Source organism: Clostridium sp. (assembly GCF_047718555.1).
Lineage (GTDB): Bacteria > Bacillota > Clostridia > Clostridiales > Clostridiaceae > Clostridium_I.
The window spans coordinates 1-57,671 of sequence record NZ_JBDNRK010000024.1 but is presented as its reverse complement, the minus strand read 5'-3'; the positions used below and the strand labels follow the sequence as shown (position 1 = coordinate 57,671).

Annotated in this window: 73 protein-coding genes, 2 tRNA genes and 1 other annotated feature (1 of these 76 running past the window's edge); of the genes, 74 read left to right on the top strand and 1 reads right to left on the bottom strand. The window is 32.6% G+C overall.

Annotated elements, in window-relative coordinates; translation table 11 throughout:
- The 4 genes from ABF633_RS11415 to disA all read left to right on the top strand — a co-directional run.
- Positions 1-955, top strand: partial view of a protein arginine kinase gene (locus ABF633_RS11415; protein WP_415523840.1) — the 3' portion only. 68 nt of this gene lie to the left of the window's left edge; the window shows 955 of its 1,023 coding nt (coding positions 69-1,023); its start codon lies beyond the left edge, outside the window; its stop codon occupies positions 953-955.
- A gap of 13 nt (positions 956-968) precedes the next feature.
- Positions 969-3,407 (top strand): ATP-dependent Clp protease ATP-binding subunit, encoded by a 2,439-nt coding sequence (locus tag ABF633_RS11410; protein WP_415523839.1) that lies wholly within the window; start codon positions 969-971, stop codon positions 3,405-3,407.
- Between the two features lie 150 nt (positions 3,408-3,557).
- A complete protein-coding gene (radA, locus tag ABF633_RS11405) occupies positions 3,558-4,910 on the top strand; it encodes a DNA repair protein RadA (RefSeq protein WP_415523838.1) in 1,353 nt (450 codons plus the stop codon).
- 18 nt (positions 4,911-4,928) lie between these two features.
- Entirely contained in the window at positions 4,929-6,002 is a 1,074-nt protein-coding gene (gene disA, locus ABF633_RS11400; RefSeq protein ID WP_415523837.1) for a DNA integrity scanning diadenylate cyclase DisA, read from the top strand.
- Between the two features lie 200 nt (positions 6,003-6,202).
- Here disA and ABF633_RS11395 read toward each other — a convergent pair whose 3' ends face one another.
- A complete protein-coding gene (locus tag ABF633_RS11395) occupies positions 6,203-6,607 on the bottom strand; it encodes a DUF1573 domain-containing protein (RefSeq protein ID WP_415523836.1) in 405 nt (134 codons plus the stop codon).
- Between the two features lie 149 nt (positions 6,608-6,756).
- Here ABF633_RS11395 and ABF633_RS11390 point away from each other — a divergent pair, with 149 nt between their 5' ends.
- The 70 genes from ABF633_RS11390 (at position 6,757) to citX (ending at position 57,297) form a co-directional block, all read left to right on the top strand.
- Positions 6,757-7,227 (top strand): CarD family transcriptional regulator, encoded by a 471-nt coding sequence (locus tag ABF633_RS11390; protein WP_415523835.1) that lies wholly within the window; start codon positions 6,757-6,759, stop codon positions 7,225-7,227.
- A 128-nt stretch (positions 7,228-7,355) separates the two neighbouring features.
- Complete coding sequence (locus ABF633_RS11385; RefSeq protein ID WP_415523833.1) at positions 7,356-8,459, top strand: PIN/TRAM domain-containing protein; 1,104 nt, start codon at positions 7,356-7,358, stop codon at positions 8,457-8,459.
- Between the two features lie 20 nt (positions 8,460-8,479).
- On the top strand, positions 8,480-9,181 hold the full coding sequence (gene ispD, locus ABF633_RS11380; RefSeq protein WP_415523832.1) for a 2-C-methyl-D-erythritol 4-phosphate cytidylyltransferase: 702 nt from the start codon (positions 8,480-8,482) through the stop codon (positions 9,179-9,181).
- A 477-nt stretch (positions 9,182-9,658) separates the two neighbouring features.
- Positions 9,659-11,056 carry a cysteine--tRNA ligase gene (cysS, locus tag ABF633_RS11375; RefSeq protein ID WP_415523831.1) on the top strand — a complete coding sequence of 466 codons (1,398 nt, stop codon included), beginning with the start codon at positions 9,659-9,661 and terminating at the stop codon, positions 11,054-11,056.
- 15 nt (positions 11,057-11,071) lie between these two features.
- Positions 11,072-11,491: a Mini-ribonuclease 3 gene (locus ABF633_RS11370; protein WP_415523830.1), complete on the top strand. Its 420-nt coding sequence runs from the start codon at positions 11,072-11,074 to the stop codon at positions 11,489-11,491.
- Between the two features lie 2 nt (positions 11,492-11,493).
- Entirely contained in the window at positions 11,494-12,297 is an 804-nt protein-coding gene (thyX, locus tag ABF633_RS11365; protein ID WP_415523828.1) for an FAD-dependent thymidylate synthase, read from the top strand.
- A 42-nt stretch (positions 12,298-12,339) separates the two neighbouring features.
- A complete protein-coding gene (gene rlmB / locus ABF633_RS11360; protein WP_415523826.1) occupies positions 12,340-13,170 on the top strand; it encodes a 23S rRNA (guanosine(2251)-2'-O)-methyltransferase RlmB in 831 nt (276 codons plus the stop codon).
- Between the two features lie 2 nt (positions 13,171-13,172).
- Entirely contained in the window at positions 13,173-13,685 is a 513-nt protein-coding gene (locus tag ABF633_RS11355; protein WP_415523825.1) for an NYN domain-containing protein, read from the top strand.
- A 69-nt stretch (positions 13,686-13,754) separates the two neighbouring features.
- Positions 13,755-14,402, top strand: a complete 648-nt coding sequence (sigH, locus tag ABF633_RS11350; RefSeq protein WP_415523824.1) for an RNA polymerase sporulation sigma factor SigH — start codon at positions 13,755-13,757, stop codon at positions 14,400-14,402.
- A 62-nt stretch (positions 14,403-14,464) separates the two neighbouring features.
- A tRNA-Gly gene (locus ABF633_RS11345) sits at positions 14,465-14,539 on the top strand.
- Between the two features lie 10 nt (positions 14,540-14,549).
- Positions 14,550-14,625: transfer RNA gene (locus tag ABF633_RS11340), tRNA-Thr, on the top strand.
- Between the two features lie 99 nt (positions 14,626-14,724).
- On the top strand, positions 14,725-15,918 hold the full coding sequence (gene tuf, locus ABF633_RS11335) for an elongation factor Tu (protein ID WP_415523815.1): 1,194 nt from the start codon (positions 14,725-14,727) through the stop codon (positions 15,916-15,918).
- Between the two features lie 187 nt (positions 15,919-16,105).
- The gene (rpmG, locus tag ABF633_RS11330; RefSeq protein WP_015617507.1) at positions 16,106-16,255 is read left to right on the top strand and encodes a 50S ribosomal protein L33; all 150 of its coding nucleotides are present in this window, start codon (positions 16,106-16,108) and stop codon (positions 16,253-16,255) included.
- A gap of 42 nt (positions 16,256-16,297) precedes the next feature.
- Positions 16,298-16,522: a preprotein translocase subunit SecE gene (gene secE / locus ABF633_RS11325; protein ID WP_415523823.1), complete on the top strand. Its 225-nt coding sequence runs from the start codon at positions 16,298-16,300 to the stop codon at positions 16,520-16,522.
- A gap of 49 nt (positions 16,523-16,571) precedes the next feature.
- Positions 16,572-17,093, top strand: a complete 522-nt coding sequence (gene nusG, locus ABF633_RS11320) for a transcription termination/antitermination protein NusG (RefSeq protein WP_415523847.1) — start codon at positions 16,572-16,574, stop codon at positions 17,091-17,093.
- 73 nt (positions 17,094-17,166) lie between these two features.
- On the top strand, positions 17,167-17,592 hold the full coding sequence (rplK, locus tag ABF633_RS11315) for a 50S ribosomal protein L11 (protein WP_415523822.1): 426 nt from the start codon (positions 17,167-17,169) through the stop codon (positions 17,590-17,592).
- Positions 17,593-17,647: 55 nt separating this feature from the next.
- Entirely contained in the window at positions 17,648-18,337 is a 690-nt protein-coding gene (rplA, locus tag ABF633_RS11310) for a 50S ribosomal protein L1 (RefSeq protein ID WP_015617503.1), read from the top strand.
- Between the two features lie 38 nt (positions 18,338-18,375).
- Positions 18,376-18,503: a sequence feature (ribosomal protein L10 leader region), on the top strand.
- Positions 18,504-18,537: 34 nt separating this feature from the next.
- On the top strand, positions 18,538-19,050 hold the full coding sequence (gene rplJ, locus ABF633_RS11305) for a 50S ribosomal protein L10 (protein WP_415523821.1): 513 nt from the start codon (positions 18,538-18,540) through the stop codon (positions 19,048-19,050).
- Between the two features lie 31 nt (positions 19,051-19,081).
- Entirely contained in the window at positions 19,082-19,450 is a 369-nt protein-coding gene (gene rplL / locus ABF633_RS11300; protein WP_415523820.1) for a 50S ribosomal protein L7/L12, read from the top strand.
- A gap of 283 nt (positions 19,451-19,733) precedes the next feature.
- Positions 19,734-23,438: a DNA-directed RNA polymerase subunit beta gene (gene rpoB / locus ABF633_RS11295; RefSeq protein WP_415523819.1), complete on the top strand. Its 3,705-nt coding sequence runs from the start codon at positions 19,734-19,736 to the stop codon at positions 23,436-23,438.
- Positions 23,439-23,459: 21 nt separating this feature from the next.
- Entirely contained in the window at positions 23,460-26,987 is a 3,528-nt protein-coding gene (rpoC, locus tag ABF633_RS11290) for a DNA-directed RNA polymerase subunit beta' (protein WP_415523818.1), read from the top strand.
- 103 nt (positions 26,988-27,090) lie between these two features.
- On the top strand, positions 27,091-27,330 hold the full coding sequence (locus tag ABF633_RS11285) for a ribosomal L7Ae/L30e/S12e/Gadd45 family protein (RefSeq protein ID WP_015617498.1): 240 nt from the start codon (positions 27,091-27,093) through the stop codon (positions 27,328-27,330).
- A gap of 59 nt (positions 27,331-27,389) precedes the next feature.
- Entirely contained in the window at positions 27,390-27,767 is a 378-nt protein-coding gene (gene rpsL / locus ABF633_RS11280) for a 30S ribosomal protein S12 (RefSeq protein ID WP_415523817.1), read from the top strand.
- Positions 27,768-27,966: 199 nt separating this feature from the next.
- Positions 27,967-28,437: a 30S ribosomal protein S7 gene (gene rpsG / locus ABF633_RS11275; RefSeq protein WP_015617496.1), complete on the top strand. Its 471-nt coding sequence runs from the start codon at positions 27,967-27,969 to the stop codon at positions 28,435-28,437.
- A gap of 82 nt (positions 28,438-28,519) precedes the next feature.
- On the top strand, positions 28,520-30,583 hold the full coding sequence (gene fusA, locus ABF633_RS11270) for an elongation factor G (RefSeq protein ID WP_415523816.1): 2,064 nt from the start codon (positions 28,520-28,522) through the stop codon (positions 30,581-30,583).
- A gap of 25 nt (positions 30,584-30,608) precedes the next feature.
- Positions 30,609-31,802, top strand: a complete 1,194-nt coding sequence (tuf, locus tag ABF633_RS11265) for an elongation factor Tu (protein WP_415523815.1) — start codon at positions 30,609-30,611, stop codon at positions 31,800-31,802.
- A 474-nt stretch (positions 31,803-32,276) separates the two neighbouring features.
- On the top strand, positions 32,277-32,585 hold the full coding sequence (gene rpsJ, locus ABF633_RS11260; protein ID WP_015617493.1) for a 30S ribosomal protein S10: 309 nt from the start codon (positions 32,277-32,279) through the stop codon (positions 32,583-32,585).
- Between the two features lie 69 nt (positions 32,586-32,654).
- On the top strand, positions 32,655-33,284 hold the full coding sequence (gene rplC, locus ABF633_RS11255) for a 50S ribosomal protein L3 (protein WP_015617492.1): 630 nt from the start codon (positions 32,655-32,657) through the stop codon (positions 33,282-33,284).
- Positions 33,285-33,308: 24 nt separating this feature from the next.
- Positions 33,309-33,929, top strand: a complete 621-nt coding sequence (rplD, locus tag ABF633_RS11250; RefSeq protein ID WP_415523814.1) for a 50S ribosomal protein L4 — start codon at positions 33,309-33,311, stop codon at positions 33,927-33,929.
- Entirely contained in the window at positions 33,929-34,225 is a 297-nt protein-coding gene (gene rplW, locus ABF633_RS11245) for a 50S ribosomal protein L23 (RefSeq protein ID WP_415523813.1), read from the top strand. Before rplD ends, rplW begins: the two co-directional genes overlap by 1 nt.
- Positions 34,226-34,285: 60 nt before the next feature.
- A complete protein-coding gene (gene rplB, locus ABF633_RS11240) occupies positions 34,286-35,119 on the top strand; it encodes a 50S ribosomal protein L2 (protein ID WP_415523812.1) in 834 nt (277 codons plus the stop codon).
- A 62-nt stretch (positions 35,120-35,181) separates the two neighbouring features.
- On the top strand, positions 35,182-35,466 hold the full coding sequence (rpsS, locus tag ABF633_RS11235; protein ID WP_415523811.1) for a 30S ribosomal protein S19: 285 nt from the start codon (positions 35,182-35,184) through the stop codon (positions 35,464-35,466).
- 23 nt (positions 35,467-35,489) lie between these two features.
- Positions 35,490-35,825, top strand: coding sequence for a 50S ribosomal protein L22 (rplV, locus tag ABF633_RS11230; RefSeq protein WP_415523810.1), 336 nt, complete (start codon positions 35,490-35,492; stop codon positions 35,823-35,825).
- 16 nt (positions 35,826-35,841) lie between these two features.
- Positions 35,842-36,510, top strand: coding sequence for a 30S ribosomal protein S3 (gene rpsC, locus ABF633_RS11225; RefSeq protein ID WP_415523808.1), 669 nt, complete (start codon positions 35,842-35,844; stop codon positions 36,508-36,510).
- Positions 36,511-36,527: 17 nt separating this feature from the next.
- Positions 36,528-36,971: a 50S ribosomal protein L16 gene (gene rplP / locus ABF633_RS11220; RefSeq protein WP_415523806.1), complete on the top strand. Its 444-nt coding sequence runs from the start codon at positions 36,528-36,530 to the stop codon at positions 36,969-36,971.
- Positions 36,961-37,164, top strand: a complete 204-nt coding sequence (rpmC, locus tag ABF633_RS11215) for a 50S ribosomal protein L29 (RefSeq protein WP_003448001.1) — start codon at positions 36,961-36,963, stop codon at positions 37,162-37,164. The genes rplP and rpmC overlap by 11 nt, the downstream gene beginning before the upstream one ends.
- Before the next feature lie 20 nt (positions 37,165-37,184).
- Positions 37,185-37,439, top strand: a complete 255-nt coding sequence (gene rpsQ, locus ABF633_RS11210) for a 30S ribosomal protein S17 (RefSeq protein WP_015617483.1) — start codon at positions 37,185-37,187, stop codon at positions 37,437-37,439.
- 28 nt (positions 37,440-37,467) lie between these two features.
- Positions 37,468-37,836, top strand: a complete 369-nt coding sequence (rplN, locus tag ABF633_RS11205; RefSeq protein WP_015617482.1) for a 50S ribosomal protein L14 — start codon at positions 37,468-37,470, stop codon at positions 37,834-37,836.
- Positions 37,837-37,854: 18 nt separating this feature from the next.
- The gene (rplX, locus tag ABF633_RS11200; RefSeq protein WP_415523805.1) at positions 37,855-38,178 is read left to right on the top strand and encodes a 50S ribosomal protein L24; all 324 of its coding nucleotides are present in this window, start codon (positions 37,855-37,857) and stop codon (positions 38,176-38,178) included.
- 22 nt (positions 38,179-38,200) lie between these two features.
- The gene (gene rplE / locus ABF633_RS11195; protein ID WP_415523804.1) at positions 38,201-38,743 is read left to right on the top strand and encodes a 50S ribosomal protein L5; all 543 of its coding nucleotides are present in this window, start codon (positions 38,201-38,203) and stop codon (positions 38,741-38,743) included.
- Between the two features lie 15 nt (positions 38,744-38,758).
- Positions 38,759-38,944, top strand: a complete 186-nt coding sequence (locus tag ABF633_RS11190; protein ID WP_003448009.1) for a type Z 30S ribosomal protein S14 — start codon at positions 38,759-38,761, stop codon at positions 38,942-38,944.
- Between the two features lie 29 nt (positions 38,945-38,973).
- Positions 38,974-39,372, top strand: coding sequence for a 30S ribosomal protein S8 (gene rpsH / locus ABF633_RS11185; RefSeq protein ID WP_415523803.1), 399 nt, complete (start codon positions 38,974-38,976; stop codon positions 39,370-39,372).
- 23 nt (positions 39,373-39,395) lie between these two features.
- Positions 39,396-39,935, top strand: coding sequence for a 50S ribosomal protein L6 (gene rplF / locus ABF633_RS11180; protein ID WP_415523802.1), 540 nt, complete (start codon positions 39,396-39,398; stop codon positions 39,933-39,935).
- Between the two features lie 23 nt (positions 39,936-39,958).
- Positions 39,959-40,321, top strand: a complete 363-nt coding sequence (gene rplR / locus ABF633_RS11175) for a 50S ribosomal protein L18 (RefSeq protein WP_415523801.1) — start codon at positions 39,959-39,961, stop codon at positions 40,319-40,321.
- A gap of 16 nt (positions 40,322-40,337) precedes the next feature.
- Positions 40,338-40,835, top strand: a complete 498-nt coding sequence (gene rpsE, locus ABF633_RS11170; protein WP_415523799.1) for a 30S ribosomal protein S5 — start codon at positions 40,338-40,340, stop codon at positions 40,833-40,835.
- Positions 40,836-40,846: 11 nt separating this feature from the next.
- Complete coding sequence (rpmD, locus tag ABF633_RS11165; protein ID WP_415523798.1) at positions 40,847-41,026, top strand: 50S ribosomal protein L30; 180 nt, start codon at positions 40,847-40,849, stop codon at positions 41,024-41,026.
- A 25-nt stretch (positions 41,027-41,051) separates the two neighbouring features.
- Positions 41,052-41,492, top strand: coding sequence for a 50S ribosomal protein L15 (gene rplO, locus ABF633_RS11160; RefSeq protein WP_415523797.1), 441 nt, complete (start codon positions 41,052-41,054; stop codon positions 41,490-41,492).
- A gap of 1 nt (position 41,493) precedes the next feature.
- Positions 41,494-42,777: a preprotein translocase subunit SecY gene (gene secY / locus ABF633_RS11155; protein ID WP_415523796.1), complete on the top strand. Its 1,284-nt coding sequence runs from the start codon at positions 41,494-41,496 to the stop codon at positions 42,775-42,777.
- Between the two features lie 19 nt (positions 42,778-42,796).
- Complete coding sequence (locus tag ABF633_RS11150) at positions 42,797-43,441, top strand: adenylate kinase (RefSeq protein WP_415523795.1); 645 nt, start codon at positions 42,797-42,799, stop codon at positions 43,439-43,441.
- Between the two features lie 7 nt (positions 43,442-43,448).
- Positions 43,449-44,207: a type I methionyl aminopeptidase gene (map, locus tag ABF633_RS11145; protein ID WP_415523794.1), complete on the top strand. Its 759-nt coding sequence runs from the start codon at positions 43,449-43,451 to the stop codon at positions 44,205-44,207.
- Positions 44,208-44,211: 4 nt separating this feature from the next.
- Complete coding sequence (locus ABF633_RS11140; protein ID WP_415523793.1) at positions 44,212-44,490, top strand: RNA-binding protein; 279 nt, start codon at positions 44,212-44,214, stop codon at positions 44,488-44,490.
- Between the two features lie 7 nt (positions 44,491-44,497).
- Positions 44,498-44,716, top strand: coding sequence for a translation initiation factor IF-1 (gene infA / locus ABF633_RS11135; RefSeq protein WP_003448027.1), 219 nt, complete (start codon positions 44,498-44,500; stop codon positions 44,714-44,716).
- Positions 44,717-44,733: 17 nt separating this feature from the next.
- On the top strand, positions 44,734-44,847 hold the full coding sequence (gene rpmJ / locus ABF633_RS11130; RefSeq protein WP_015617468.1) for a 50S ribosomal protein L36: 114 nt from the start codon (positions 44,734-44,736) through the stop codon (positions 44,845-44,847).
- Between the two features lie 148 nt (positions 44,848-44,995).
- Positions 44,996-45,367, top strand: a complete 372-nt coding sequence (gene rpsM / locus ABF633_RS11125; RefSeq protein WP_415523792.1) for a 30S ribosomal protein S13 — start codon at positions 44,996-44,998, stop codon at positions 45,365-45,367.
- A gap of 17 nt (positions 45,368-45,384) precedes the next feature.
- Positions 45,385-45,780: a 30S ribosomal protein S11 gene (gene rpsK, locus ABF633_RS11120; protein WP_015617466.1), complete on the top strand. Its 396-nt coding sequence runs from the start codon at positions 45,385-45,387 to the stop codon at positions 45,778-45,780.
- A gap of 28 nt (positions 45,781-45,808) precedes the next feature.
- The gene (gene rpsD / locus ABF633_RS11115; RefSeq protein ID WP_415523791.1) at positions 45,809-46,429 is read left to right on the top strand and encodes a 30S ribosomal protein S4; all 621 of its coding nucleotides are present in this window, start codon (positions 45,809-45,811) and stop codon (positions 46,427-46,429) included.
- Positions 46,430-46,489: 60 nt separating this feature from the next.
- Positions 46,490-47,437: a DNA-directed RNA polymerase subunit alpha gene (locus tag ABF633_RS11110; RefSeq protein WP_415523790.1), complete on the top strand. Its 948-nt coding sequence runs from the start codon at positions 46,490-46,492 to the stop codon at positions 47,435-47,437.
- 12 nt (positions 47,438-47,449) lie between these two features.
- A complete protein-coding gene (rplQ, locus tag ABF633_RS11105; protein WP_415523789.1) occupies positions 47,450-47,791 on the top strand; it encodes a 50S ribosomal protein L17 in 342 nt (113 codons plus the stop codon).
- 63 nt (positions 47,792-47,854) lie between these two features.
- Positions 47,855-48,700 (top strand): energy-coupling factor transporter ATPase, encoded by an 846-nt coding sequence (locus ABF633_RS11100; RefSeq protein ID WP_415523788.1) that lies wholly within the window; start codon positions 47,855-47,857, stop codon positions 48,698-48,700.
- The gene (locus tag ABF633_RS11095; RefSeq protein WP_415523787.1) at positions 48,685-49,548 is read left to right on the top strand and encodes an energy-coupling factor transporter ATPase; all 864 of its coding nucleotides are present in this window, start codon (positions 48,685-48,687) and stop codon (positions 49,546-49,548) included. The genes ABF633_RS11100 and ABF633_RS11095 overlap by 16 nt, the downstream gene beginning before the upstream one ends.
- Positions 49,541-50,341, top strand: coding sequence for an energy-coupling factor transporter transmembrane component T family protein (locus ABF633_RS11090; RefSeq protein WP_415523786.1), 801 nt, complete (start codon positions 49,541-49,543; stop codon positions 50,339-50,341). Before ABF633_RS11095 ends, ABF633_RS11090 begins: the two co-directional genes overlap by 8 nt.
- A gap of 106 nt (positions 50,342-50,447) precedes the next feature.
- Complete coding sequence (gene truA / locus ABF633_RS11085) at positions 50,448-51,182, top strand: tRNA pseudouridine(38-40) synthase TruA (RefSeq protein ID WP_415523785.1); 735 nt, start codon at positions 50,448-50,450, stop codon at positions 51,180-51,182.
- Between the two features lie 143 nt (positions 51,183-51,325).
- The gene (gene rplM, locus ABF633_RS11080; protein WP_415523784.1) at positions 51,326-51,760 is read left to right on the top strand and encodes a 50S ribosomal protein L13; all 435 of its coding nucleotides are present in this window, start codon (positions 51,326-51,328) and stop codon (positions 51,758-51,760) included.
- Between the two features lie 25 nt (positions 51,761-51,785).
- Positions 51,786-52,178, top strand: a complete 393-nt coding sequence (gene rpsI, locus ABF633_RS11075; RefSeq protein WP_415523782.1) for a 30S ribosomal protein S9 — start codon at positions 51,786-51,788, stop codon at positions 52,176-52,178.
- A 299-nt stretch (positions 52,179-52,477) separates the two neighbouring features.
- Complete coding sequence (locus ABF633_RS11070) at positions 52,478-53,101, top strand: DUF47 domain-containing protein (protein WP_415523781.1); 624 nt, start codon at positions 52,478-52,480, stop codon at positions 53,099-53,101.
- Entirely contained in the window at positions 53,094-54,092 is a 999-nt protein-coding gene (locus ABF633_RS11065) for an inorganic phosphate transporter (RefSeq protein WP_415523780.1), read from the top strand. Before ABF633_RS11070 ends, ABF633_RS11065 begins: the two co-directional genes overlap by 8 nt.
- A gap of 188 nt (positions 54,093-54,280) precedes the next feature.
- Entirely contained in the window at positions 54,281-54,997 is a 717-nt protein-coding gene (gene cwlD / locus ABF633_RS11060) for an N-acetylmuramoyl-L-alanine amidase CwlD (protein ID WP_415523779.1), read from the top strand.
- A 252-nt stretch (positions 54,998-55,249) separates the two neighbouring features.
- Positions 55,250-56,092, top strand: a complete 843-nt coding sequence (locus tag ABF633_RS11055) for a fumarate hydratase (protein ID WP_415523778.1) — start codon at positions 55,250-55,252, stop codon at positions 56,090-56,092.
- Between the two features lie 45 nt (positions 56,093-56,137).
- Complete coding sequence (locus tag ABF633_RS11050) at positions 56,138-56,707, top strand: Fe-S-containing hydro-lyase (protein WP_415523776.1); 570 nt, start codon at positions 56,138-56,140, stop codon at positions 56,705-56,707.
- A 65-nt stretch (positions 56,708-56,772) separates the two neighbouring features.
- Complete coding sequence (gene citX, locus ABF633_RS11045) at positions 56,773-57,297, top strand: citrate lyase holo-[acyl-carrier protein] synthase (protein ID WP_415523775.1); 525 nt, start codon at positions 56,773-56,775, stop codon at positions 57,295-57,297.
- The last annotated feature ends 374 nt before the right edge of the window (positions 57,298-57,671 follow it).

Here is a 57,671-nt window from a genome sequence, read left to right as displayed (position 1 = left end):
AAGAAACATTAAAAATGAGCCATTTCCAGACAGCCTTGATGAAAATAAGGCTAGAAGATTAGTGGGAGAAATAGAAAATGCATTTTTTACATCTTCTCATATGAAAGATGAATTTAAAAGTATACATTTATGGGATTATGATAAAACTTACAATAGATCTTTCATAGAAAAGCATTTAGTTAGTAATAAATTAATAGAGAATAAAGATAAATCTGCTTTTATTGTAGATAAGAATGAAACTGTTAGTATTATGATAAATGAAGAAGATCATATAAGATTGCAATGTATAAGTTCTGGATTTAATTTAGAGGAGATTCTAGATTATTCTAATAAATTTGATGATCTTCTTGAAGAAAAAATAGAGTATGCTTTTGATGAAAAACTAGGATATTTAACAGCTTGTCCTACAAATGTAGGGACGGGATTGAGAGCTTCAGTAATGATGCATTTGCCAGCTCTTACTATGAATAGTCAAATTAATGGAGTACTAAATGCATTAACTCAGGTTGGAATGACAATCAGAGGACTGTATGGAGAGGGATCTGGGGCATATAGTAATTTATATCAAATTTCTAATCAGATAACTCTTGGAATCAGTGAAGAGGACGTATTATCTAATTTAAAAGCAGTTGTGAATCAGCTTATTAATCAGGAACAGCTTTCCAGGGATCAAGCAAAAAAGAAATATAATTACGAATTAGAAGATAAGATATATAGGTCACTGGGTATTCTAAAGTCTGCTAGAGTTATGGATTCAAAGGAATGTTTAAAACTATTATCTAATATAAGAATGGGTGTAGAAATGGGAATTATTAAAGATATAAATAAAAATGTGCTTAATGACTTGCTAGTAAATACTCAATCGGCTACACTTAGTATTATATATGAAAATAAATTAACTGGAAGAGACCTAAATATAAAAAGAGCAGATTATATTAGGGAAAAATTAAAGTAGGTGGTGAATTAATATGTTTAGCAATAGGTTTAATGAAAGAACAGAAAAAGTATTATTTTATGCCAAAGAAGAGGCACAAATGTTTCAGCATGGTTATATAGGTACAGAGCACATTTTGCTTGGCATACTAAAAGAGGAAAATGGTATATCAAAGAAAATCCTTAATAACTTAGGTATAACAATTGATGCTGTAAGAAATTTAATTGCTGAATATGAAGGAAAAGGAGACATTGATTTATATAGAAATGAAGTTCCTTTAACTCCGAGAACTAAGCGATTACTGGAAATTAGTGCTTTAGAAGCTACAAATTTAAATCATAACTATATAAGTCCAGAGCATATACTTTTGGCTTTAATAAGAGAAGGAGAAGGCGTTGCCTTTACAATATTAGGTAATTTAAATGCAGATTTTGATAGGTTGAGAAAAGAAATTTTAGAAAAATTAGCAGCTGGTGAGGGTAATAGCACAAATAATAAAGCTTCCAATTCAGCTAATAATTCAACTCCTGCCTTGAATCAGTTTGGAAGGGATTTGACAACAATGGCGTCAGAGGGAAAACTTGATCCTGTTATAGGAAGAGATAGTGAAACTCAAAGAGTTCTAGAAATTCTTTGCAGAAGAACAAAAAATAATCCTTGCTTAATTGGAGATCCTGGAGTTGGTAAAACTGCTATAGCTGAAGGCTTAGCACAAAGAATAGTGTCAGGTAATATTCCAGAAATATTAAAGGATAAGAGAGTGATAACTTTAGATATTTCCTCAATGGTAGCTGGCTCAAAATATAGAGGTGAATTTGAAGAAAGATTAAAAAGAGTTATGACAGAGATAAGAAATTCTGGAAACGTAATTCTATTTATTGATGAGATTCACACTATAATAGGAGCAGGAGGCGCCGAAGGAGCTATAGATGCATCTAATATATTAAAGCCTTCTTTAGCTAGAGGAGAGATTCAGTGTATTGGGGCTACTACTATTGATGAATACAGAAAATATATAGAGAAGGATTCGGCGTTAGAAAGAAGATTTCAGCCAGTAAATGTTGGTGAACCATCAAAAGAAGAAGCTGTTCTCATACTAAGAGGGTTAAGAGATAAATACGAAGCACATCACAGAGTAAAGATTACAGATGATGCTCTTGAAGCAGCAGTAAATTTAGCAGATAGGTACATTACAGATAGATATTTACCTGATAAGGCAATAGATCTTATAGATGAAGCTGGAGCAAAAGTGAGAATAGAAAATCTTACTGCACCACCAGATTTAAAAAATCAAGAGGAAGAGCTTGAAAAAACTGAGAAAGAAAAAGCAGATGCTATAAGATTGCAGGATTTTGAGAAAGCTGCAAGGCTTAGAGATAAAGAAAAAGAATTGAAAGAAAAAATAGAAGATTTTAAAAAGAATTGGAAAAATAGAAAAGATGTTGAAAATCATATTGTATCTGAGGCACAGATAGCTGCTGTTGTAGCAAAATGGGCTAATATACCTGTAGAGAAGCTTACAGAAAAAGAATCAGAAAAACTATTGAAATTAGAAGAAATACTTCATAAGAGAGTAATAGGGCAGAATGAAGCAGTAAAATCAGTTTCACAAGCTGTAAGAAGAGCAAGAGTTGGACTCAAAGATCCAAAAAGGCCTATAGGTTCATTTATATTCCTTGGACCAACAGGTGTGGGAAAAACTGAATTGTCAAAGGCTTTAGCAGAGGCTATGTTTGGTGATGAAAATAGCATAATTAGAATAGATATGTCTGAATATATGGAAAAACATACTGTATCTAGATTGATTGGTTCACCTCCAGGATATGTAGGATTTGACGATGGTGGTCAACTAACGGAGAAGGTTAGAAGAAATCCATATTCAGTAGTTTTATTTGATGAAATCGAAAAAGCTCATCCAGATGTATTTAATATTTTACTTCAAATTCTTGAAGATGGAAGATTGACAGATGGTAAAGGAAAAACAGTAAATTTTAGAAATACAATAATAATATTAACATCAAATGTTGGGGCTTCAACTATTAAAAAGCAAAAGTCTTTAGGATTTGCTGTAAATAGCAATGAAGTAGAAGACGAATATGAGAAGATGAAAGAAAATATAATGGAAGAGCTAAAAAGATCTTTCAGACCGGAGTTTCTAAATAGAATTGATGATATAATTGTATTCCATCAACTGTTGGAAGAAGATCTGCAAGAAGTTGTTAAACTTATGTTAGAATCTGTGAGCATCAGGTTAAAAGATCAGGATATTAACATTAAATTTACAGAGGAAGCAGAAAAACTTTTAGCTAAAAAAGGCTTTGATCCAACTTATGGAGCAAGACCTTTAAGAAGAACCATTACTAAAATAGTGGAAGATAAGATATCAGAAGAAATACTAAATGGCTCGCTTCATAAAGGAGATAATGTTTCAGTTACTGTTAATGACAATGAATTGGAATTTTCCAAAGCTTAAATTATATTAGGCAGAGTAGACTTAGGTTTCTCTGTCTCTTTTATTTTATTATGTATATTTAAAAAATTTTTTTTATAGTTTTTAATAACGCATAACAAAGATATTAAAAATATTGTATAATATTTGTGTAGTTATTAGGAGGGTGTGTTAATGCCAAAAAATAAAACTACTTTTGTATGTCAGGAATGTGGCTATGAATCTTTAAAATGGATGGGTAAGTGTCCTGGTTGTGGGACATGGAATAGTTTTGTTGAGGAATTAACAAAGCAAAATAAGAATAGTACATTTTTAGATAAAAATAGTGAATCTAAATGTATAGTTAATATAAAATCGGGAGAACATGAAAGATATAATACAGGTATAAAAGAATTAAATAGAGTATTAGGTGGAGGCTTGGTTAGGGGTTCTTTGACTTTGATTTCTGGATCACCGGGCATTGGAAAATCAACTTTATTATTACAAAGTGCCAATAATATTGCTGAAAAATATGGAAAAGTATTATATGTTTCGGGAGAAGAATCAGAAGAACAGATTAAAATGAGAAGTGATAGGCTTAAGGTAGCTTCTAATAATCTATTTGTGCTTTCCGAAATTAATATGGAGGTTATTCTAAATCAAATAGAGCAGCTGCAACCTATGTTTGTCATTATTGATTCAATTCAGACGATTTTTAAACCATCAATAGCTTCAGCTCCAGGAAGTGTATCTCAAGTTAGAGAATGCGCAAATGAAATAATGAGAACAGGTAAACTTAAGGGAATCTCTTTTTTTATAGTTGCACATGTAACAAAGCAAGGAGAATTAGCAGGACCTAGAGTATTAGAACATATGGTTGACAGTGTACTTTCTTTTGAGGGTGAAAGAACTGAAGAATTTAGAATACTGCGAACTATAAAAAATCGTTTTGGAACTACCAGTGAAATTGGAGTTTTTGAAATGAATGAAGAAGGGCTTATTGAAGTGGATAATCCTTCAAATGTATTTTTAGAAGAGACTAGTTTTAAACAAGAAGGCTCTATTGTTATAGGTATTATGGAGGGGACTAGACCGATTTTAGTTGAAATCCAAGCGTTAGTCAGTGAAACTAAGGCTATTATGCCCAGGAGAACAGCAGTTGGAGTTGATTCTTCAAGACTTAATTTAATATTAGCAGTATTGGAAAAAAAGTTAAAAATACCTTTTTTCAATTGTGATGTTTATGTAAATGTAGTTGGTGGTTTGGATATAGCTGGTACCTTTGGAGATTTGGGCTTAGCTCTTGCTTTAATTTCAAGCATAAAGAGTAAAAAAATAAATATAGATAAAATGATAGCTGTTGGAGAAATAGGACTTACAGGTGAAGTAAGACCTATTTCATACTGCGATAGAATTGTAAATGAAGCAGAAAAAATGGGATTTACAAATATTATAGTTCCTGTAAGAAATAAGGGAAAAATAAAAACAAACACTATGAATGTATTTGGAGTGTCTTCATTAAAAGAAGCTGTAAATAAAGTATTTTGAATAAGGTGATGATATAAGGTGAATGAATTAAGATTGAAAAAAGATAAAGAGCTTATGTGTGTTTTAAAAATGATGGCACCAGGAACTCCATTAAGAGAAGGGTTAGAAAATATTCTAAGGGCAAAGACTGGTGGACTTATAGTTTTAGGTGATAGTTCGGAAATTTTGGATATAATGGATGGAGGATTTAAAATAAATTCAGAGTATAGTCCATCCTATGTATATGAGTTAGCTAAAATGGATGGTGCTATAGTTTTAAGTTCAGATTTAAAAAAAATATTAAGTGCAAATGTTCAGCTTATACCAGATTCATCAATACCTACTTTTGAAACAGGAACAAGACATAGAACTGCACACAGAGTTGCAAGACAAACAGGGAATATAGTAGTAGCTATATCTCAACGAAGAAATGTAATAACAATTTATAAAGATGATATAAAATATGTACTTAGAGATAGCAGTATCATATTAGGTAAGGCTAATCAGGCACTGCAAACTCTTGAGAAATATGTATCAGTCTTGGAAAGAGTTGTGACAAATTTGAATTTGCTTGAATTTCAAGACTTGGCAACACTTTTTGATGTGGTGACTTCCATCCAAAGAACTGAAATGGTAATGAGGATAGTTTCTGAAATTGAAAGATACATATGTGAACTTGGAAACGAAGGAAGGCTTATTTCTATGCAACTAAATGAATTAGCGAAAAATGTTGAGCAGGATGGTATACTTCTTATAAGAGATTATTGCGAAGACAATATTGACTATGATGAAGTGCAGAAAAGTATACAAAGTATGAGTTCAGATGAATTCCTAGATTTAGATGTAATATCAAAGCTTATTGGATATCATGGAGTTCCATTGGTTGATACTCTTATATCACCTAGAGGTTATAGAATGATAAGTAAGATACCTAGAATACCAAGCACTGTTATAGAAAATTTAGTAAAACATTTTAAGGAGTTAAAAGCTGTTATGGAGGCATCTTATGAAGAACTTGATAATGTAGAAGGAATAGGTGAAGCAAGAGCAAAGGCAATAAAGAATGGACTTAGAAGGCTTAGAGAGCAATTTATTTTGAATAAGCAATTTTAGGCATCTTCAAAAATATATAAGTCAGTTTGCTAGCCTATTTTGAATTCTACTGCGTCACCAGAATTTACTGATCTTGCTATCATCAGAATCTGTTCTCTCATTGAATTAAAAATATTCGTCGAATCTTCGACCTGTTATTTATTTTCAGATGCCTTAATAAAATAAGAGTTATACTTTAATTTTGTATAACTCTATAGGTATTATCTTAGATTATATTTACCTAGGGTATGAATCTTATCATATTCTTTTAGTAATATATCATATAAGTTAAGTCCTAAAGTATTGCAAAGAGAAGTTAAATAAAATAGATTAGTGCCAATTTCACTTTCTATTATATCTCTGCAGTTCTCACATAGTTTTCCTTTTATATGTGTCTCTAAACATTGACTCAAATTTTCAATGTTTAAATCAGAATCTTTACTTGGGAGTTTTTGCTTTTTTGCTTCCATACTTATGCATCCACAATTAGTAATAGATTTTGCTACAGCCCTATTTATTCTACCTTCCGATTCTTGTAGTTTTGTCATGATGTCTAATAGACTTCTATGTCTTATCAATGATTCATCCACAGTATTTTGAAAATCATCAAAAATTATATCCTTCATTAGGCTCATCTCCCCTATAAACAATTAATTTATGTCTATAAAATGATTATAGAATTCTTAATATAATTTTGTCAATAAAAGTATAGTACAAATTTTTAAGTACAGCTATATAATAAATCAAGAGTACTTTTATTGATAGGGGGATTTGAATGTTAAAAGTTGGAGAAACAATATTTATTCCTAAATATGGAGCTGGAATTATTACATCCATAGAAAATAAGGAATTATATGGTAAACTGTATGATTATATAGTTATAACATTTATAATAAATGATATGAAGTTTTATATACCCAAAGAAAGAATAAATATGTATAATATAAGGCATATATCTAGCAAAGATGAAATAAATGCTGCTTTAAAAATAATTGAAGAAGATATAGATGAAATTAATAATGATTGGAATAAAAGATATAGAGGAAATAGAAGAAAAATAAATACTGGCAATATACTAAAAATAGCTGAGGTGATAAGAGATCTATATTATATGAAAGACAATGAGATAATGCCTCCTGGAGAAGAAAAAATACTTGAAGAGGCAGAAAATATGATTGTAAGTGAAATAATGCTTGTTTTTAATTTGGGGATGGATACGGCCTATGAATTAATTAGAAAAAGTTAATATTTTATAAAAAACGTTTACTTTTATTGAAAATAAATTTTTGTTATAATATAGTAAGAAGAAAAGGTATTTTTATATGTGAATTTAAAAATGAACAATTGGTAATAATTATAAGGGAGGTGGAATTATTGTTAAAAAAATTATTGAGAGGGCTTTTAACCTTAATTGGACTTGTATTAGGATATATTTTGGGTGATGGTTTACTAAAAACGCATTATTTTAATATAGTTATAACTAAAAGTGGTGCAATTCAAACGGTCTTATTTTTAATTTTATGTACTTTATTATTTGGATTAATATTTTACTTGATATCACCTTGGATTATTAATGGAATTACAAAGGCTATGGAGTATTTTGAAAATAATATTCAAAAGGTACCAATATCTGAAATTGTTTTTGGGACAGCAGGGGCTATGGTTGGCTTGTTTATATCTGCTATGTTTGTTAGCTTGTTCCCAAGAATGTCTATACTATGGACATTTATAGAAGTTATTATATGTCTTATAGTAGCTGCTTTTGGAGCCGATATTGCAATTAAAAAAAGAGAGGAAATAGTATTATTTTTTTCTAACGCAAAGAAAGTTAGTATAAATAAAGACAAAAAGAACAAAGCTGTGTTTAAATCTGGAGCAAAAGTATTGGATACATCTGTAATAATTGATGGTAGAATATTTGATATCTGTCAAACTGGATTTGTTGAAGGAACTCTTATAATACCAAACTTTGTACTTCAAGAACTGAGACATATAGCTGATTCCTCTGATGCGCTTAAAAGAAATAGGGGTAGGAGAGGGTTAGATATATTAAATAAAATTCAAAAGGAATTGAATGTTGATGTTCAAATATATGAGAAGGACTTTGCAGATATTGAAGAGGTTGATAGTAAGCTCTTAAAATTAGCACAAATCATGAATGGTAAAGTTATAACTAATGACTATAATTTAAATAAGGTGGCAGAGTTTCAAGGTGTTCCTGTACTTAATATAAATGAACTTGCTAATGCTGTAAAACCAGTGGTTTTGCCAGGAGAGGAAATGATAATTACTATTATTAAGGATGGTAAAGAATCGGGACAGGGGATTGCTTACTTGGATGATGGAACCATGATAGTGGTAGAAGGTGGTAGAAAACATATTGGTGAAACTCTTAATGTTGCTGTTACATCTGTATTACAAACTGCAGCAGGAAGAATGATATTCGCTAAACAGAAGGAGAACTTAAGTAAAGCTTAGGTAAGGGAGTTATAATTGAGATGGGGAAAAACTGTGCTATAATAGTAGCTGCTGGTAAAGGAACAAGAATGGGTAAAGGAATAAATAAACTATTTCTTAAAATAAAAGATAAGCCTTTACTAGCGTATACATTAGAAGCGTTTGAAAAAAACAAATATATTGATAGTATAATATTAGTATCAGCCAAGAATGAAGTGGAATATTGTAGAAGTGAAATAGTATTAAAATATTCTATTAGCAAAGTAAAGAAAATAGTATGTGGTGGAGAGAATAGGCAGCAGTCGGTGTTAAATGGCCTGAAGGCTACTAAAGAATGTGATATAGTTCTTATTCATGATGGAGCAAGGCCTTTTGTTAGCCATAAAATTATATGTGATGGTATAAAATATGCCAGTATATATGGAGCTTGTGCCTGTGGTGTGAAGCCAAAAGATACAATTAAAGTAAAGAATGATGTGGGATTTTCAGACTATACATTGGATAGGAATAAACTATTCTGTGTTCAAACACCGCAGAGTTTTAAAAGAGATATAATCATAAATGCACATAAAGATATTATAAATAAAGATATATCTGTGACGGATGATACTATGGTAGTTGAAATATGCGGATACAATGTCTTTTTATATGAAGGAAGCTATACAAATATAAAGATGACAACTCCGGATGATTTGCTTTTAGGCGAGAGGATACTTAGAGATTTTAATTATTTAGATATTTAAATCTAAAATTATGTATAATTTTAGAAAGTATAGTTTTTAACTCGCCCTTAATTAATAGGGTGAGCTTTTTTACTCTATAGAAAATTAATAAACAATTTTAATTGGAATCTATATAATTTAAAATAATTTAGTCTTTGCTATGAAATAATTGTAATGCTATAATCTTACCATAGATATAAATAAGATTTATCCGATGACTAATCACTCTAATACTCTCATGGCTTTTCGTAAAATAGGAGTAAAGAGTGGCTACGCCCCTGGATAACGACTTACCCTAAAGGACAACGAGTTCTAAGTATCGGAGGTCATAAACAAAAACTCCACCTGATGCTAATAAGTCTATTTATAGTAGATTATACCGATAACGGATATTTATATAATTGGAATTGTTGATAATAGTGCTTATTAATAAGATACTGTGGATATTATTTCCTAATATTATCACAATTGTAATGGCTAAAAAGTAGGAGGTAAAATATGAAAATATTTAATACAATGTCTAAAAAAAAGGAAGAATTTGTACCAATTAATCCTGGAGAAGTTAAGATGTACGTCTGCGGGCCTACGGTGTATAATTTTTTTCATATAGGTAATGCAAGAACATTTATTATATTTGATACAGTAAGAAGATATTTCGAATATAAAGGTTATAAAGTAAGTTTTGTACAAAATTTTACTGATATTGATGATAGAATGATAAATAAGGCAAATCAAGATGGTATAAGTATTAAAGAACTGGGTGACAGATTTATTTCTGAATATTATAAAGATGCAGATGGGCTGCATATAGAGAGAGCTACTGCAAATCCAAGAGCAACAGAATTTATTCAAGATATTATAAGCTTTGTTAGTGATCTTATTGACAAAGGATACGCCTATGAAATTGATGGAGATGTTTATTTTAGTACTGAAAAATTTGAAAATTATGGTAAACTGTCGGGGCAAAATTTAGAAGAATTAGAAAGTGGAGTAAGAATAAACGTAGATGAAAGAAAAAAAGATCCCATGGATTTTGCTATATGGAAAAAGCAAAAAGATGGTGAGCCAGCATGGGAAAGTCCATGGGGACCTGGAAGACCAGGATGGCATATAGAATGCTCTTGCATGGCACATAAGTTATTAGGTGATACTATAGATATTCATGCTGGTGGTATGGATTTGGTTTTTCCACATCACGAAAATGAAATTGCTCAAAGCGAAAGTAGAAACGGTAAAAAATTTGCTAATTATTGGATGCATTCTGCTTATTTGAATGTAAATAATCAAAAAATGTCAAAATCTCTAAATAATTTTTTTACGGCAAGAGATGCACTTAAAAAGTTTGATCCTGAGGTAATAAGATTCCTTATGTTAAGTGCACACTATAGAACTCAATTAAATTACAGCCCTGAGTTATTGGAGTCAGATAGGTCAGCTCTTGAGAGATTGTATAATTCTATCTACAATTTAGAAAATTTATTAGAAAAGACTAATATAGATAAATTAAAAGATGAAGAAAAGGTATATTTGGATAATTTAAATTCCTATAGAGATAAATATATTGAAAAAATGGAGGACGACTTTAATACTGCAGATGCAATTTCTGTGATATTTGATTTAGTGAGGGATATAAATTCCAATTTGGGTATTGAATCTTCAAAAGAAATTATAGAAACTTCCCTTAATTTAATTAGAGAACTGGGAAAGCCTCTTGGAATACTTCAGAAGTCCACAAAGATTAATTTAGAGAAAGAAATAGAAAAATTAATAGAGGAAAGACAAAAAGCTAGAAAGGAAAAGAATTTTGCTCTTTCAGATAAAATAAGAGATGATTTAAAAGCAAAGGGTATAATACTTTTAGATACACCAGAAGGTGTAAGATGGAAAAAAGCATGATTCAGAGGTGCAAATATGGAATTTAGTTTGTTGAAAGGCAGCTTTACTAAGCAGGAGGCAAAGAATTTAAATCCATTAGTACTTGCTTTTGTGGGTGATGCAATATATGAAGTGTTTATAAGAGCTTATATTGTCAATGAAAATAGAAATATGCATGTTCATAAACTTCACATTAAAGTTGTTTCCTTTGTAAAAGCTCATGCTCAAAGTGAATTTATAAAAGAACTTTTAAAAGATTTAAGCGAAGAAGAATTAGCTATTTATAAAAGAGGTAGGAATTCAAAATCTGGTACCGTACCCAAAAATGCAGATTTATGTGAATATAGATCTGCTACAGGGCTTGAAGCACTTTTTGGATATTTATATTTAACAGAACAAAATGATAGGATAAACTATTTTATTAGCAGAATTATTAAAATAAAGTTAGGGGAATAAAAATGTCATTAAAGGTAATTTTGGTAGAACATACTCCAAATCCAGAGAAAGTTGTAGCAGCAGCAGCAAAGCTTTGCTATAGTTCGATTGGAGTAGACGATATTATGGAAAATTTAAATGAAGAAAATACAAATAAATTTATAAATATGCTAATGTCCTATGGACATCATTCTCCTATTGAACATGTTTCATTTACTTTTGCTATAGAAGGTGTATCAAGAAGCTTAACTCACCAATTAGTAAGACATAGGCTTGCATCATATTCTCAACAAAGTCAAAGATATGTAAAACTTGCTCAATTTCAATACATAGTTCCACCGGAAATTGAAAAAAACAAAAAAGCAAAAGAAATTTTTATTAGTGCTATGGGAAAGGATCAACAGGTATATGATGAACTTGTTAAACTACTAAAAGAGTCAGCTTTTAGCAGTTTAGAAGAAGAATATATTAGAGTAAACAAGTTAAACCCAGGTGAAATAGATGAGAAAAATTTATCTTCTCTTTTAAATAAAGCAGAAAAAAAAGCTATTGAAGATGCAAGATATGTATTTCCAAATGCTTGTGAAACAAAAATTATTGTAACTATGAATGCTAGAGAACTTATGCATTTTTTTAACGAAAGATGTTGTAATAGAGCACAATGGGAAATTAGAGCTATGGCAAATGAAATGCTAAAGGAAGTAAAGAAGATATCACCTGTACTATTTAAATATAGTGGACCTGATTGTGTTAGAGGAATATGTCCAGAAGGTTCAATGACTTGTGGTAAGATTTTAGAAGTAAGAGAACTATATTTAAATAAATAAATGTGGTTTTATAAAATTAATTATACATAGAAAGGGTTAATTATGAGAGAAAAACAAATAACAGAAAAGAGCAATAGGAGTATTCCTAGGAAGAACACACATAGAGATAAAAAAGTTATTAAAGATTCAGGAAGAGAAGATTTAGTAGAGGGAAGAAATGCTGTAATTGAAGCTTTAAAATCCGATAGAACTGTAGAACAGATATTAGTGGCTAAAGGAGATAGCGAGGGCTCAATTAATGTTATTTATGCATTGGCCAAAGAAAAGCATATAGTAATAAAGGAAGCAGATAGGAAAAAACTTGATCAGATGTCAGATACCGGGGCACATCAAGGGGTTATAGCCATAGTAACTCCCTATAAATATTTTGAAATTGATGATATTTTAAAATATGCAGAAAGTAAGGGTGAAAAGCCTTTTATAATAATTTTGGATGAAATTGAAGATCCGCATAATTTAGGGTCAATAATTAGGTCCGCAGAAATATGTGGTGTACATGGGGTTATAATTCCCAAAAGAAGAAATGTTGGTATTACACCTATAGTGTATAAATCATCAGCAGGTGCTGTGGAATATATGAAAATTGCTAAAGTTACTAATATAAATTCAACTATCGATACTCTTAAGAAGAAAGGTATTTGGATTTATGGTGCAGATATGGGGGGCAAAAATTATTGCTATGAAAATAATTTTCTTGGGGCTATCGCACTAGTGATTGGTAGTGAAGGCAGGGGAATATCAAAGTTAACTAAAGAAAAATGTGATGGTCTAGTTAAAATTCCTATGCACGGCAGGATTACATCTCTAAATGCATCTGTTGCAGCAGGCATAATTATGTATGAAGTGCTAAAGCAAAAGATCCAAAGAGGATAAAAGTGAAAAATATATTTATTGATGGATATAATGTAATTAATAGTTGGAAAGATTTAAGACAGGAGAATACAGGAAGTATGGAAATTTCAAGAATGAAATTAAAGGATATACTTCTTAATTATGGAGTTTACAATGACTATAAGATTTTTTTAGTATTTGATGCACATCTGCAGGCTGGAAATATTGAAAAGAGGGAAAAAGTCAATAAAAATCTAATAATTGTATTCACTAAAGAAGGAGAAACGGCGGACAGTTTTATAGAAAGACATGTAAATAATATAGGAAGAAAATACGAAGTTTTAGTGGTTACATCAGACTCTTTAGAACAGCAATTAATATTTCAAAGAGGTGCCATAAGAATGTCATCTATAGAATTTTATCATGAAATAAAATCTATTGAAAATAAAATTAGAAAACAAAGTGTAAAGAAACAAGATGATGGAAGATCCAGTCTGAAAGATAGAATTGATAGAGATATTGCAGATAAGCTAGAAGAGATGCGTAGAAGTAAATAAAATACTTGACTTGTAAATTATTGCTAATGTATAATTTAGTAGATGCTTTTACTCATTGGAGGGGATAACTTGGTGAAAAGGGGAATTATAGAAGCTCAATCTTCAAAATACAATGAATGGCTGGATGAAGAAATTGCTATTGAAGCAAAAAAAGGGGATAAAAAAGCTCAAGAGTATATCATTAGTAAATACGAAAATTTTGTAAAAGCTAAAGCTAAATCTTATTTCTTAATTGGAGCGGATAAAGAAGATATCTATCAAGAGGGAATGATAGGGTTATATAAGGCAATTAGGGATTTTAAACCACATAAATTGGCATCGTTTAAAGCTTTTGCGGAACTTTGCATAACACGTCAAATTATAACGGCTATTAAAACGGCAACTAGGCAGAAACATATACCACTAAATACATATATCTCTTTAAACAAACCCATATATGATGAGGAATCAGATAGAACACTTTTAGATGTGCTGTCTAGTGTAAAAGTGGCAGACCCTGAGGAACTTGTTATTAGTAGAGAAGAGGTCATAAGTATTGAAACTGAAATCGGACAAGTACTTTCTGAACTTGAGTTAGAAGTTCTTATGTCGTACTTAGAAGGAAAATCTTATCAGGAAATTGCTTGCGATCTAGATAGATGTGCTAAGTCTATAGACAATGCATTACAAAGAGTGAAAAGAAAATTGGAAAAGTGCTTAGATAAAAGATTGTTTTGATATTGACAAAATAGCAAATTAGTGTTAAAATAAATAACTAGTGTATGCCTTGCACTATATGTGCGGGAGTAGCTCAGCGGTAGAGCACTAGCTTCCCAAGCTGGGGGTCGCGGGTTCGAGACCCGTTTCCCGCTCCAAAGTGAAATTGCCCATGTAGCTCAGTAGGTAGAGCGTCACCTTGGTAAGGTGGAGGTCACCAGTTCAAATCTGGCCGTGGGCTCCATACTTGGAATTTGCAACACACGTGGAACAGTGTACACTAAAATGTAATGATGATAACTCAAAAATTAAGGTAATAGCTTGGTAAAAGGAGGAATAAAAAATGGCAAAAGCAAAATTTGAGAGAAATAAACCACATGTAAACATAGGAACAATAGGACACGTAGATCATGGTAAGACAACATTAACAGCAGCAATAACAACAGTATTGGCACAGACAGGTGGAGCAACAGCAACAAACTATGCAGAAATAGATAAAGCACCAGAAGAGAAAGAAAGAGGAATAACAATCAACACAGCACACGTAGAATATGAGACAGCAAATAGACATTATGCACACGTTGATTGTCCAGGACATGCAGATTATGTAAAGAACATGATAACAGGAGCAGCACAAATGGATGGAGCAATCCTAGTAGTAAGTGCAGCAGATGGTCCAATGCCACAGACAAGAGAGCATATACTACTAGCAAGCAGAGTTGGAGTTCAGCACATAGTAGTATTCTTAAACAAAGCAGATATGGTAGATGATCCAGAGTTAATAGAATTAGTAGAAATGGAAGTAAGAGAACTGTTAAGTGAATATGGATTTCCAGGAGATGATACTCCAATAGTAGTAGGAAGTGCATTGAAAGCATTAGAGAATCCAACAGATGCAGAAGCAACAAAGCCAATATTAGACTTAATGGAAGCAGTAGACAGCTATATACCAACACCAGAGAGAGCAACAGATAAAACATTCTTGATGCCAATAGAAGATGTATTCACAATAACAGGAAGAGGAACAGTTGCAACAGGAAGAGTAGAAAGCGGAATTCTACATGTAGGAGACGAAGTAGAAATCGTAGGATTAAAAGAAGAGATAGGAAAGACAGTAGTAACTGGAGTAGAAATGTTCAGAAAATTACTAGATGAAGCAATGGCTGGAGATAATATCGGAGCATTACTAAGAGGAATTCAGAGAACAGACATAGAAAGAGGTCAGGTATTAGCAAAACCAGGTTCAGTAACACCACACAATAAATTTGTTGGTCAGGTATATGTATTAAAGAAAGAAGAAGGCGGAAGACATACACCATTCTTTGATGGATACAGACCACAATTTTATTTCAGAACAACAGACGTAACAGGATTAATAAAATTACCAGAAGGAATGGAAATGGTAATGCCAGGAGACCATATAGATATGACAGTTGAATTAATAAGCCCAGTAGCAATGACTGATAATTTAAGATTTGCTATAAGAGAAGGCGGAAGAACAGTTGGTTCTGGTGTCGTTACTTCTATTGTTAAATAGTCTGATTTGATTATGGGCTGGGTTATTAACCTAGTCCTTTTAAAAGCACAAAGTTAAGCTTACATTTCATATTTCATTTTAATATATTTGTTGACAGAAGTAGTTAATTGTGATAAATTATTTAGGTAACACATGTTTTGAAAGGCGTATGTTATGTATAAGGCTTCAAAACCGGGAGGTGTAGATTGTGAGAGTTAAAGTAACTTTAGCATGTACAGAATGTAAACAAAGAAATTATAATACCATGAAAAATAAAAAAAATGATCCAGATAGACTTGAAATGAGAAAATACTGTCCTTTCTGCCGTACACATACACTTCATAAAGAGACAAAATAGTTATGACCTATTTACGCAATTTTTTTATAGGATGTGAATAGAATGTCTAATAATGGAAAAGCTGAAAAAATGAAGGAATCACCATTAAAAGGGTTAATAAACTTTTTTAAGGAACTTAAGGCGGAAACTAAAAGGATTACTTGGCCATCTAAATTTGATGCTAAGAAAGCTACTGCGGTAGTTGCGGTATTCTGTGCAATTTATGTTGTAATAATTGCTATTTTGGATTTGGGTTTCACTAACCTCTTCAAGGTGATCTTTAAATAAGGTATAAAAGGAGGTTATGGGACTAGGAATAAATCCTAATCCTAAGATTATGGGAGAAAAAGCTAGATGGTATGTAGTACATACATATTCAGGGTATGAAAATAAAGTTAAGGCCAATATAGAAAAGACTATAGAAAATAGAAATATTCATGATTTGATCTATGATATTCAAGTGCCTATGGAAGAAGAAATTGAAGAAAAAGACGGCAAGAAAAAAGTAACTCTTAAGAAGGTTTTTCCTGGATATGTTCTAATTAAGATGATAATGACCGATGATTCTTGGTATGTGGTTAGAAATACAAGAGGAGTAACTGGATTCGTTGGTCCAGGATCTAAACCAGTAGCGCTCACTGATGAAGAAGTTGATTCTATGGGCATCGTTGAGAAGCCTGTAAAAATTGATATTGAAGTGGGCGAAAGTGTTAAAGTAATTAATGGACCTTTAGAGAATCAAATTGCTTTAGTTCAGGAGATTACTGAAGATAAGCAAAGGATTAAGGGTTTAGTTAATATGTTTGGCAGGGAAACTCCTGTTGAACTTGAATTTAATCAAATACAAAAATTAGATTAGTAAAGACGAAAGTCTTAATAAAGTGGGAGAATTTCTAAAATTCGCATGACCACATTACAGGAGGTGTAAACTCATGGCTAAAAAAGTGGTAGGTTTAATAAAACTTCAATTACCTGCAGGAAAGGCAACTCCAGCACCACCAGTTGGACCAGCACTTGGACAACATGGTGTTAATATTATGGCATTCTGTAAGGAATATAATGCTAAGACTGCTAATCAAGCAGGACTTACTATACCAGTTGTAATTACAGTTTATCAGGACAGATCATTTAGTTTTATACTAAAGACTCCACCAGCAGCAGTACTAATTAAAAAAGCAGCTGGAATTAAGAGTGGATCAGGTGTGCCAAATAAGACAAAGGTTGCAAAAATCACTAAGGATCAAGTTAAGCAGATAGCTGAAACAAAGATGCCAGACTTAAATGCAGGTTCATTAGAAGCTGCTATGAGCATGGTAGCTGGAACAGCTAGAAGTATGGGCGTAGAAATTACAGAATAGTTTTTCTAATTCAGTGGGAGGCAAAACCGTTAATACCACAAGGGAGGATTTTTTTATGGGAAAGAATTATGTTGAAAGTGCAAAACTTATCGACAAAAATGTTCTATATACACCAAGTGAAGCAGTAGAGTTAGCAATAAAGACTTCAAAGGCTAAATTTGATGAAACTATAGAACTTGCCATTAGACTTGGTGTAGATCCAAGACATGCAGATCAACAGGTTAGAGGTGCAGTAGTATTACCTCATGGAACTGGAAAAAAAGTTAGAGTTCTAGTCTTTGCTAAAGGCGAAAAGGCGAAAGAAGCAGAAGCGGCTGGAGCTGAATTCGTTGGAGCTGATGAGTTGGCTTCAAAAATTCAGAGTGAAAATTGGTTTGATTTCGATGTAGTTGTAGCTACCCCTGATATGATGGGCGTAGTTGGAAGACTTGGTAGAATATTAGGACCTAAGGGATTAATGCCTAATCCAAAATCAGGTACAGTTACATTTGATTTGGCTAAAGCTATTGCTGAAATAAAGGCTGGTAAAGTTGAGTATAGAGTTGATAAAACTTCTATTGTGCATGTTCCAATTGGAAAGCATTCTTTTGGAAATGATAAACTTGGACAAAATTTTCATGCTTTAGTTGAAGCTATAGTAAAAGCAAAACCATCAGCAGCTAAAGGACAATATATAAGATCAGTAGTAATAAGTAGTACTATGGGACCAGGAATTAAGATTAATCCTGTAAAAATTCTAGATTAGTATTGACTTATAATTATATATTTGATATACTTTCAAAAGTTAAATAAGTAAACACTCCGTAGATAGTAGGTGCTTAGGCGTAACGGGAAACCAACCTACCGAGGATTCCAATATATGATCGTGTATATGGTCTCTTCGTCTTACGGAGAGATCTTTAGTTTTAATTGAGCAGTTTTAAACTGTGAGGAGGTGGATACACAGTGGCAAGCAAATTTAGAGAATTAAAAGAAGCAAAAATTTTGGAAATAAAAGATAAGTTGGGTAAAGCAGAAGCTGTTATAATGGTAAAATATCAAGGTTTGACAGTTGAAGAAGATACTGAACTTAGAAAGAATTTAAGAGATGCTGGTGTGGAATATAAAGTTTATAAGAATACATTAGTGACTCGTGCAGCAAATGAACTTGGATTTGAAAAAATGGTGCAATATCTTGAAGGACCAATAGCTGTAGCTATTGGATACGAGGATCCAACTGCTCCTGCAAGAATCTTAAATGATTTTTCTAAGGCTCATAAAGCATTGGAATTAAGAGCAGGATTAGTGCAAGGTGAAATATTTGATGAAAACAAAGTCAAAGAACTTGCATCTGTTCCATCAAAGGAAATACTTATTGCAAAATTACTTGGAAGCTTCAAAGCTCCAATATCCAATTTCGCTTATTTAGTAAGCGCTATAAAGGATAAAAAAGAATCAGAGTCATCTGAGCAAGCTTAAAAAAGAGAAATATATTCGGAGGTGCTATAAAATGTCAAAAGAAGAAATAATTGAAGCTATAAAAGGTATGACTGTTTTAGAGTTAAATGAATTAGTAAAATCTTGTGAAGAAGAATTTGGTGTTAGTGCTGCTGCTCCTGTAGCTGCTGCTGGTGCTGGTGCTGCTGCTGGTGCTCCTGCTGAAGAAAAATCAGAATTTGATGTAGTCTTAGCAGAAGCTGGTCCTAACAAAATCAAAGTTATCAAGGTAGTTAGAGAAATAACTGGATTAGGATTAAAAGATGCTAAAGAAATAGTTGACGGAGCTCCAAAAACTATTAAAGAAGCTGTAGCTAAAGAAGAAGCTGAAGCATTTAAAGCTAAAATTGAAGAAACAGGCGCAAAAGTAGAATTAAAGTAGTCAGTTTCTAAAATGGCACTCCAAAGAGTGCCATTTTTTTTTAAGAATAATACGCATCATACAATTTTATTTCTTGATTGGATTGACATATAATATGGTTTGTGATATCATATAGAAATGCAACGAAATATTTAGATTTTGTTTAACAAAATTACGTATTATATGAATTAATGTTAGTTTTATGGTTATAATAACCAAATAGTAAGGTGATTAACCCAGAAATGTAATTCCACAGGTGAAGTGCGTTTTTGGTTATTTTAGTTTATACAAGGGGTGAAAGCTAATGGTACATCCTGTGCAAGTGGGTAAAAGAACAAGAATGAGTTTTTCTAAGCAACATGAAATTGGAAAGATGCCTAATCTCATAGAAATACAATTAGATTCATATGAGTGGTTTCTTAAAGAAGGACTTCAAGAAATATTTGATGACATCAATCCAATTCAGGATTATACGGGCAATCTTGTTCTAGAGTTTGTAGGATACAAACTTGATATGGAAAATATCAAGTATTCTGTGGAGGAATGTAAGGAAAGAGATACTACATATGCAGCACCTTTAAAGGTAAAGGTTAGATTACTTAACAAGGAGACTGGTGAAGTTAAAGAACAGGAAGTTTTCATGGGAGACTTTCCTTTAATGACGGAACAGGGAACTTTTGTGATTAATGGTGCTGAAAGAGTTATAGTAAGTCAATTGGTAAGATCGCCAGGTGTTTATTATGATTTTTTGGTAGATAAAACTGGTAAAAAATTATTTTCATCTACAGTTATTCCAAATAGAGGAGCTTGGCTAGAATACGAAACTGATAGTAACAGCGTTATCTATGTAAGGATAGATAAGACTAGAAAATTACCGATTACTATATTGGCTAGAGCTATGGGCTATGGATCAGATGCTGATATTGTAGAATACTTTGGTGAAGAAGAGAGATTAAAAGCCACAATTGAAAAAGATAATACAAAAACTAAAGAAGAGGCACTGTTAGAAATATATAAAAGATTAAGACCTGGCGAGCCTCCTACTGTAGATAGTGCAGTTTCACTTATAGATTCTTTATTTTTTGATCCTAAAAGATATGATTTATCTAGAGTTGGAAGATATAAATTTAACAAAAAATTAGCCATAAGTCTTAGAATTGCTAATAAAATAGCTGCTGAGGATATAGTCAATGATGAAACTGGAGAGATAGTTGTCCAAAAAGGTGAGAGAATTGATAGAGAAAAGGCTATTGAAATTCAGAACTCTGGAATTAATAAAGTAGATATTATAATTGATGATAAAGTAATTAGAGTTATAGGAAATCATTTTGTTAATATCAATCATTTCATTAAATTTGATATTAGCGATTTGAACATAAAAGAGTTAGTGCATTATCCAATATTAAATGAGATATTGCAGAACTATACTGAAGAAGACTCGATAAAAGAACAGCTTAAAAAGAATATTCACAGATTAGTGCCAAAACATATTGTGAAAGATGATATATACGCAACAGTAAGTTATGAGCTAGGGCTAGCTTATGGTGTGGGCAATGTAGATGATATTGACCATTTAGGTAATAGAAGACTTAGATCTGTTGGTGAATTATTGCAGAATCAATTTAGAATAGGCCTATCAAGAATGGAGAGAGTGGTCAAGGAAAGAATGACTATTCAAGACCAAGAAGTAATAACGCCTCAGGCGCTTATAAATATAAGACCAGTGGCGGCAGCTATTAAAGAATTCTTTGGTAGTTCACAACTTTCACAATTTATGGATCAAACAAATCCACTATCAGAACTTACACATAAAAGAAGATTGTCGGCACTAGGACCAGGTGGACTTTCAAGAGAAAGAGCTGGATTTGAAGTTAGAGACGTTCATCATTCCCATTATGGAAGAATGTGCCCTATAGAAACACCAGAAGGTCCTAATATAGGACTTATAAACTCTTTAGCTACTTATGCCAAGGTTAATGATTATGGATTTATAGAAAGTCCATATAGAATTGTTGATAAAAAAAATGGCAAGGTTTTAAATGAAATAAGATATTTTACCGCAGACGAAGAAGATCAATTTTTAATTGCACAGGCAAATGAACCTTTAGATGAAGTAGGCAATTTTGTAGATAGTAAAATAACTGTCAGAACCAGAGATGATGTATTAGTTGTATCAAATACAGAAGTTGATTTAATGGATGTATCTTCAAGGCAGATAGTATCAGTAGCTACAGCTATGATACCATTCCTTGAAAATGATGACGCCAGCCGTGCACTGATGGGTTCAAACATGCAGCGTCAGGCAGTGCCTTTATTAAAGCCTCAGGCTCCTATTGTAGGAACAGGTATAGAGTTTAAGGCCGCTGTCGATTCAGGAGTTCTTCCTAAGGCAAAACATGCAGGTGTAATTGATTATGTCAGTGCTAATGAAGTAAGAGTAAAGAGAGATGATAATGGCTCTATCGATTCTTATAGATTATTGAAGTTTAAAAGATCTAACCAAGGCACATGTATAAATCAAAGACCTATAGTATCAAAGGGAGAAAAGGTAGATGTTGGTACTGTGCTATCAGATGGGCCATCTACTGATCTGGGAGAAATAGCATTAGGTAAAAATATTCGTATGGGCTTTATAACCTGGGAAGGATATAATTACGAAGATGCTATGCTTATATCTGAAGAACTTGTTAGAGAAGATGTATTTACATCAATTCATATAGAAGAGTATGAAGCAGAAGCTAGAGATACTAAGCTTGGACCTGAGGAAATTACTAGAGATATACCTAATGTAGGCGATGACGCTCTTAAGGATATAGATGAGAGAGGAATTATAAGAATTGGTGCGGAAGTACGTTCAGGAGATATATTAGTTGGAAAAGTTACACCTAAAGGTGAAACTGAATTAACAGCAGAAGAAAGACTTCTAAGAGCTATATTTGGAGAAAAGGCAAGAGAAGTAAGAGACACATCTCTTAGGGTTCCACATGGAGAAGCTGGTATAATTGTGGATATAAAAGTTTTCACAAGAGAAAATGGAGATGAATTACCTCCTGGAGTCAATGAATTGGTAAGATGTTATATAGCTCAGAAGAGAAAAATATCTGTTGGTGATAAGATGGCAGGAAGACATGGTAATAAAGGTGTTATTTCAAGAGTTTTACCAGAAGAAGATATGCCATTTTTACCAGATGGTAGACCACTTCAAATATGCTTGAATCCATTGGGTGTTCCTTCTCGTATGAATATAGGGCAGGTTTTGGAAGTTCATTTAGGATGGGCAGCAGCTAATCTTGGATGGCATATAGCAACGCCTGTATTTGATGGAGCTACAGAACCAGAAATAGTTGAATGCCTAAAGAAGGCCGGATATGATGAAGATGGAAAGACTATACTATATGATGGAAGAACTGGAGAAGCATTTGACAGCAGAGTTACAGTTGGATATATGTATATATTAAAGCTAGCACATTTAGTTGATGATAAAATACATGCTAGATCAACGGGTCCATATTCTTTAGTTACACAGCAGCCTTTAGGTGGTAAAGCGCAGTTTGGTGGCCAAAGGTTTGGTGAAATGGAGGTTTGGGCACTAGAAGCTTATGGTGCGGCTCATACTTTACAGGAAATATTGACCTTTAAGTCTGATGATGTTGTAGGTAGAGTTAAGACCTATGAATCTATAGTTAAAGGTGAGAATATACCAGAACCAGGTGTTCCAGAGTCATTTAAGGTTCTTATAAAAGAACTTCAAGCTTTATGCTTAGATGTAAAAGTTCTTGCAGGAGATAATCAGGAAGTAAAATTGAAAGAGTCAGTGGAAGAAGGCTTGGAAGATTTAGATGTGAACATTGAAGGAAATGAAGATAGTGTTCCTCCAACTCCGCCAGATGATTATATTGAATCTGATAACCAAGACTCAGATGATGATATTGACTTAGATTATGATGATTTGCCTTTAGATGATCTTCAAGAAGGATTGGAACTTGAAGATTTCAATGATGAACACTAATTATGAAGGGAGGATGTACCCTTGGAATTAAATAATTTTGATGCTTTACAAATAGGATTGGCTTCACCAGAAAAGATAAGAGAATGGTCTAGAGGTGAAGTGAAAAAACCAGAAACAATAAATTATAGAACTTTGAAACCTGAAAAGGATGGATTATTCTGTGAAAGAATATTTGGACCTATGAAGGATTGGGAATGTCATTGTGGTAAATATAAAAGAGTTAGATATAAAGGTATAGTATGTGATAGATGCGGCGTAGAAGTAACTAAAGCTAAAGTTAGACGTGAAAGAATGGGGCATATAGAACTTGCTGCCCCAGTATCTCATATATGGTATTTTAAAGGAATACCATCTCGTATGGGATTAATATTGGATATGTCTCCTAGAGCTCTAGAAAAAATACTTTATTTTGCATCTTATGTTGTTCTGGATCCAAAAGAAACAGCTTTATTAAAGAAACAGCTTTTGAACGAAAAAGAATATAGAGAAGCTATTGATAAGTATGGTGAAGATAGCTTTGATGCTGGTATGGGAGCTGAATCAATTAAAAGATTACTTGAAGAAATAGAATTAGAGCAACTATCCGTTGAACTAAAAGATGATTTAAAAACAAGTACAGGACAAAAGAGAATAAGAATAATAAGAAGATTAGAAGTTGTGGAATCTTTTAGAAAATCAAGTAACAAACCCGACTGGATGATTATCGATGTAATACCAGTTATTCCTCCAGATTTGAGACCTATGGTTCAACTTGATGGTGGAAGATTTGCTACTTCTGACTTGAATGACCTTTATAGAAGAGTTATCAATAGAAATAATAGACTTAAAAAACTTTTAGATTTGGGAGCACCAGATATAATTGTAAGAAATGAAAAAAGAATGTTACAAGAGGCTGTAGATGCTCTTATTGATAATGGAAGAAGAGGAAGACCGGTAACAGGTCCAGGAAATAGACCTCTAAAGTCTCTTTCGGATATGCTTAAGGGTAAGCAAGGAAGATTTAGACAAAATCTTCTTGGAAAACGTGTTGACTATTCAGGGCGTTCAGTTATAGTTGTTGGACCAGAATTAAAAATGTATCAATGCGGTCTTCCAAAGGAAATGGCATTAGAATTATTTAAACCTTTTGTAATGAAAAAATTGGTTGAAAGTGGAGTTGCTCACAATATAAAAAGTGCAAAGAGAATGGTTGAAAGAGTTCAGCCACAGGTTTGGGATGTACTTGAAGAAGTAATTTCAGATCATCCAGTATTGTTAAATCGTGCACCTACTTTGCATAGACTAGGAATTCAAGCATTCCAGCCAATATTAGTTGAAGGAAGAGCAATAAAATTACATCCACTTGCTTGTACAGCATACAATGCGGATTTTGATGGTGACCAAATGGCCGTCCACGTGCCTTTATCAGTGGAAGCACAAGCAGAAGCAAGATTTTTAATGTTAGCTGCTCATAACATATTAAAGCCATCAGATGGTAAGCCAGTATGTGTTCCGACGCAAGACATGGTATTGGGATCTTATTATTTGACTATTGATAAAGATAACGTTAAGGGTGAAGGAAAGTCATTTTCTTCAGCAGAGGAAGTTATCATGGCATATCAATTAGGAGAAGTTGATGTTCATGCTAAAGTAAAAGTTAAACTTTGTAAAATTATTGAAGGTGAAAAAATATATAGAATAATAGATACTACGCCAGGAAAACTTTTATTTAATGAATCAATACCTCAGGATTTAGGTTTTATTGACAGGAGTATTCCGGAAAATGAGTTTAAACTAGAAGTTGATTTCTTAGTTGGTAAAAAGAACTTAGGTAAGATTATAGATAAATGTTATTTAAGGCATGGTCCAACTGAAACATCTATTATGCTTGATAAGATTAAAGCTAAGGGATATCACTATTCATCTATAGGAGCTATAACAGTTTCTACTTCTGATATGACGGTCCCACCAGAAAAGAAGACCTTACTTAATGAAGCACAAATGTCTGTTGATAAGATAGAGAAGCTTTATAGAAGGGGTTATATTTCTGAAAATGAGAGATATGAAAGGGTAATAGATGTTTGGACTAAAACTACTGAAGAAGTTGCAGATGCGCTTATGAATAACTTGGATAGATTTAATCCTATATTTATGATGGCTGATTCAGGAGCTAGAGGTTCTAAGAGTCAGATTAAGCAGCTTGCTGGTATGAGAGGACTTATGGCTAATCCATCTGGTAAAATTTTGGAAATGCCTATCAAGGCATCTTTTAGAGAAGGCCTTGATGTACTTGAGTACTTCATATCAACTCATGGAGCAAGAAAAGGTAATGCAGATACAGCACTTAAGACAGCGGATTCAGGATATCTTACAAGAAGACTTGTAGATGTATCACAGGATGTTATTGTAAGAGTTGATGATTGTGGTACTGAAGAAGGGTTTGAAGTATCTGAAATAAAAGAGGGAAATGAAGTTATAGAGCCTTTAAAAGAAAGACTTACAGGTAGATATAGTGCTGAAGATATTATAAATCCTAAAACAAAAGATATAATTGTTCATAGAGATTCCTATATGGATATTCACCTAGCTGAGAAAGTAGAAAATGCCGGGGTTAAAAAAGTAAAAATAAGATCTGTATTTACATGTGATTGTAAATATGGTGTGTGTGCTAAATGCTATGGCATGGATATGGCTACTGCTCAACAAATAGGTATTGGTGAGGCTGTTGGAATTATAGCGGCCCAGTCAATTGGTGAACCAGGAACACAATTAACCATGAGAACATTCCATACAGGTGGAGTTGCAGGAGCAGATATAACTCAAGGTCTTCCTAGAGTTGAAGAACTTTTTGAAGCAAGAAAGCCAAAAGGTCTTGCAATAGTAAGTGAAGTTTCGGGAACCGTCAGACTTGAAGATACTAAGAAAAAGAGAATAGTATATATTGTCACTGATGGTGGCGAGGAAGTTAGTTATGATATACCTTTTGGATCAAGTCTTAAGGTTCAAAATGGAGATATTATAAATGCTGGAGATGAAATTACAGAGGGTTCTATAAATCCACATGATATATTAAGAATAAAAGGTGTTAATGCTGTTAAAAATTATCTTCTATCAGAAGTTCAAAAAGTTTATAGATTACAGGGTGTTGATATAAATGATAAACATCTTGAAGTTGTAGTAAGACAAATGACTAGAAAAGTTAAAGTTGAAGATTCAGGGGATACGGAATTATTGCCAGGTACAATGATTGATATTTTTGACTTTAATGAAGCTAATGATAGCATAGAAGCTAATGGTGGTGAACCGGCAAAAGGAAGAATTGCTTTACTTGGAATAACAAAAGCAGCTCTTGCAACAGATTCATTCTTATCAGCAGCATCTTTCCAAGAAACTACCAGGGTTCTTACAGATGCAGCAATTAAAGGTAAAATTGATCCGCTAGTAGGTCTTAAGGAAAATGTCATTATTGGTAAACTTATACCAGCTGGTACAGGTCTGGCAAGGTATAAAAATATAAGTATAGAAGATGAAAAACAAGAAGAGAATGAAATTTTAGTAAAAGAAAGTTAACTTAACAAATGATTTGTTGACATGAAAAGTTTAAAATGATAAAATACAATTTGTGTGATTTTAATTAAAATCACACAGTAATTTATCATAAGGAGGGTATTTTATGGTAAACAGACTTAGCGGGAAAAAAGTTGTTGGTATAAAACAAACTATTAAAGCCATAAAAAGTGGAGAAGGTAGAGTTGTTTATATTGCAAAAGATGCTGACAATAAATTAATTAATACTGTTGAGGAGTTATCCATGGAGCATTCCTTAGAGATTGTTTACATTGAAACTATGAAAGAATTAGGGAAGCTTTGCGGAATAGATGTTGGGGCAGCAAGTGCTTTAATTCTGGAGTAAAGTGAGTTGCTATTATCTAAATTAATATATTGATAGTAGATTTTAAAGGAGGTGTAAGTATGCCAACCATTAACCAATTGGTAAGAAAAGGTAGAAAGACAGCTATTGTTAAATCAACTGCGCCAGCATTGAAAGAATGTCCACAAAAAAGAGGAGTATGTACTGTAGTTAAAACAACAACTCCAAAGAAGCCTAACTCAGCTTTGAGAAAAATTGCCAGAGTTAGACTTACTAATGGATATGAAGTTACTGCTTATATACCAGGTGTAGGCCACAATTTGCAAGAACATAGTGTTGTTCTTATAAGAGGTGGAAGAGTTAAGGATTTACCAGGTGTTAGATATCATATTGTCAGAGGTACATTAGATGCCGCTGGTGTTGCCAACAGAATGCAGGCTAGATCGAAATATGGTGCTAAGAAACCAAAACAAAAATAGTTTATTTACTTAGTGCTGTGTCTTCAGCTTTTATATATATTGTAAGATTATTTTAATTTTTCGTTTAAATACTTACTTACCCTCATGGATAGAAATACTATGAGTATATTATAAAATTTTGCAGAAGTACAAAGCACTTTACGACAGAAAATGTCGAGTACCTATGAACTTAAAATTATTTATTAAGGAGGGAAGAAAAGTGCCAAGAAAAGGACATATAGCAAAAAGAGATGTACTACCAGATCCAGTATACAATAGCAAGGTTGTTACTAAGCTTATAAACAATATAATGGAAGATGGTAAAAAGGGAGTAGCACAGAAAGTATGCTACGGTGCTTTTGAAATTATAGCAGCTAAAACAGGGAAAGAGGCTATAGAAGTTTTTGAAGCAGCAATGAATAATATAATGCCATTACTTGAAGTAAAGGCTAGAAGAATAGGTGGAGCAACTTATCAAGTTCCTATAGAAGTTAGACCAGAGAGAAGACAGACTTTAGGAATTAGATGGATGCTTGATGCAGCAAGAAAAAGAGGCGAAAAACACATGAAAGATAAGCTCGCTGGAGAACTTGTGGATGCTTCAAATAATACAGGTGCTGCTGTTAAGAAGAGAGAAGATACTCATAAAATGGCAGAAGCTAATAAAGCGTTTGCACATTATAGATATTAGAATTAATATAGCAAAACTGTTTTGGATATCCAAGGCAGTTTTGTCAAATTTTGTATCGTGATAATCGAGAGGAGGAAAAATAGTGGCTAGAAAATATCCATTAGAAAAGTTCCGTAATATAGGAATAATGGCACATATTGACGCTGGTAAAACAACAACTACAGAACGTATATTGTTTTATACAGGTAGAACACACAAAATTGGTGAAGTTCATGAAGGCGCAGCTACAATGGACTGGATGGTTCAGGAACAAGAAAGAGGTATTACAATAACCTCAGCTGCAACTACATGTTACTGGAAAGAACATGAAATAAATATTATAGACACACCAGGACACGTAGATTTTACAGTTGAAGTTGAAAGATCACTAAGAGTACTTGATGGAACTGTTGCGGTTTATGATGCCAAAGGTGGAGTTGAACCTCAATCAGAAAATGTATGGAGACAGGCAGAAAAATATAAAGTACCAAGAATGGCTTATATTAATAAAATGGATATACTAGGAGCTGATTTCTTTAGATCTGTTAATATGATGAGAGAGAGACTTAAGGCAAATGCAGTTCCAATACAGTTGCCAATAGGTAAAGAGGATCATTTTACAGGAATAATTGATCTTATTAAAAATGAAGCTATAATATATGAAGATGAATTAGGCACTGAAATGGAAGAAACTGCCATACCTGAAGATATGAAGGATTTAGCAGAAGAATACAGAGCTTCAATGATAGAAGCAGTTGCAGAATTAGATGAAGATTTAACAATGAAATATCTTGAGGGTGAAGAGATAACTGAGGAAGAAATAAAGGCTGCAATTAGAAAAGGCGTTATAGAAAATAAATTTGTACCAGTTACTTGTGGTTCCTCTTATAAAAATAAAGGTGTTCAACAAATGTTAGATGCTGTTGTTGATTATATGCCATCACCACTTGATATTCCACCTATAAAAGGAGAAACTCTTGAGGGTGAAGAGGATGTAAGACATACTAGTGATGAAGAACCAATGTCAGCATTAGCATTTAAAATTGCGACAGATCCTTTTGTAGGAAAACTTGCATTTACTAGAGTTTATTCAGGTATAATGAAGAGTGGATCTTATGTGTTAAATTCTACAAAGAATAAAAAAGAAAGAATTGGAAGACTTGTTAAGATGCATTCTAATCATAGAGAAGAAGTTGAAGAATTAGAAGCTGGGGATTTAGGAGCTATTGTTGGTCTTAAGTTTACAACTACAGGTGATACATTATGTGATGAAGCTAAGCCAATAATATTGGAAAACATGGTATTCCCGGAAACAGTTATTGATGTAGCTATAGAGCCAAAGACAAAGGCTGGTCAGGAAAAGATGGGTATTGCTTTAGCAAAACTTGCAGAAGAAGATCCAACATTTAAAACTCATACAGATCAGGAAACTGGTCAAACAATTATATCTGGTATGGGTGAGTTACATCTTGAAATTATAGTTGATAGACTTACAAGAGAATTTAAGGTTGAATGTAATGTAGGTAAACCTCAAGTTGCGTATAAGGAAACTATTAGAAAAGCAGTTAGAGCAGAAGGTAAATTTGTTAGACAGTCTGGTGGTCGTGGACAATACGGTCATTGTTGGATTGAGATAGAACCAACTGAAGAAGAATATACTTTCGAAAATGCTGTAGTTGGTGGAGCAATTCCTAAAGAATATATACAACCAATTGATGATGGTATTAGAGAAGCATCTGAAAGTGGTATTTTAGCTGGCTATAAAACTATAAACTTTAAAGTTAAGGTAGTCGATGGTTCTTACCATGATGTTGACTCAAATGAAATGGCATTTAAAATAGCTGGATCTATGGCATTTAAAAATGCAATGGCAAAGGCTGATCCTGTAATACTTGAACCTATGATGAAAGTTGAAGTAGTGGTTCCAGAAGAGTATATGGGAGATGTAATGGGAGATGTTAATGGAAGAAGAGGAAGAATTGAGGGAATGGAAGCCCAAGCCGGTGCTCAAGTTATAAGAGCCTTTGTCCCATTATCAGAGATGTTTGGTTACGCTACTGTTCTTAGATCAAGGACACAAGGTAGAGGAACTTATAGTATGGTATTTGATCACTATGAAGAAGTACCTAAAAGTATTCAAGAACAAATAATTGGAGAAAGAAAATAATTGTTTTTTTAAGGAGGAATAAAAAATGGCAAAAGCAAAATTTGAGAGAAATAAACCACATGTAAACATAGGAACAATAGGACACGTAGATCATGGTAAGACAACATTAACAGCAGCAATAACAACAGTATTGGCACAGACAGGTGGAGCAACAGCAACAAACTATGCAGAAATAGATAAAGCACCAGAAGAGAAAGAAAGAGGAATAACAATCAACACAGCACACGTAGAATATGAGACAGCAAATAGACATTATGCACACGTTGATTGTCCAGGACATGCAGATTATGTAAAGAACATGATAACAGGAGCAGCACAAATGGATGGAGCAATCCTAGTAGTAAGTGCAGCAGATGGTCCAATGCCACAGACAAGAGAGCATATACTACTAGCAAGCAGAGTTGGAGTTCAGCACATAGTAGTATTCTTAAACAAAGCAGATATGGTAGATGATCCAGAGTTAATAGAATTAGTAGAAATGGAAGTAAGAGAACTGTTAAGTGAATATGGATTTCCAGGAGATGATACTCCAATAGTAGTAGGAAGTGCATTGAAAGCATTAGAGAATCCAACAGATGCAGAAGCAACAAAGCCAATATTAGACTTAATGGAAGCAGTAGACAGCTATATACCAACACCAGAGAGAGCAACAGATAAAACATTCTTGATGCCAATAGAAGATGTATTCACAATAACAGGAAGAGGAACAGTTGCAACAGGAAGAGTAGAAAGCGGAATTCTACATGTAGGAGACGAAGTAGAAATCGTAGGATTAAAAGAAGAGATAGGAAAGACAGTAGTAACTGGAGTAGAAATGTTCAGAAAATTACTAGATGAAGCAATGGCTGGAGATAATATCGGAGCATTACTAAGAGGAATTCAGAGAACAGACATAGAAAGAGGTCAGGTATTAGCAAAACCAGGTTCAGTAACACCACACAATAAATTTGTTGGTCAGGTATATGTATTAAAGAAAGAAGAAGGCGGAAGACATACACCATTCTTTGATGGATACAGACCACAATTTTATTTCAGAACAACAGACGTAACAGGATTAATAAAATTACCAGAAGGAATGGAAATGGTAATGCCAGGAGACCATATAGATATGACAGTTGAATTAATAAGCCCAGTAGCAATGACTGATAATTTAAGATTTGCTATAAGAGAAGGCGGAAGAACAGTTGGTTCTGGTGTCGTTACTTCTATTGTTAAATAGTCTGATTTGATTTTCTGTATGTAATTATGAATTGAAATTTTGTTATAAGAGATGTATAAATAAAGCTTTATTTAAAAAGGAGAAGAGGACGCTCTTCTCCTTTTGTTTTGTGTAGAATAATGATCTAAAAATAATATATGCTAACAACATAATATGACAATTTTGAAAAATGTTTTAATGCATAGCTGAAGGGAATAAGAATTGAAGTTTAAAATTAAAAAACGCTTGCTAAAACATAAAATTAGTTGTATAATATAAGAGTTGTTATGTGAAAACAGCGATGAGGTAAGAGGTAGCCGCACTTACGGGGAATTCTTACTGAGCATGTCGCGGTCTTGAACCGGGCGACGGGTAGTCTATAAATTATTTTATGTTGTGTGTTTGTATATTAATATGCAACACGTGGAGCAGTTTATAGAACGTCCGCTGTTGTACGTAAGAAGATGAGCGTGCGATGAAAAGGAGGGAAATAAAATGGCAAAACAAAAAATAAGAATTAGGTTAAAAGCTTTTGATCATACAATACTTGATCAATCAGCCGAAAAAATAGTTGAAACTGCTAAATCAACAGGAGCAAAGGTAGCAGGTCCAGTACCACTGCCAACAGAAAAAGATGTTGTTACAATATTGAGAGCACCACATAAATACAAAGATTCAAGAGAACAATTTGAAATCAGAACACACAAAAGACTTATAGATATATTGAGTCCATCACCAAAAACTGTGGATGCTCTAATGAGGTTAGATTTGCCAGCAGGTGTTGATATTGAAATAAAATTATAAAATTTATAAATTAGTTTTGACCGTTATGATCGCAATGCGATCCAATGATGTGTCGAGGAGGTGCTAGATATGAAAAAAGCTATACTAGGTAAAAAACTTGGTATGACTCAAATATTTAATGAAGCAGGTAAAATAGTTCCTGTAACTGTTATAGAAGCAGGTCCTTGCGTTGTTTTGCAGAAAAAGACAACGGAAAATGATGGATATGAAGCAATACAGGTTGGTTTTTATGATACAAGAGAAAAATTAATCAATAAACCACTAAAAGGACACTTTGATAAAGCTGGTGTATCTGTAAAGAAATTCATAAAAGAATTTAGATTAGAAGATATAAGTGCTTACGAATTAGGCACTGAGATAAAAGTTGATACTTTTGCAGCTGGAGAAAAGGTGGATGTATCAGGAGTTTCTAAAGGTAAGGGATTCCAAGGTACAATAAGAAGATGGAATGGCCATAGAGGACCAATGAGCCATGGATCAAAATTTCATAGAGCAGTAGGTTCTATGGGAGCTTCATCAGATCCATCAAGAACTTTTAAAAATAAAAAAATGCCAGGACATATGGGCCATGTTAATACAACAGTATTAAATTTAGAGGTGGCAAAGGTAATTCCAGAGAAGAACGTAATATTAATTAAAGGTGGAGTACCTGGTCCAAATAAGGGTTTCATTGTAATAAGAAACTCTGTTAAAGCCTAATTTTATTGGAAAGGAGGATACAGAATGCCTACAGTAGGATTGTTTAATAAAGAAGGAAAAAAAGTTGGAGACATTGAATTGTCAACTGAAGTTTTTGGGGCAGAAGTAAATGCTGATGCATTACATCAGGTTGTAGTTGCATTACTAGCGAATAAAAGACAAGGAAATCAAAGTGCTAAAACTAGATCAGAGGTTTCCGGAGGTGGAATTAAACCTTGGAGACAAAAAGGAACTGGTAGAGCAAGACAAGGATCAATCAGATCTCCACAGTGGATACATGGTGGTGTGGTTTTTGCACCAAAACCAAGAAGCTACAGAATGTCGGTTCCAAAATCAATGAAACGAGTAGCTATGAAATCTGCACTAAGCAGTAAAGTGGCAGAAAATGAAATCATTGTATTAGAGGAATTAAATTTTGAAGCTCCAAAGACAAAAGAAGTAGTAAAAATGTTGAATGCATTTAATTCAAAAAAAGCTTTGATCGTTGTAGCTGATTCAAATGAAAATGTTTATAAATCAGTTAGAAACATTGAAGGTACTACAGTAATTCCAGCTAATAACTTAAATGTTTATGATATTTTAAAATATGATAATTTTATAATAACTAAGGATGCTGTGTCAAAAATTGAGGAGGTGTATGCATAATGAATTTAACTAGCCATGATATTATAAGAAAACCAATAATAACTGAAAAAAGTATGGCTGAAATGTCAGATAAAAAATACACCTTTGTTGTTGATGTGCACGCAAACAAGAGCCAAATTAAAAAAGCTGTAGAAGAAGTCTTCGGAGTTAAAGTAGAAGATGTAAAGACAGCTAATATATTGGGAAAAACAAAAAGAGTTGGAGTTCACGTTGGTAAGAGAGCTGATTATAAAAAAGCTGTTGTAAAGCTTACAAGTGAAAGCAAGTCAATTGAATTCTTTGAAGGAATGAAATAGTTAATAAGAGCTAGTATTGGCTGATGGCCAGATAAGCGAAAAAAGGAGGAGAAAAAGAAAATGGCAGTTAAAGGATTTAACCCTACTTCCCCCTCAAGAAGAGAAATGACAGTATGTACATTTGAAGAAATAACAACAAATGTACCTGAAAAATCACTTCTTGTAGAAAAGAAAAGAAAAGGCGGAAGAAATGCTCAAGGTAAAATAACTGTTCGCCATATAGGTGGAGGAGCTAAGCAAAAATACAGATTGATTGATTTCAAAAGAAATAAGGATAATATACCAGCAAAAGTAGCAACAATAGAATATGATCCTAATAGATCTGCATTTATTGCTCTTATTTCTTATGTTGATGGTGAGAAGAGATACATAATTGCTCCAGTTGGATTAAAAGTTGGAGATGTAGTTGTATCAGGCGAAGAATCAGACATAAAAATAGGTAATTCATTACCACTTAAAAATATACCAGTAGGTACTATAGTCCATAATGTTGAATTATCAGTAGGAAAAGGTGCTCAATTAGTTAGATCAGCTGGTGCTAGTGCTCAGCTTATGGCTAAAGAGGGAGAATATGCAACATTAAGACTTCCAAGTGGTGAGATGAGATATGTAAGAATAGAATGTAAAGCTACTATTGGAACAGTGTCAAACTTAACACATGAAATCGTAAATATAGGTAAGGCTGGAAGAAAAAGACATATGGGTATTAGACCAACAGTTAGAGGTTCCGTAATGAACCCTAATGACCATCCACATGGTGGTGGTGAAGGTAAGTCACCAGTAGGACACCCAGGACCTCTTACTCCATGGGGTAAACCAGCACTTGGTTATAAAACAAGAAAAAATAAGAAATATTCAGATAGACTTATTGTCAAGGGTAGAAAAACTAAGTAGTCAGAAGAGAATAAAATTCTCTTCTGACTGCCAATTAAGTTATGTGAAGGGAGGCCAACAAGGTGAGTAGATCAGTAAAAAAAGGACCTTTTGTGCAAGAAGCGCTTTTAAAAAGAATTAATGAAATGAATAAAAGTGGTGAAAAGAAAGTAATAAAGACTTGGTCAAGAAGTTCAACAATTTTTCCACAAATGGTAGGTCACACTATAGCTGTTCATGATGGTAGAAAACATGTTCCGGTATATGTAAGTGAAGATATGGTTGGACACAAATTGGGAGAATTTGTACTAACAAGAACTTTTAAAGGACACGGAGATAACACTGAAAAGTCATCAGGACTTAGATAGCTTTAGGAAGGAGGTAATCATTAATGGAAGCTAGATCAATAGCCAAATATGTAAGAATGTCTTCAATGAAAATAGGCATTGTTCTTGATTTAATAAGGGATAAAAATGTAAATGAGGCTTTCGCTATATTACAATACACTCCAAAGGATGCAGCGGATGTTGTAAGTAAGGTTTTAAAATCAGCGGTTGCAAATGCAGAAAACAATTTAAATCTAGATGTAAACAGACTATATGTTGCTGATGCATTTACTGGTCAAGGTCCTACATTAAAAAGATTTAGACCACATGCACAAGGTAGAGCATTCAAAATTAAAAAAAGAACTAGTCATATTACTCTAGTTGTAAAAGAAAGAGCATAAAAAGGAGGGGAACAGTTTGGGACAAAAAGTTAATCCGCATGGACTAAGAGTTGGTGTAATAAAGGATTGGAATGCTAAATGGTATGCTGATAGTAAGAATTTTGCAGATTATTTAGTTGAAGATAACAAAATCAGAGAATTTGTTAATAAGAAGCTTCATAATGCAGGAATTTCAAAAATTGAAATTGAAAGAGCTGCAAAGAGGATAAAACTAAATATATATACTGCTAAACCAGGGATGGTTATAGGAAAAGGCGGCCAAGGTATTGAAGCTTTAAAAAAGGAGACTAAAGATTTAGTTTCTGATAAAAATATTTTAATCAATATTGTTGAGGTCAAAAATGCAGATAGTGATGCACAGCTTATGGCTGAAAATATAGCATCACAATTAGAAAGAAGAATTTCTTTTAGAAGAGCTATGAAGCAAACTATCCAAAGAGCTATGAGATTTGGAGTAAAAGGTGTTAAAACTTCATGCTCAGGAAGACTTGCTGGAGCTGAAATAGCAAGAACAGAGCAGTATCATGAGGGAACAATTCCACTTCAGACTTTAAGAGCTGATATAGATTATGGTTTTGCAGAAGCAGATACTACATACGGAAAAATAGGCGTAAAAGTATGGGTATATAGAGGTGAAGTTCTTCCTACAAAGAAAATTGAGAAAAAGGAAGAAGCAAACGCATAAGGAAGGAGGAATACGATATGTTAATGCCTAAAAGAGTTAAACGTCGTAAAGTACAGCGTGGCAGAATGAAAGGTAAAGCAACAAGAGGTAATTTTATTGCTTATGGTGACTATGGTTTACAAGCTACAGAATGTGGTTGGATAACAAGTAATCAGATTGAAGCTGCCAGAATAGCTATAAATAGATATGTTAAAAGAGGAGGAAAACTTTGGATAAAGATTTTCCCGGATAAACCAGTTACTGAAAAACCAGCAGAAACTCGTATGGGTTCTGGTAAAGGTTCTCCAGAATATTGGGTTGCAGTAATAAAACCTGGTAGAGTACTATTTGAGATATCAGGGGTAACTGAAGCACAGGCAAGAGAAGCTATGAGGCTTGCTTCACATAAACTTCCTGTAAGTACTAAGTTTGTTACAAGGAAAAACTTTGAGGAAATGGGCGGTGAAATTAATGAAGGCTAAAGAATTAAGAGAAAAAACTCCTCAAGATTTACAGACTCAACTAGTTGATTTAAAAGCAGAATTATTTAGACTTAGGTTTCAATTGGCTACAGGTCAGCTTGAAAACCCTATGAGAATAAGAGAAGTTAAAAAATCTATAGCCCAGATTAAAACCATCCTTAGAGAAGAAGAACTAAGGGCGTTTGAACAGTAAAGCTGAAAGGAGGTTATCCTGTGGAAAGAGGAAATAGAAAGACAAGAATTGGTAAGGTTGTTTCAGATAAAATGGATAAAACTGTTGTAGTTGCTGTAGAAACTAAAGTTCGTCACCCTTTATATGGCAAAACTGTTAACAGAACTACTAAGTTTAAAGCACATGATGAAAATAATGAAGCAAAAGTTGATGATAAAGTATTAATAATGGAAACAAGACCATTATCAAAGGATAAAAGATGGAGAATCGTAGAAATAGTTGAAAAGGCTAAATAGTCTTTTGAATTGAAAGGAGGGTGTTTAGATGATACAACAGCAAACTGTATTAAAAATAGCAGATAATTCTGGCGCAAAAGAGATTATGTGTATAAGAGTACTAGGTGGTTCCAAAAGAAAATGGGGAAACATTGGTGATATAATAGTTGCTAGCGTTAAAAGTGCAACACCAGGCGGTGTTGTTAAAAAAGGTGAAGTTGTTAAAGCAGTAATAGTTAGATCAGTTAAGGGTTTAAGAAGAGCAGACGGTTCATATATCAGATTTGATGAAAATGCGGCTGTAGTGATAAAAGATGATAAACAGCCAAGAGGAACTCGTATCTTCGGACCTGTTGCTAGGGAGTTAAGAGATAAAGAATTTAATAAAATTTTATCATTAGCACCTGAAGTTCTATAGGATAGGAGGTAGCTTTAGATGGCAATAAATAAAATTCATGTTAGAAAAAAAGACACAGTTGTTGTTATTTCAGGTAAAGATAAAGGAAAAACAGGAGAAGTTTTAGTTGCATATCCTAAAAAATCAACTGTATTAGTTAAAGATGTAAATGTTGTTACTAAACATCAAAAACCAAGTAAGGCTAATGTGCAAGGCGGAATTATAAAAAGAGAAGCACCGATTAATAGTTCAAAGGTTATGCTTTACTGTACAAAATGTAATTCAGCTACAAGAATAAGTAATAAAGTGTTAGATGACGGATCAAAGGTAAGAATATGCAAAAAGTGTGGAGAAACATTTTAGATTTTGAAGGGAGGGCTAATGCATGTCTGCAAGACTAAAGGATAAGTACGAAAAAGAAGTTATTCCAGCATTGATGGAAAAGTTCGGATATAAAAATGTGATGGAAATACCTAAATTAGAAAAAATAGTTATCAATATGGGCGTAGGAGAAGCTAAGGAGAATTCAAAAGTTTTAGAATCTGCTACAGCTGATTTACAGCTAATAACTGGTCAAAAACCAATTTTAACTAGAGCTAAAAAATCAATTGCAAACTTTAAGATTAGAGAAAACATGCCAATAGGTTGTAAAGTTACATTGAGAAAACAACAAATGTATGAATTTGCTGATAAGCTTATGAATGTAGCACTACCAAGAGTTAGAGATTTTAGAGGAATTTCAAGCAAAGCATTTGATGGAAGAGGAAATTATGCTTTAGGAATTAAAGAGCAATTGATATTTCCAGAAGTAGAATATGATAAAATAGATAAAGTAAGAGGTATGGATATAATATTTGTTACTACAGCAAAAAGTGACGAGGAAGCAAGAGAATTATTGAGATTCCTTGGTATGCCATTTGCTCAATAATAAGGAGGTAATAACGTGGCACGTAAGGCGATGATCGAAAAGTGGAAAAAAGAACCAAAATTTTCAACTAGAGCTTACACTAGATGTAGAATATGTGGAAGACCCCACGCAGTATTAAAGAAATATGGCATTTGCCGTATATGTTTCAGAGAACTTGCTTACAAAGGTGAAATACCTGGTTGTAAGAAAGCCAGCTGGTAATTGTTATTGAATGAAAGGAGGCATAAACCATGGTTATGACAGACCCAATTGCGGATTTGCTAACTCGTATAAGAAATGCAAACGTAGTTAAACACGAAGTAGTAGAAGTACCTTCTTCAAATATAAAGAAAGCAATAGTAAATATAATGCTTCAAGAAGGATATATAAAAAATATAGAGGAATATAATGACGGTTCAGTTCCAATGTTGAGACTTAGTATGAAATATGGTCAAAACAAAGTAAGGGTTATAACTGGACTTAGAAGAATATCAAAACCTGGTCTTAGAGTTTATTGTAGAAAAGAAGAAACTCCTAAAGTATTAAATGGATTAGGTGTTGCAGTAATATCAACTTCTAAGGGTATAGTTACTGATAAAGAAGCTAGAAAACTAGGATTAGGTGGAGAAGTTATCTGCTATATCTGGTAGTTAGATGAACAGGAGGTGTAAATATGTCAAGAATAGGAAGATTGCCTGTAGTAATACCTAATGGTGTCACTGTTTCAGTAACACCAGACAACGTTGTTACTGTTAAAGGCTCAAAAGGTCAACTTGTTAAGACTATGCATAAGGATATTAAAGTAGTTGTAGAAGATAATAATGTAATTGTTACTAGACCTAGCGAAGATAAAAACCACAGAGCTCTTCACGGATTAACAAGAGCATTAATACACAATATGGTTACTGGTGTAACAGAAGGTTTTTCTAAAACCCTTGAACTAGTAGGTGTAGGTTATAGAGCGCAATTAAAAGGTAGTAAATTAGTATTAAGCCTTGGATATTCACATCCAGTTGAAATAGATGCTGTAGAAGGTATTAATTTTGAGACACCTGATGCAAATAAAATTACAGTAAAAGGTATAGACAAAGAATTAGTAGGATCTGTAGCAGCAGATATAAGAAAATGGAGAAAACCTGAACCTTATAAGGGAAAAGGAATTAAGTACACTGATGAACACATCAGACGTAAGGAAGGTAAAACAGGTAAGTAACTACAAGAAAGGAGTGGAAATGTATGTTTAAAAAGCAGGATAGAAGCGAAGCTAGAAATAAACGTCATAGGAGAGTACGTAAAAAGATTTTTGGTACTACTGAAAGACCAAGACTTGCAGTTTTCAGAAGTGAAAAAAACATATATGCTCAATTAATTGATGATGTAGCAGGAAGTACTATTGTTGCAGCTTCAACTAAAGACAAAGATTTTTCATCTAAAGTGGGAAGTAATAAAGAAGCAGCAAGACTTGTTGGAGAAATCATTGGAAAGAAAGCTGTAGAAAAAGGAATAAAAGAAGTAGTTTTTGATAGAGGTGGATTTGTATATCACGGAAGAGTACAGGAACTTGCTGAAGGTGCGAGAACTGCTGGCTTAGAATTCTAGAGAAGGAGGGAAATAAATGAGAATAGATCCTAGTACATTAGAACTTAAAGAAAAAGTTGTATTTATTAATAGAGTTGCTAAGGTTGTAAAGGGCGGAAGAAATTTTAGATTCAGCGTATTAGTAGTAGTTGGAGATGAAAACGGCCATGTAGGAGTAGGAACAGGTAAGTCTGTTGAAATACCTGAAGCTATAAGAAAAGGAATCGAAGACGCTAAGAAGAACATCGTACATGTAGCAATGGTTGGAACTACAGTTCCTCATACTATTGAAGGTATATTTGGAACTGGTAAAGTTCTTATAATGCCAGCTACTGAAGGTACAGGAGTTATAGCTGGAGGACCATCAAGAGCAGTCCTTGAACTTGCTGGATTAAAAGATGTTAGAGCTAAGTCATTAGGAACTAATAATGCAAGAAATGTAGTAAATGCTACAATAAACGGATTATCAAGACTAAGAACTGTAGAAGATATTGCAGAGCTTAGAGGAAAATCTGTTGAAGAAATATTAGGATAGGAGGAGTTAACATGGCTAAACTTTCAATAACATTACAAAAGAGTTTAATTGGTAGGAAAAAGGATCATATAGCTACTGTTAATGCTCTTGGACTACGTAAAATAGGCAAAAAAGTTGAAAAAGAAGATACTCCTCAAATAAGAGGTATGATAAACAAAGTTAATTATCTTTTAAAAGTGGAAGAAGTTTAAAATATAAAACGGGGAGGTGCAAATTATGAAACTTCATGAGTTGAAACCAGCAGTAGGTTCTAGAAAAGCACCTAAAAGAATTGGTAGAGGTACTGGTTCTGGTCTTGGAAGAAACGCTGGTAAAGGTGAGAAAGGCCAAAAAGCAAGATCTGGTGGTGGTGTAAGACCTGGATTTGAGGGTGGTCAAATGCCATTATATAGAAGATTGCCTAAAAGAGGATTTACAAACATATTTGCTAAAGATATAGTTAGTATAAATGTAGATAGATTAAATATATTTGATGATGGAGCAGAAGTGACAATAGAAGTGCTACTTGAAAGAGGAATAATAGGAAAAGTTAATGATGGAGTTAAGATACTTGGTAACGGAGAACTTACAAAAAAATTAACTGTTAAAGTAAATAAATTTTCAAAAGTAGCAGCTGAGAAGATTGAAGCAGCTGGAGGAAAAGTAGAGGTGATATAAATTGTTATCGACCTTACGTAATGCGTGGAAAGTTCCGGATTTAAGAAAAAGATTGTTATGGACACTTGTTTTGGTTATAGTTTATAGAATAGGTATACATATTCCTGTGCCTGGAGTTGATACATCCAAACTTGTTAGTTTATCATCACAATCTGGCTCACTAGCTGGATTTTATGATTTGATGTCAGGTGGAGCATTCAGTAATTTTAGTATATTTGCTATGGGTGTAATGCCATATATTAATGCGTCAATTATTGTACAGCTTTTGACAATTGCAATTCCTTCTCTTGAGCAAATGCAAAAGGAAGGTGAAGAAGGCAGAAAGAAAATACAAAAGATGACTAGATATAGTTCAGTATTTCTTGCTGCATTTCAAACTTTTGCAATGTATGCCATAATAAATAGCCAGGGCGCTCTTAGAGATACCTCAAAGCTCAACATGGTTCTAATAGCTTTAACGTTGACAACGGCTTCTGTGTTTTTGATGTGGCTTGGAGAACAAATCACGGTTAAAGGAATAGGTAATGGAATTTCTTTAATAATGTTTGTAAATATTATTTCTAGAATTCCAAATATGATTTATCAAGTTACAACTTTGCAACAGACCAATACTGTTGATATTGTACAAATCGCTGTGTTAGTAGTAATAATTGTGGCATTGTTTTTAGCTGTTATAGTGGCATGTTTAGCTGAAAGGCGAATACCGGTTCAGTATGCAGGTAAAGCTGTTAATGGTAAAGCATTAAAAGGTCAATCATCTCATATTCCAATAAATATCAATGCTTCAGCCATTATTGCAATAATTTTTGCTATGGCAGTTATGCAGTTTCCTGTGATAATTGTTCAATTTTGGCCAAATTCATGGATATATAAGTCCATTGTCTCAGGTAAATATAGTATGTTTAAACAGAATAGCTGGGAATATGCAGTGGTCAGTTTTATATTTATTATATTCTTTACCTGGTTCTATACACAAATAACTTTAAAGCCAGATGAAATGGCTGAGAATATGCATAAGTCTTCAGGGTTTGTACCTGGCGTTAGGCCTGGAGAACCAACTGCAAGATATATTGAAAAAGTGCTTGATAAAGTTTCTATACTTTGGGGAGTTTTTGCTGGAGTAATAGCTGTGGCTCCAATGATTCTTGAATCTTATACTAAATTTCAAGGATTGTATTTTAGTGGAACAGGATTGCTAATAGTGGTTGGAGTTGCTATTGAGACTATGAAGGCTATTGAAGCCCAACTGGTAATGAAGCATTATGAAGGTTTCTTGAGTGAATAATAATATTGGAGATGATTAAATGAACATTATACTATTAGGTCCTCCAGGAGCAGGAAAAGGAACTCAAGCAAAACAAATAAGTAATAAATACAATATTCCTCATATATCAACTGGTGATATATTTAGAAAAAATATATCAGAAAAGACAGAACTTGGAGTAAAGGCTCAAGGATATATTAACAAAGGATTGTTGGTACCAGATGAATTAACAATAGATATTGTTAAAGATAGATTAAATAATGATGATTGTAAAAATGGATTTTTACTTGATGGATTTCCAAGGACAGTAAAACAAGCAGAAGCTTTAGATTTATTTCTTGATGATAAGGGGCATAAAATTGATTATGCTCTCCTAATTAGAGTTCCTGAGTCCAGTATACTTGAAAGAATGACTGGAAGAAGAACATGCTCAAAATGTGGTGCTAGTTATCATATTAAATTTAATCCACCTAAAATTGCAGGAAAATGTGATATTTGTGGCAGCGATATAATTCAGAGAAAAGATGATAGTGAAGAAACGGTTAAGGAAAGAATTGATGTTTATAACAGACAGACTGAACCGCTAATAGATTATTATACTTCTGTAAAAATACTCTGTGCTGTTGACGGTACCCAAGATATAGATGTTGTGTTTGAAAATATTTGTGATATCTTAGGGAGATAATTAGATTATGATAATAATCAAAAACAATAGAGAAATTGACTACATGAGGCAAGCGGGAAAAGTCGTGGAAGAAGCATTGCTCAAAATGGAAGAAGTTATAAAGCCTGGAATAACAACTGCATATTTAGATAGAATAGCGGAGGAATTCATAAGATCACAAGGTGCTGTTCCATCATTTAAAGGATATTATGGATTCCCATCTTCAATATGTGCATCTATAAATCAGGAAGTTGTTCATGGAATTCCAGACAGAAATAGAGTGCTGCAGGAAGGCGATATAATAAGTATAGATTGTGGCGCTATTTTAAATGGATATCAAGGTGATGCAGCTAGAACTTTACCAGTAGGAAATGTATCTGATCAAGCAAAAAATCTTATAAATGTAACTAGAGATAGTTTTTTCAAAGGTGTTGAAAAGGCAGTTGTAGGGAATAGACTCTCAGATATATCTTCAGCCATTCAGACTTATGCAGAAAGTTTTGGATATTCTATTGTTAGAGATTATGTAGGCCATGGCATAGGAAAAGATATGCACGAAGAACCGGAAGTACCTAACTTTGGTACACCGGGGAGAGGACCTAAGTTACTTCATGGCATGGTCTTAGCCATAGAACCTATGGTTAATGCTGGAAAATATTATGTTAGTGTACAATCAAACGATTGGACGGTAGTTACTGATGACGGCAGTTTATCATCACATTATGAAAATACTGTAGCTATTTTAGATAATGGACCTGAAATACTTACTTTTAGTCAACAGAGGTGAACTGATGAATAAGGATTGTTTGGGTACAGTTGTGTATTCAAAGGCTGGTAGAGATGTAGATAGAAAATTTATTATTATGGATATAATAGATAAAGAATATGTTTATATTTGTGATGGTGATTTAAGAAAAGTTGAAAAGCCTAAAAAGAAAAAAATCAGACATTTAATGTTTACCGAAACAGTTGCGGAGGACATTAGGCAGTGTTTAATATCTAATGTAGAAGTTAGTAATTCACAAATAAAAAGGTTTCTGCAGTCACTATGTACTAATAAGGAGGTTTGATTACCTTATGTCAAAAGATGATGTAATTGAAATGCAGGGAACAGTTTTAGAAGCCCTGCCAAACACTATGTTTGAAGTAGAACTTGAAAGTGGTCAAAAAATATTAGCGCACATTTCAGGAAAATTAAGAATGAATTTTATAAGAATATTACCTGGAGACAAAGTAACAGTTGAATTATCCCCATATGATTTAAGTCGAGGGAGAATAACTTGGAGAGCTAAGTAAAATAAGGAGGGTTAGCTATGAAAGTAAGACCATCAGTTAAGCCTATATGTGAAAAGTGCAAAGTAATCAAAAGAAAAGGAAGAGTAATGATTATTTGCGAAAATCCTAAACATAAACAAAAACAAGGCTAACGTGTTGAAAAATATTTAAGTTGTTGTTAAAATGTGTTTTAGGACGGCTGCCAATAAAGTAAATTTTATTGCCTAAAACTTTATATATAATTAATTAAAATGATAGTTTGAAATTTAGTGTATTAATACCTGGGAGGTGTAAATTTTAATGGCAAGAATATCTGGTGTTGATCTACCAAAGGAAAAAAGAGTAGAGATAGGTCTAACATATATATTTGGTATAGGATTATCAAAATCACAAGAAGTATTAAAAGCTACAGGCGTAAATCCTGATACTAGAGTTAAAGATCTAACTGAAGAAGAAGTTAATTCTATAAGAGATTATGTTAATAAAAACTTCAAAGTTGAAGGTGATTTAAGAAGAGACGTAGCTCTTAACATCAAAAGATTAGTTGAAATTGGATGTTATAGAGGTATAAGACATAGAAGAGGTCTTCCAGTGAGAGGACAAAAAACTAAAACAAATGCAAGAACTAGAAAAGGCCCAAAAAGAGCAATCGGAGCTAAAAAGAAAAAGTAATATAAGGAGGGATGATAATGCCAGCTCAAAAAGGTAAAAAAACAAGAAGAAGAAAAGAAAGAAAAAATGTTGAACATGGTTGTGCACATATAAAATCAACATTTAATAATTCAATAGTAACATTAACTGATAGCGTTGGTAATGCACTTTCATGGTCAAGTGCAGGTGGCTTAGGTTTCAGAGGATCAAGAAAAAGTACTCCTTTTGCTGCACAGATGGCAGCAGAAACAGCTGCAAAGACTGCTATGGAACATGGATTAAAAAGTGTTGATGTTTATGTAAAAGGACCTGGATCAGGTAGAGAAGCTGCTATAAGATCTCTTCAAGCAGCTGGTTTAGAAGTTACATTAATAAAAGATGTTACTCCTATTCCTCATAATGGTTGTAGACCACCTAAAAGAAGAAGAGTTTAATATTAGAGCACAGGAGGTGTAAGATTTAATGGCAAGATATACTGGAGCAGTTTGCAGATTATGCAGAAGAGAAGGTTTAAAACTATTTCTTAAAGGAGATAGATGTTTTACAGATAAATGTGCATTTGCTAGAAGAGGCTATGCACCAGGACAGCACGGACAAGGTAGAAAGAAGCTTTCTAACTATGGATTACAATTAAGAGAAAAACAAAAGGCTAAGAGAATATACGGGGTACTTGAAGGCCAATTTAGAACTTATTATGAGAAGGCTGAAAGAGTAAAGGGAATAACAGGTGAAAACTTATTAAGACTTCTTGAACTAAGACTTGATAATGTAGCTTACAGATTAGGTTATGGAGATTCAAGAAATGAGGCAAGACAGCTAGTTACTCATGGTCATTTCCTAGTAAACGGTCATAAAGTAGATATAGCATCATATAAATTAAGTGTTAATGACGTAATAACTGTATCAGAAAAGAGCAGAGGAACTGAAAAGTTTAAGACATTTGTTGAAAATCCAAAGGCTTTACCAGCTTGGCTTACCTCAAATGCAGAAAACTTCGAAGGAAAAGTTGTAGCTGAACCAACTAGATCAGATATAGATGTTCCTGTAAATGAAACATTAATAGTTGAGTTATACAGCAAATAGTTGATATAGAATCAGTTGCCCTCAAATAGGTTGCCACTTTATAATAAAGGAGGGTCATAGATGTTAGAAATAGAAAAGCCAAAAATTGAATGTGTAGAATCTAATGAGGATGGTTCTTATGGTAAGTTTATTATTGAACCTTTAGAAAGAGGTTATGGAATTACTTTAGGAAATTCTCTTAGAAGAATTCTACTATCATCATTACCAGGAGTTGCTGCCAATTCCATCAAAATAGAAGGTGTGCTTCATGAATTTTCAACTATAAAAGGTGTTAAGGAAGATGTAACAGAAATCATATTAAACATTAAATGTTTAGCTCTGAAAATGAGCGGTGATGGTCCTAAAATCATTTATATTGATGCTGAAGGAGCTGGAGAGGTTACTGCTGCTGATATAAAAACTGATGGAGATGTAGAAATTGTTAATAAAGATTTACATATAGCTACACTTGATAGTGATGGAAAGTTATATATGGAAATTGAAGTTAACAGAGGAAGAGGCTATGTTACTCAAAATAGAAATAAAAGAGAAGATATGCCTATAGGAACTATTCCGGTAGATTCAATATATACGCCAGTAAAAAGAGTTAACTTTAGTGTTGAGAACACAAGAGTTGGCCAAATAACGGACTATGATAAGTTGACTATTGAGATATGGACTAATGGAACTATAAGACCGGAAGAAGCTATAAGCTTATCCGCTAAAATTCTTATCGAACATTTTAAATTATTTATGACTTTAACAGATCATGCAGATGACGTTGAAATTATGGTAGAAAAAGAAGAAGATAAGAAAGAAAAAGTACTTGAAATGACTATAGAAGAATTAGATCTTTCAGTGAGGAGTTATAACTGTTTAAAGAGAGCTGGTATTAATACAGTTCAGGAATTAACAGAGAGATCCATGGAAGATATGATGAAAGTAAGAAATTTAGGTAAAAAATCACTTGAAGAAGTTGAACAAAAGCTTGAAGCTTTGGAACTATCATTAAAGCAAAGTGAAGAGTAAGGAGGTAAGTACATGGCAGGATATCGTAAACTTGGTCGTCCAACTGACCAAAGAAAAGCAATGTTAAGAAATCTTGTTACTAGTCTTTTAAAACACGGTAAGATAGAAACTACTGAAACAAGAGCTAAGGAAACAAGAAGTTTAGCAGAGAAAATGGTTACTCTTGCAAAAAGAGGAGATTTACATGCTAGAAGACAAGTGCTTGCATTTGTAACAGAAGAAGATGTAGTTAGTGAACTATTTGATACATTAGCGCCTAAGTATGTTGACAGAAATGGTGGATATACTAGAATATTAAAAATGGGTCCAAGAAGAGGCGACGGAGCTGAAATAGTTATATTAGAATTGGTGTAACTAAAAGGGGATTAAGTAGAATTCTAGCTTAGTCCCCATTTTATTAAATTTTGGGGTGTTATTATGAAAAATAACATGGTAGAATGCAAAAATGTTACATATAGATATGAAAATAATGAAGACAAAACATTTAATCTAGCTTTAGATGATATAAATATCAATGTTCCCAAAGGTGAATTTTTAGTTATATTAGGTAGAAATGGGTCTGGTAAATCAACTTTTGCTAAGCATATAAATGCACTTATGATTCCTACAACGGGAAATGTAATTGTTGATGGATTGGATACTTTAGATGACAATAATGTATGGGCTATAAGAAATAAGGCAGGAATGGTTTTTCAGAATCCAGATAATCAATTAGTGGCAACAATTGTTGAAGAAGATGTTGCTTTTGGTCCTGAAAATTTGGGAGTTGAACCTAGTGAAATAAGAAAAAGAGTTGATGATTCTCTTAAAGAAGTAGATATGTATGACTATAGAAAACATGCTCCACATTTATTATCAGGAGGTCAGAAACAGAGAGTCGCTATAGCTGGAACTCTGGCTATGAAGCCTGAATGTATAATATTTGATGAATCTACAGCCATGCTTGATCCCCTTGGAAGAAGCGAGGTTATTAATACAATAGAAAATTTGAATAGCAACAGTAATATGACAATAATTCTTATAACACATTATATGGAGGAAGCAATTGGAGCTGACAGAATAATAGTTATGGATACGGGAAAGGTCATAAATCAAGGTTCTCCTAGGGAAGTATTTAAGGAAGTAGAGATTATGAAGCAAATTGGGTTAGATGTTCCACAAATGGCGGAACTTGCATATGAACTTAGAAAAAGTGGCATTGATATAAAAAGTGATATATTAACTATAGATGAGATGGTGAATGAGTTATGTCGATTAAAATAGATAATTTAACGCATATTTACATGCCAGGTACACCTTTTGAAAAGAAAGCTTTAGACAATATAAATATAAACATTAATGATGGTGAGTTTGTTGCATTAATAGGTCATACAGGTTCAGGTAAATCAACTTTAATACAACATATAAATGGGTTATTAAAACCTACCAGTGGTAAAATAATTATAGATGATTTTGATATGACATTAAAAACTACTAAATTATCTGACATTAGAAAAAAAGTTGGTTTGGTGTTTCAGTATCCAGAATATCAAATTTTTGAAGAAACAATTGAAAAGGATATAGCCTATGGCCCAATAAATCTAAAACTTACTGAAGATGAAGTTAAAATTCGTGTGAAAAGAGCTATGGATATGGTTGGTTTGGACTATGAAGCTTTTAAAGACAAATCTCCTTTTGAACTTAGTGGTGGTCAGAAAAGAAGAGTAGCTATAGCGGGAGTTGTTGCTATGGAACCTAAAATTTTAATTTTAGATGAGCCTACTGCTGGACTTGATCCAAAGGGAAGAGATGATATTCTAAATCAAACTTTGAAGCTGCAAAAGGAGTATAAAATGACCATAGTGTTGGTATCTCATAGCATGGAAGACGTTGCAAAGGTGGCCGATCGAATTTTAGTCATGAATAAGGGAAAATGTATTTTGGATGGAAAGCCAAGTGATATATTTAAAGAAATAGATACTCTCGAAAGAGTAGGTCTAGCAGTGCCGCAAGTAACTTATTTAGTAAGAAAATTAAGAGAAAAAGGATTTAATATATCTCAGGATATCTTCACTGTTGATGAGGCCAGAAAAGAAATTTTAAGGGTTTTAAGGGGCGGTGAAAATGCTTAAAGATATAACAATTGGACAATATGTTCCAGCGGATTCTTTTGTTCACAAATTAGATCCTAGGATTAAAATAATCTTATCTATAATATATATAATTAATTTATTTCTAATAGATCAATATTTTGGATATGTATTTGTAATAATATTTACTGCTATAACTATACTGGTTTCAAAAATCCAACTTAGATATATATATAAAGGACTTAAACCTATTTTTATACTGTTAATTATTACTGCTATAATGAATATATTAATGACACCGGGACAAAGCTTAGTTTTTAAGTATGGAATTATTAAAGTTTATAAAGAAGGTTTAAATATAGCAGGATTTATGGTGTTGAGACTAGTATTTTTAATTGTAGGTACATCACTACTTACATTAACAACCTCACCTATAGAACTTACGGATGGATTAGAAAAATTGATGAGTCCCCTTAAAAAAGTTGGAATATCATCTCATGACTTAGCTATGATGATGACTATAGCATTAAGATTTATTCCGACACTTATAGATGAGACTGATAAAATTATGAAAGCACAAATGGCAAGGGGAGCAGATTTTGAGTCTGGGAATTTACTACAAAGATCAAAAAATTTAATACCGGTATTAGTTCCATTATTTATAAGTTCCTTTAGAAGAGCAGATGAATTGGCTATGGCCATGGAAGCTAGATGTTATAGAGGTGGAGAAGGTAGAACTAGGATGAAAATACTTAAGTTTCATTCTAGGGATGGAATAGCGATATTAGTAACAGCGATGCTTGTTGTGGTTTCAATTTGGAGTAGATTTTATTGATTACTGATTCGAAAAATACATAGCGAAATGAAGCCATTGGCTTTGTTTATAGTACGTGTTAAAGCTTCTTTAACAATGATCTATATAAAATCTAGGGTGTGAGGTTATGAAGAATGTTAAACTTACTATTGAATATGATGGTACCAATTATTCTGGTTGGCAGATACAAAATAATGCCATAACTATCCAGCAAATATTGGAAGAAAGTTTAAAGGATATAACTGGTGAGAGTCTAAAGATTATAGGTTCCAGTAGGACTGATGCTGGTGTTCACGCAAGAGGGTTTGTAGGAAATTTTTTGACTGAGAGTAAAATACCATCTGATAGATTTAGAAATATTTTGAATAGTAAGCTACCTGAGGATATTGTAATTTTAAATTCAGAGGAAGTGGAATTAAATTTTAATTCTAGATTTAATAGTAAAGGTAAGACATATAGTTATACTGTTTTAAATACACCTCAAAGACCAGCAATTGGAAGGAATTATGTCTATCATTTTAGAAGAAATATAGATGTAGCATTAATGGTAGATGCCAGTAAGCAATTTATTGGTACTCATGATTTTGCTGCTTTTAAAAGCAGCGGAGGAAATACAAAAACCACTGTAAGGACAATAAGCAGTTTAAAGATAGTAAAACAAGGTGATTACATAATATTCACCATAACAGGTGATGGTTTTTTATATAATATGGTAAGGATTATTGTAGGGACTTTAATTGAAGTTGGATTAAAGAGAGTTGAAGCTAAAAGGATTAAAGACATACTTATATCAAAAGATAGAACCATGTCAGGACCATGTGTGCCACCAGGGGGGCTGTGTTTAGAAAAGGTATATTATTAATTAAAATATGCATAAATTTATTGACACGCGTGGCAGATTGTATTATAATATATATGTTTGTATAACGTTGCTTAAAAAAGATCCACTAGCCCCGGATCTTTGACATAGAACGTAATTTATGTAAAGTTCAGGGAGGGAAAAAAATGAAATCATACATTGCGAAACCGCAAGAAGTTGAAAGAAAATGGTATGTTGTTGACGTTGATGGATTAACCTTAGGTAGAGCAGCAAGTCAAATTGCATTAATATTAAGAGGAAAAAATAAGCCTACATTTACACCTAATGTAGATACTGGAGATTTTGTTATTGTTATAAACGCTGAAAAGGTAGTTTTAACAGGAAAAAAATTAGATCAAAAAATGCTGAGACACCACTCATTATATCCAGGTGGATTAAAGGAAATACCTTACAAAGAAGCATTAGCTAAAAAACCTGAATTTGTTTTTCAGGAAGCTGTAAGAAGAATGCTTCCAAGTGGAGTATTGGGTAGAGAGGTTCTTAAAAAGCTTAAAGTATATAGAGGAAATGAACATAATCATGAAGCTCAGAAACCAGAAGTATTAAAATTGACATATTAATTCGTAGTTGGAAGGAGGATATAAAATGGCTAAAGTACAATATATTGGAACAGGTAGAAGAAAAAAATCCATTGCTAGAGTTAGACTTGTACCAGGAGAGGGTAAAGTCATAGTAAATAAAAGAGAGATAGAAAAATATTTTGGATTAGAAACTCTAAGAGTAATAGTTAATCAGCCACTAGTTTTAACTGGTACAAAAGACAAATTTGATGTTCTTGTAAATGTAAATGGTGGAGGATTCACAGGTCAAGCTGGAGCTATAAGACATGGTATATCAAGAGCTCTATTAAAAGCTGATGAATCATTAAGAGGAGAACTTAAAAAAGCTGGCTTTTTAACAAGAGATCCAAGAATGAAGGAAAGAAAGAAATACGGTTTAAAGAAAGCAAGAAGATCTCCACAATTCTCAAAGAGATAGTTGGTTTTCAAAGAGGGGAATATCCTCTCTTTTTTTTGTTGTTGAAAATTAATACATATTTTGCTACAATTTCTGATTTGTGTATTTTACATTGCTAATCAAGCACATATAAAAAATTTTAATATAATTGAGATTTCAGATCATTTTTAGATTTAATATTTATACAAAATTTATGAATATTCAATACATAGAGTGTATATTATCCATTGCAGTTCCTATATATTACTGTTATATTTTATATTAATATATGATATAATTACTTAATTGTTGAATATTTATATCAATATAGGAGGATCAATATGTTTAGTTTATCTCCAAAGGATGAAAAATTTTATGATTTATTTATTGAGAATGCATATACTATTCATGAAACTTCTTTGTTATTTAAAGCTTTTGTAGAAGATATTTCTAATCCTTATGAAAAATTAAAAGAAATAAAACAAATGGAAAAAATAAGTGATAACCAGCAGCATAATATATTAAGTGAACTTAATAAAACATTTATAACCCCCTTTGACAGAGAGGATATATATTCTATATCAAAGGAAATGGATGATATAGTGGATTTTATGGAGGCAAGTGCCAGCAGATTTGTAATGTTCAATGTAGATATAGTAAAAGAGGAAGCTAAAATATTGGCCGATTTCATCGTTAAGTCTTGTGGTTACATAATAAAGTTAATGGAAGAATTTAAAAATATGAGAAATAATACTAAGCTTACAGAAATTATTATAGAGATAAATAAAATTGAAGAAGAAGGCGATTTGATATTTAGAAATGCCGTAAGGCAACTATTTGTAGAAGATATACCCGTTCTTGATGTTATTAAGTGGAGAGAAATATATCAATATATAGAGAATACCTTAGATGCTTGTGAATCAATTGCAAATCTCATTGAGGGAGTGGCTATGAAGAATGCATAGTTCAGTAATATATTTATCAGTAATAATTGTAGTTCTAGCTTTACTTTTTGATTTTATAAATGGATTTCATGATAGTGCAAATGCAATTGCAACTTCTGTATCTACTAGAGTATTAAGTATGAAATGGGCTGTAATTATGTCAGCATCCTTTAATTTTTTAGGTGCTTTTATGAATGAGAAGGTTGCTAAAATTATAGGAGATGGAATAGTAAATCCAAATCTAATATCTCCTACTGTTATAATTGTGGCTATTTTAAGTGCTATAATTTGGGATTTGTTCACATGGTATTTTGCAATTCCAAGCAGCTCTTCACATGCGTTGATTGGCAGCTTAGTTGGAGCAGCTATTGTTTATCAAACGTCTTTTTCTGTGGTTAATTGGACAACCTTTTTTATTAGAATTGTAATACCACTATTTTTATCACCAATATTAGGATTTGTTTTTGGATACTTATTTATGATTGGTCTCCAGTGGATGCTTAGATATACTAAGCCTTCAACAGTATCAGGCTTTTTCTCAAAAGCTCAGATATGCTCAGCAATGCTTATTGCAATAAATCATGGCGGAAATGATGCTCAAAAATCTATGGGAGTTATAGCTATGGCGCTAGTAAGTGGTGGATTGATAAGTAACTTTCATATTCCCATATGGGTAAAAGGAGCCTGTGCCTTAGCAATGGCATTGGGAACTTTTGTTGGTGGATATAAAATAATAAAAACAATGGGAATGAATATGGCAAAGCTTTCACCAGTAAATGGCTTTGCAGCTGAAACTACTGCTGCTGCAGTTATCTTTTCATCTACAATGATGAATGATCCTGTTAGTACCACTCAAATTATATCATCATCTATTATGGGTGTTGCAGCCTCTCATAGAATATCTTCTGTTAAATGGATGATTGTAAAAAATGTATTGTGGACTTGGTTAGTTACTATACCAGTATGTATTTTAATTTCCAGTATATTTTCTTTAATACTAAAAATATTATAAAGAATAATTTATTTACTTCAATAATATTATAGTATGTAAAAAATCACGTTTTAAAATAAATGTGATTTTTATTTTTTTTAGTAACTAATTTATTAAATTACTTGATATGTGACTAAAATATCTAATATAGTACATAATAAGTTTGATAATAGTATAAGATTTTTATATAAAGACGAGGAGTGAGTAGGGTGAAAAAAAAGTTAAGGGTATTTAATGTAACTGTAATTACTTTTTTATTAATATTTTTTTCACTGAATGATTTTATTAATGCTTACGAAATACAAAATCATTTTGAAGTTAAGACTGATGATAAAAAAATAATATTGATAGATCCAGGACATGGTGGCATGGATGGAGGAGCTCAATCCAAAAATGGAACTGTAGAAAAAAATATTAATTTAAGTATAAGCCTAAAGCTGAGAAAAGCTTTACAAGATGAAGGCTTTAAAATAGTAATGACACGTGAGGAGGACAAAGGACTATACACTGATTTAGGAAAAGTTAGAAAGAAAAAAAATGAGGATTTAGAGAATAGATGTAAAATGAAAGATGAAAGTAATTGTGATATGTTTATAAGTATACACCTTAACATGTTCCCTCAGAGCAAATATTATGGATCACAGGTATGGTATTCATCTAATTCGGATAGTCAAAGGCTTGCACACATTATACAAGAAAACTTTAGAAATGATTTAAGGGATGATAGTAAAAGAGTTGAGAAGGCTGCATTAGATTCCTATAAAATTTTAAGATGTAGAAAAGATATTCCATCCGTTATTGTTGAATGTGGATTTTTGTCAAATCCTTCTGATGAAAGTAAATTAAAAAGTGAAGAATATCAACAAAAAATAGCAGAATCATTGTGTAAGTCTATAAAATCTTATTATGCCAATGAAACTAATTAATAAATAATGACATATTTCCTGAGAAATATATATTATTAGTGTGCTAAACCTAGACTAGGTAGACAATTTGTGTAGGTATTGATATAGACATATTTATTTATAAAAATTTTTTATGAAGAGAATTAAGGGTTACCAATGGTTTCATGGATTGATTGCTGAGTTTATGAGCAATTAAATGTTGAAATTATTCATCATAGATGGTGTAATAAATATAAGAATAAAAATAAATACAGAAATGAAAGGTAAGAATATATGAGACAAATAGATTCTAAGGAAATAACAAAGGCCGTAAAAGGCCTCTGTATTGAGGCAAATTATTATTTACCAAAGGATATTTTTAATGCAATTGAGAAAGCATGTTTGGAAGAAAGCTTTGTCATATCAAAAGATATCCTTGAAATAATAATGAATAATAGTAAAATAGCAGAAGAAGATCAGGTTCCTATATGTCAGGATACTGGGATGACATGTGTGTTTTTAGAAATAGGACAAGATGTACATATTACAGGAGAGTTTATAGAGGATGCTGTTAATAAGGGGGTAAGGCAAGGCTACGAGGAAGGATATTTAAGAAAATCTGTGGTAAGTGACCCAATTGAAAGAATTAATACTAAAGATAATACACCTGCTGTAATTCATTATGAAATTGTAAAGGGGGAAAATATAAAAATTACTATAGCCCCTAAGGGATTTGGATCTGAAAATATGAGTAAGATTAAAATGTTAAAGCCCTCAGATGGATTAGATGGGGTAAAAGCCTTTATATTGGATACAGTAAAGGAGGCTGGTCCTAATCCATGTCCACCTATTGTAGTTGGAGTAGGGATTGGTGGTACTTTTGAGAAAGCTGCATTACTCTCCAAAAAAGCTCTTCTAAGACCTATAAATACTAGAAATAAAAATTTATTTTATAGCAAACTTGAAGAAGAGATGCTAGAGAAAATAAATGAAATAGGTATAGGACCACAAGGGTTTGGAGGAAAAACTACTGCCTTAGGTGTAAATATAGAGACATTTCCAACGCATATTGCTGGCTTACCTGTAGCTGTAAATATAAGCTGCCATGTAACAAGACATGTAGTTAAAATATTATAGATAAATCACTTACTAATTAAGAGTTATACATTTTGGAGGTATATAATGGATATAAAGCTTAATATTCCTTTTACTGAGGAAGAAGCATGCAAATTAAAGGTAGGAGACAAGGTGTTGATTTCAGGCTCAATATACACTGCCAGAGATGCAGCACATAAGAGATTAATTGAACTTTTAAATAAAAAGCAGGATTTGCCAATGGAAATTAAAGACCAAATTATATATTATGTAGGTCCAACACCTGCAAAGCCCAATAAGCCTATTGGTTCAGCAGGGCCTACTACCAGTTATAGAATGGATTCATATACACCAAAGCTTTTAGATATAGGATTAAGAGGAATGATAGGTAAAGGATTAAGATCAAAGGAAGTTATTGATTCAATGAAAAAAAATAAAGCGGTATATTTTGGAGCTATAGGGGGGGCAGCAGCTTTAATATCTAAGTGTATAAAAAAATCGGACATAATAGCTTATGAAGATTTGGGATCTGAAGCTATAAGAAAAATTCAGGTGGAAAACTTTCCTGCCATTGTAATAATTGATAGTTTGGGAAATAATCTTTATGAATATGGTAGGGAGCAGTATTTAAACACGAAAAAAATATTTAGTCATTAGCTCTGTTATAACTACACTAGGAGGGAGTTAAAGGAGAATATATAATTGATAATTCTTCGGCATATATGGAATATGATGATAATGCAATATTTTTAGATAGAGAAAAAAGGTATGTCTTTCAGAAAAAATTAATAGATAAATATAAAAAAACACTTTTATCAATGAAAGTAAACTATTCGGGTAGCAATAGGGATAATAATACTACGATAAATATTATTAAATGTATGGATAATATAATAACAGAAATTTTTAATAATGAAATTTATTTAAAAATTTTTAGAATTACATTAGAAGGCCCTATAATAACGTTTCTTTTAAATATGGATGAAATAAAGGCTAAAAAAACCTGTATTGAAATAGAAAATAAGCATATGTTAGGAACGTGCATAGATATTGATGTGTATAGTTCTGATTGTAGACCTATAGAAAGAAGAGAATTTGGTTATGAAAAGAGAAAATGCTTTATTTGTAATGAATTGGCTGATACTTGCGTAAAAAATAAAGTACATACTCAGGTAGAAACACTAGAAGCAATGAGAAAAATGTATTTAGCATATGTAAATAAATATTATGGCAATAGATTTAATTAAGCTAATTGTAATTAATTAGTATAAGAGCACGCTTATTTAGTGTGCTCTTATCAAAGAATAAGGGGTAATTTGTAATAAGTAAATTTATATATATATAATACTTATTAGGCAATTTAAAATTAAAGGTTTAATTATTATGGCTTATATGTAAATTATTTGACACTATATATTGTAATATTATTTCGAAATTATTACAACATATAGTGATATACAAAATAATACATTGATATTCATATTTTTACATAAAATATGAATAAAATTATAATTAAAAATTTATTTTTAAAATATAGAATAAAAAATTATGTATAAAAGTAAAAAAAATTAAAACTTTAATAATAATTTGTATTAAATTAGCTGAATAGAATGTATAATAA

Bases quoted from the DNA above. Each gene is read 5' to 3' on its own strand.
- radA (WP_415523838.1), top strand. From the start codon at position 3,558: ATGCCAAAAAATAAAACTACTTTTGTATGTCAGGAATGTGGCTATGAA.
- tuf (WP_415523815.1), top strand. From the start codon at position 30,609: ATGGCAAAAGCAAAATTTGAGAGAAATAAACCACATGTAAACATAGGA.
- rplA (WP_015617503.1), top strand. From the start codon at position 17,648: ATGGGAAAGAATTATGTTGAAAGTGCAAAACTTATCGACAAAAATGTT.
- ABF633_RS11150 (WP_415523795.1), top strand. From the start codon at position 42,797: ATGAACATTATACTATTAGGTCCTCCAGGAGCAGGAAAAGGAACTCAA.
- rlmB (WP_415523826.1), top strand. From the start codon at position 12,340: ATGAGAGAAAAACAAATAACAGAAAAGAGCAATAGGAGTATTCCTAGG.
- truA (WP_415523785.1), top strand. From the start codon at position 50,448: ATGAAGAATGTTAAACTTACTATTGAATATGATGGTACCAATTATTCT.
- ABF633_RS11095 (WP_415523787.1), top strand. From the start codon at position 48,685: ATGTCGATTAAAATAGATAATTTAACGCATATTTACATGCCAGGTACA.
- cysS (WP_415523831.1), top strand. From the start codon at position 9,659: ATGAAAATATTTAATACAATGTCTAAAAAAAAGGAAGAATTTGTACCA.
- rplB (WP_415523812.1), top strand. From the start codon at position 34,286: ATGGCAGTTAAAGGATTTAACCCTACTTCCCCCTCAAGAAGAGAAATG.
- rplV (WP_415523810.1), top strand. From the start codon at position 35,490: ATGGAAGCTAGATCAATAGCCAAATATGTAAGAATGTCTTCAATGAAA.
- infA (WP_003448027.1), top strand. From the start codon at position 44,498: ATGTCAAAAGATGATGTAATTGAAATGCAGGGAACAGTTTTAGAAGCC.
- ABF633_RS11070 (WP_415523781.1), top strand. From the start codon at position 52,478: ATGTTTAGTTTATCTCCAAAGGATGAAAAATTTTATGATTTATTTATT.
- ABF633_RS11055 (WP_415523778.1), top strand. From the start codon at position 55,250: ATGAGACAAATAGATTCTAAGGAAATAACAAAGGCCGTAAAAGGCCTC.
- map (WP_415523794.1), top strand. From the start codon at position 43,449: ATGATAATAATCAAAAACAATAGAGAAATTGACTACATGAGGCAAGCG.
- rpsJ (WP_015617493.1), top strand. From the start codon at position 32,277: ATGGCAAAACAAAAAATAAGAATTAGGTTAAAAGCTTTTGATCATACA.
- rplX (WP_415523805.1), top strand. From the start codon at position 37,855: ATGGCAATAAATAAAATTCATGTTAGAAAAAAAGACACAGTTGTTGTT.
- rplF (WP_415523802.1), top strand. From the start codon at position 39,396: ATGTCAAGAATAGGAAGATTGCCTGTAGTAATACCTAATGGTGTCACT.
- rplC (WP_015617492.1), top strand. From the start codon at position 32,655: ATGAAAAAAGCTATACTAGGTAAAAAACTTGGTATGACTCAAATATTT.
- rplE (WP_415523804.1), top strand. From the start codon at position 38,201: ATGTCTGCAAGACTAAAGGATAAGTACGAAAAAGAAGTTATTCCAGCA.
- rplD (WP_415523814.1), top strand. From the start codon at position 33,309: ATGCCTACAGTAGGATTGTTTAATAAAGAAGGAAAAAAAGTTGGAGAC.
- ABF633_RS11050 (WP_415523776.1), top strand. From the start codon at position 56,138: ATGGATATAAAGCTTAATATTCCTTTTACTGAGGAAGAAGCATGCAAA.
- rpsE (WP_415523799.1), top strand. From the start codon at position 40,338: ATGAGAATAGATCCTAGTACATTAGAACTTAAAGAAAAAGTTGTATTT.
- ABF633_RS11390 (WP_415523835.1), top strand. From the start codon at position 6,757: ATGTTAAAAGTTGGAGAAACAATATTTATTCCTAAATATGGAGCTGGA.
- ABF633_RS11370 (WP_415523830.1), top strand. From the start codon at position 11,072: ATGGAATTTAGTTTGTTGAAAGGCAGCTTTACTAAGCAGGAGGCAAAG.
- rplO (WP_415523797.1), top strand. From the start codon at position 41,052: ATGAAACTTCATGAGTTGAAACCAGCAGTAGGTTCTAGAAAAGCACCT.
- rpsH (WP_415523803.1), top strand. From the start codon at position 38,974: ATGGTTATGACAGACCCAATTGCGGATTTGCTAACTCGTATAAGAAAT.
- ispD (WP_415523832.1), top strand. From the start codon at position 8,480: ATGGGGAAAAACTGTGCTATAATAGTAGCTGCTGGTAAAGGAACAAGA.
- rplQ (WP_415523789.1), top strand. From the start codon at position 47,450: ATGGCAGGATATCGTAAACTTGGTCGTCCAACTGACCAAAGAAAAGCA.
- secE (WP_415523823.1), top strand. From the start codon at position 16,298: ATGTCTAATAATGGAAAAGCTGAAAAAATGAAGGAATCACCATTAAAA.
- rplR (WP_415523801.1), top strand. From the start codon at position 39,959: ATGTTTAAAAAGCAGGATAGAAGCGAAGCTAGAAATAAACGTCATAGG.
- ABF633_RS11410 (WP_415523839.1), top strand. From the start codon at position 969: ATGTTTAGCAATAGGTTTAATGAAAGAACAGAAAAAGTATTATTTTAT.
- rpmC (WP_003448001.1), top strand. From the start codon at position 36,961: ATGAAGGCTAAAGAATTAAGAGAAAAAACTCCTCAAGATTTACAGACT.
- ABF633_RS11285 (WP_015617498.1), top strand. From the start codon at position 27,091: ATGGTAAACAGACTTAGCGGGAAAAAAGTTGTTGGTATAAAACAAACT.
- rplK (WP_415523822.1), top strand. From the start codon at position 17,167: ATGGCTAAAAAAGTGGTAGGTTTAATAAAACTTCAATTACCTGCAGGA.
- rpsM (WP_415523792.1), top strand. From the start codon at position 44,996: ATGGCAAGAATATCTGGTGTTGATCTACCAAAGGAAAAAAGAGTAGAG.
- nusG (WP_415523847.1), top strand. From the start codon at position 16,572: ATGGGAGAAAAAGCTAGATGGTATGTAGTACATACATATTCAGGGTAT.
- ABF633_RS11395 (WP_415523836.1), bottom strand. From the start codon at position 6,607: ATGAAGGATATAATTTTTGATGATTTTCAAAATACTGTGGATGAATCA.
- thyX (WP_415523828.1), top strand. From the start codon at position 11,494: ATGTCATTAAAGGTAATTTTGGTAGAACATACTCCAAATCCAGAGAAA.
- rpsK (WP_015617466.1), top strand. From the start codon at position 45,385: ATGCCAGCTCAAAAAGGTAAAAAAACAAGAAGAAGAAAAGAAAGAAAA.
- rpmJ (WP_015617468.1), top strand. From the start codon at position 44,734: ATGAAAGTAAGACCATCAGTTAAGCCTATATGTGAAAAGTGCAAAGTA.
- ABF633_RS11100 (WP_415523788.1), top strand. From the start codon at position 47,855: ATGAAAAATAACATGGTAGAATGCAAAAATGTTACATATAGATATGAA.
- ABF633_RS11140 (WP_415523793.1), top strand. From the start codon at position 44,212: ATGAATAAGGATTGTTTGGGTACAGTTGTGTATTCAAAGGCTGGTAGA.
- ABF633_RS11090 (WP_415523786.1), top strand. From the start codon at position 49,541: ATGCTTAAAGATATAACAATTGGACAATATGTTCCAGCGGATTCTTTT.
- rpmD (WP_415523798.1), top strand. From the start codon at position 40,847: ATGGCTAAACTTTCAATAACATTACAAAAGAGTTTAATTGGTAGGAAA.
- rplM (WP_415523784.1), top strand. From the start codon at position 51,326: ATGAAATCATACATTGCGAAACCGCAAGAAGTTGAAAGAAAATGGTAT.
- rplP (WP_415523806.1), top strand. From the start codon at position 36,528: ATGTTAATGCCTAAAAGAGTTAAACGTCGTAAAGTACAGCGTGGCAGA.
- ABF633_RS11110 (WP_415523790.1), top strand. From the start codon at position 46,490: ATGTTAGAAATAGAAAAGCCAAAAATTGAATGTGTAGAATCTAATGAG.
- tuf (WP_415523815.1), top strand. From the start codon at position 14,725: ATGGCAAAAGCAAAATTTGAGAGAAATAAACCACATGTAAACATAGGA.
- rplN (WP_015617482.1), top strand. From the start codon at position 37,468: ATGATACAACAGCAAACTGTATTAAAAATAGCAGATAATTCTGGCGCA.
- rpsD (WP_415523791.1), top strand. From the start codon at position 45,809: ATGGCAAGATATACTGGAGCAGTTTGCAGATTATGCAGAAGAGAAGGT.
- ABF633_RS11065 (WP_415523780.1), top strand. From the start codon at position 53,094: ATGCATAGTTCAGTAATATATTTATCAGTAATAATTGTAGTTCTAGCT.
- citX (WP_415523775.1), top strand. From the start codon at position 56,773: ATGGAATATGATGATAATGCAATATTTTTAGATAGAGAAAAAAGGTAT.
- rplL (WP_415523820.1), top strand. From the start codon at position 19,082: ATGTCAAAAGAAGAAATAATTGAAGCTATAAAAGGTATGACTGTTTTA.
- rplW (WP_415523813.1), top strand. From the start codon at position 33,929: ATGAATTTAACTAGCCATGATATTATAAGAAAACCAATAATAACTGAA.
- rpsL (WP_415523817.1), top strand. From the start codon at position 27,390: ATGCCAACCATTAACCAATTGGTAAGAAAAGGTAGAAAGACAGCTATT.
- rpsI (WP_415523782.1), top strand. From the start codon at position 51,786: ATGGCTAAAGTACAATATATTGGAACAGGTAGAAGAAAAAAATCCATT.
- rpoB (WP_415523819.1), top strand. From the start codon at position 19,734: ATGGTACATCCTGTGCAAGTGGGTAAAAGAACAAGAATGAGTTTTTCT.